We start from the raw sequence: 56,129 nt of genomic DNA, 5'->3' as shown, positions 1-56,129 counted from the left end.
TTCGTTGAAGAGGGCTTGGGCCAGGCAGGCCAGGGAGCGGGCCTGGGCCGGGCTGGTGCCCAGGGCTTGGGTGATCCATCCGGCCAGGGTGCGTTGTCCGCCGACTTCGAGGAGGTTACCGGTGGCCTGGATTTGGGCCAGGCGCAACAGGATGGCGAGTGTGGCCTGGTCCATGTCCTGCCACAGGTGGCAGATATCGTCCAGCACCCCCGCTACCGCACCAGCCGGAGGTGCCTCAGTGAGAGCGTGGGTGACCTGTTCCCTCGCGTGGCGCATCGCGGTCACAGCGGGAGAGTGTCCCGCCATTACCGTGTGGTGCGCGAAGGAGAAGGTCATGCTTCCATTGTATGCGCGAATAGAAGAAAAAGGAATGGAAGGCAAGAGGGAATGCGACCTGGAATACCAGGTTCCTTTCCACCGAAAAGGGCTTGTGGATAACCCGCGAAAGCCGCTCGGGTGTGTTATGTAATTCGTCCCAGACGGTAACCAGCCGCGACACGGGCACCGATCCGCGCAGACCTGGGGGCGCTGCTTCCTTCGCTGCCGCTTTTCGCTGGCGACATTGACCAACCGCAACACGGGCACCGATCCGCACAGACCCGGAGGCGCTCCCTCCTTCGCAGCCGCCTTTCGTTTGCGACATTGACCAGCCGCGACACGAGAAACGATCCGCGCAGAACCAGGCGAGTGCGGCCCAGTGGGCTGCCCCCGCTCAATAAAGGAATGAAGGCTCTGTCCCTCTCTGCGAAGCAGCACTGACAGCGCCTCACCCGGAGACGCGGAGCAGACCCGCTCGGGTGTGGCGGAATCCGCAGGACTCGTAGAAGCCCTCAAGGTGGGGTTCGTAGTCGACGTGCAGCCAGTCGATGCCCAACTCTCGTAGGTCACCGATGAGCGCGGCGACAACTCGACCACCAACCCCGCGACGCTGGTGACCAGAGGAAACGGCCGTGTCCAGGAGGAAGGCGTGCGCTCCCCCATCCCACACCGCGTGGACGAAGCCCACGAGCTTTCCCTCGTCGAAGGCCCCGGCCCAAGAGCGGCTGTGACGTTCCAGCCGCTCAGACCAGGGAACCAGGAGAGGCTCGTGCCCGAAGGCATCGGCGTGGAGGCGGGAGAGTTCCCCGTCGTCGACGGGGCAGCGCACCTGGATCTGCATGGGGAGACGGTACTCGGGCTCGCTCCCCCTGCGGAATGTCAACAGTCGCCCCCGGAACCGGGTCCCGACTGGGGTGACCTAGCCTGGTTGCGGCCCGGGAGTCCCTCGGGACCCTCCCCGAACAGCGACGAGCCCGAGGAACCCCGTTGAGCATCACGACCCTGATCGCCCGAACCTTCCGTGTGGTGGCCGTCTTCGAGGCCTTCACCTGGGCCGGACTCCTCGTCGGCATGTACTTCAAGCACCTCGGCAACGGCAGCGAGCTGGGCGTTCAGATCTTCGGCCCGCTGCACGGCGGCGCCTTCATGGTCTACGTGCTGGTTGCCCTGGTCGCCGCCTACCGTCTGCGCTGGGGCGTGTGGCCGACCCTGGTCGCGTTGGCCGCTTCCATCCCTCCCCTGGGCACGCTGCCCGCCGACTGGTGGCTGCACCGGACCGGACGTCTGACCGATCCGGCCGAGCGCACGGACGGGACTCGGGGCACGAGCGCCGAGGAGCCCGCGAAGGTCGCCTGACCAGATCGCGGCGTGCCGGAAGACGCCAGGAAACACCAGCAACAAAGGTCACCCCTTACCCCAGCGTTCTCTTACTGAACAGAGGGGTAAGGGGTTTACCTTTTGTCCGATATCGGACAGCAGAATCTCGTAAGGGACCCTTTGCGTGCGGTGAGCCATCCATGTTCAGTTGTGAACTGGCAAGTAACCGGCTCCCATCAGAAGGGTCTCCCCCATGCCACAGCGACACGGACCGGACCGGCGCACGGTCCTTCGAGGCGCGGCCGTCGCCCCCGGCGCGGCCTGGGCTGGAGGCGCGTTCGGCGTCTCCCCCGCGTACGCCGACCCTGCCGCGGCAGCAAAACCGCCGATGTACTTCCGCGCCGACTGGGGCGCCCGCCCCCCGTCGACCCCCATCCAGGTCCTGGCGGCCCCGCCCAGCTTCGTGGTCGTGCACCACACGGCGACCGCCAACAGCGCCGACCACTCCGAGGGGCACGCGCTGGCGCTGTCCCGCTCCATCCAGAACTTCCACATGGACAGCAACGGCTGGGCAGACGCGGGCCAGCAGTTCACGATCAGCCGTGGCGGCCACATCATGGAGGGCCGCGACCGCGCCGTCCCGGCCGTCCGCGAGGGCCAGCACTGCGTGGGCTCTCACGTGGCCAACAACAACAGCACGTGCGTGGGCATCGAGAACGAGGGCACCTACATGGACGAGGGCCCCACCCAGGCCCTCACGGACTCCCTGGTGTCCACCCTGGCCTGGCTGTGCGGCGCCTACGGCCTCAACCCGCAGGAGGCGATCCTCGGCCACCGGGACTTCAACGCGACGGCCTGCCCCGGTGACGTGCTGTACGCGATGCTGCCCGACCTGCGCAACGCGGTCACCGGCGTGATGTTGGCCCAGGGCCTGGAGATCGGCACTCGCACGGTGCCCGCCCAGGACCAGCCCACCTACCCGCCCGTGCCCAGGGACGAGCCCCTGCGCGAGTTCGTCCACGGTCCCGGCCGAGGGGCCGACGACTTCACCCGCTGACCCATCCATGAGGACGTCTCCCCGTTCGACGTCACTCAGGATCCGGTCAGACAGTCAGTGGCGGCGCCTGACGGAGGTCGGGCGCCGCCCCCTTTCCCCGGCCACCGCTGACGCTCCGTTTGTCAGACCTCCCGGATACGATCACGGCGGCTTCGTTCGAGGCCATCAGGAAGACGACGGGCGGACGGACATGACCGATCAGGCGGTTCCGGAGGAGTTCGCGTCGAGCGCGGGCGCAGTGCGCTGGGGCACCGTCGGTTCGGGAGAGCCGGTGGTGCTGCTGCACGGAACGCCGTTCTCGTCGTACGTGTGGCGGGACGTGGCCGCCGCGTTGGCACCCCGCCACCGGGTGTACTTCTGGGACATGCCCGGGTACGGAACCTCCGAGATGCGGACGGGTCAGAACGTGTCCCTGGCGACCCAGGGACAGGTCTTCACCGAACTGCTGGCGCACTGGGGCCTGGAGGCCCCGAGTGTGGTCGCCCACGACTTCGGCGGCGCGGTGGCGCTCCGGGCCCACCTGCTGCACGGGGCCGCGTACTCGCGGCTGGCCCTGGTTTCCCCGGTGGCGATGGCTCCGTGGGGTTCTCCGTTCTTCCGACTGGTGGGCGAGCACACCGAGGTCTTCGAGCAGCTTCCCCCAGCGCTGCACCGGGCGCTGGTGACCGAGTACGTGAGTTCGGCCAGCGCCCCGGGGCTGCGGCGGCCGGTTCTGGACCAATTGGTGGATCCGTGGACCGGGGTGGATGGGCAGTCGGCGTTCTACCGCCAGATCAAGCAGGCCGACCAGACCCATACGGACGAGGTGCAGGGCCTGTACCCGCGGATCGAACCGCCGGTGCTGCTGGCCTGGGGCGAGCGGGACACCTGGATTCCGCCGGAGCGTTCCCAGGCACTCGCCGCTCTGATCCCGGGCGTTGAGACCCACCCCATTGCGGGCGCAGGTCACCTCGTCCAGTTGGACGCACCCGCACAGCTGACCGCCGCGCTGGTGGACTTCCTCCGGCGCTGATCACGGGGGCGGGACTCAGGGCTGGTCGGGGACCAGGAGGACCTTGCCGACCACGGTGCCCGACTCAGCCAGGGTCATGGCCGAAGCCACCTCGGACAGCGGGACGCGGGCAGCGACAGGAGGGTCGAGGACCCCCTCGGTGTGCAGGTCGAGGACCGCACCCAGGTCCCGGGCGAGCCTGCGCTGAAAGTCCACCCTCCTGCGGTGCCCGCTCCAGAGGTTGAAGAAGTGGGCGCCGCGCCCGTTGGGAAGCGTGTTCCACCGCAGGAGCCGCGCGAACAGCAGCAGCACGGGGAGCATCGCGCTGCCGTCCACGTCCCTGGTGGCGGCGGTGCCGTAGGAGACCAGGGTGCCTCCGCGCGCGAGGAGCCCGAAGGAGTCGACCAGCCCGGGGCCGCCGATGTGGTCGAAGACCGCGTTCACCCCGTCCGGAGCCAGTGCGCGGACCCGTCCGGGGAGATCGGGTTCACGGTAGTCGAGCGGGGTGGCTCCCAGTGAGCGGACGGCCTCGGCGTTGCGGGCCGAGGCGGTGCCGATGACGGTGGCCCCCGCGTGGCGGGCCAGTTGGACCAGGAGTGAGCCCACCCCACCGTTGGCGCCGTGGACCAGCACCGTGTCACCGGACCGGACACGGGCGAGCTGGTGGAGCATGCGGTAGGCCGTCACTCCGTTGACCACCAACGCCTCTGCCGTGCCGGGATCGGTCCCTTCGGGCACGGGAACGAGATCGGTGGCGGGCAGGACGACGTGGCTGGCCCAGGCGCCCACCTTGGTGAGGGCGGCGTAGCGGCGACCCTTCATGGTGGGGTCCGCCCCGGGGCCGACCTCCGTGACGCTGCCGACGAGGTCGTAGCCGGGCACGAACGGGAAGGGCGGCTGGTCGAAGTACTTCCCCCGGCGCATCTGCTGTTCGGCGAAGGAAACGCCGGTGGCCTCCATCCGCAGTGTGACCCGGCCGGGCCCGGGCGGGTCGAGCCTGCGGTGGCGGACCACCAGCCCTTCGGGGGCCACGCGGCCGGGGAGCAGGACCTCCGTGGCGTCCACGCCGCCGCCGGTGTTCGGACGACGGGGTTCGTTCTGGGTCATCATGAGCTCCTAATTTTGTGAGCACTCACTCACACATACATCCACACTGAACCTCGAAACCCCAGAAACACCCACCTTTGAGTGGCTCAGTCTTGGGATTCCGAGAAGCGGACCATCGTATGTATGTGAGTACACACTCACACGTGCTTTTTGTCAATCCCTGACCCACACCCTGATGTTGGACACGTGTCCGGGCGTGCGGCAGGGTGACCCGGGACGGTACCCACCGGTACCGGCAGCCACGAGTTCAGGGAGTGTCTCCATGTCCCAACAGGTCCAGGGTGTGATCTCGCGTGCGAAGGGCGCACCCGTGGAACTCACCACGATCGTCGTCCCCGACCCCGGCCCCGGAGAGGCTGTGGTCCGGGTCCAGGCCTGCGGTGTCTGCCACACGGACCTGCACTACCGGGAGGGCGGGATCAACGACGAGTACCCCTTCCTGCTCGGTCACGAGGCGGCGGGCGTGGTCGAGTCCGTGGGAGCCAACGTCACCCACGTCGTACCCGGCGACTACGTGGTCCTCAACTGGCGGGCGGTGTGCGGAGAGTGCCGCGCCTGTCGGCGGGGGCGCCCGCAGTATTGTTTCGACACCCACAACGCCGACCAGAAGATGACCCTGGAGGACGGGACCGAACTCTCCCCCGCCCTGGGCATCGGTGCGTTCGCCGAGAAGACGCTGGTCGCCGCCGGTCAGTGCACCAAGGTCGACCCGTCCGCCTCACCCGCCGCAGCGGGGCTGCTCGGCTGCGGGATCATGGCCGGGATCGGCGCCGCCATCAACACCGGCGGGGTGGGCCGCGGTGATTCAGTCGCGGTGATCGGCTGCGGAGGCGTGGGCAGCGCGGCCGTGGCCGGGGCCCGACTGGCCGGAGCCGGCCGGATCATCGCCGTGGACCTGGAGGAGCGCAAGCTGGAGTGGGCGCGCGGGTTCGGCGCCACCCACACCGTGAACGCCCGGGAGACCGACCCGGTCGAGGCGATCCGCGCTCTCACCGAAGGTTTCGGCGCGGACGTGGTGATCGACGCGGTGGGTCTGCCCCAAACCTACGAGCAGGCCTTCTACGCTCGCGATCTGGCGGGCACCGTGGTGCTGGTGGGTGTGCCCACGCCGGAGATGCGTTTGGAACTGCCGCTGTTGGACGTGTTCGGCCGGGGCGGGGCCCTGAAGTCGAGTTGGTACGGGGACTGCCTGCCCTCCCGGGACTTCCCGATGCTCATCGACCTCTACACACAGGGCAGGCTGGACCTGGACGGTTTCGTCACCGAGGAGATCGGGCTCGGTGACGTCGAGGACGCTTTCGCCCGCATGGAGCGCGGCGAAGTACTGCGATCGGTGGTGCGACTGTGAGTGACGCGCGAGTGGAACACCTGACCACGTCCGGGGTCTTCACCCTGGACGGCGGTTCCTGGGAGGTGGACAACAACGTCTGGCTGGTGGGTGACGACGAGGAGGTCGTGGTCGTGGACGCCCCGCACGACGCCGGGGCGATCCTGACGGCGGTGGGCGGGCGCCGGGTGGTGGCGGTGGTGTGCACGCACGGCCACAACGACCACGTGAACGCCGCCCCGGAGGTGGCCGACGCGGCCGGGGCGCCGATCCTGCTGCACCCCGAGGACCGGGTGCTGTGGGACATGACCCACCCGGACCGTGCCCCGGACGCAGAGCTGGCCGACGGGCAGGTCATCGAGGTCGGGGGTACCGAACTCACCGTGCTGCACACCCCGGGTCACGCCCCCGGGGCGGTGTGCCTGTACGCCCCGGAACTCGACGTGCTGTTCAGTGGCGACACCCTCTTCCAGGGCGGCCCGGGGGCGACCGGACGGTCCTTCTCGGACTTCCCGACCATCGTGGACTCCATCCGCACCCGCCTGCTGTCGCTCCCCCAGGAGACGACGGTCCACACCGGGCACGGCGAGTCCACGACCATCGGCGCGGAGGCCCCACACCTCCAGGCGTGGCTGGACCGGGGGCACTGAGACCGGCCGGTCAGGAGGCGGTGGCCCGCTCCGTGCACGCCTGCTCCGACGGAGCGATCTCGTCCACGCTGAGCACGGCGATGACGACGAAGCAGTAGTCCCGGGCGGCGTCGAGTCCGCTGACCCGCGCCTGCCCGGAGCCCGGCTCGGCGTCGGCGAGGTTGCCCGGAGTCTCCCCTGCGGGGCCGCCGATCACCTGGTGCGCGGCGGCGGGGTCGGTGTTGTCCGTCCACGTCACCGTCACGGTGTGCCCGGTGTCCTCCAGGACGACGTCACTGGGGGCGGAGTCCTCGACCAGTCCGGCGGGAGGCGCCGGGTGGTCGGAGGACTCCGCGTTCCCGGTCTCCCCTCCGGACTGTGGCTGCTGCTCCTCAGGGGTCGCGGCGGCCTCCGGTCGGAGCTGCTGGATGAGATCGCCGCCTGCGCCAGGGCGCAGGACCGCCACCGCGCCGAGGGTGATGGCGACGAAGGCGATGGCCACGACGGTGGTCCGGGATTCCCGCGCCGGGGTCAGTCGAGGTCGATCACCCCCACGATCTCCCCGTCCTCCACACGGCCGGTCCTTCGGAAGCCCAGGCCGAGGTAGAAGCCCTCGGGGCTGCTCTCCCCCGGCACCCAGGTGACGCTGACCCGGGAGAAGCCACGGCTCCGGGCCTCGGCGAGCGCGCCCTCCACCGCGTGGCGGCCGTACCCCCGGCCCTGGTGCTTCTCCGCGATGTTGAGCCGCCAGATCTCGGCACGGAAGTCGGGGTCATCGTCATCGGGGGCGAACCTCGCCATGATGAAGCCGACCGCCTCGTCGCCGTCCATGAGCAGGCGGGGCCATGCGGTGTCGCGGTTCGTGTAGGCCTGCGCCAGGGAGTACAGCACCGGGGCGACGTACTGGTCCTGGTCCTCGCGGACCCGGATCCGGTGGGCGGCCTGGAAGTTGTCGTCGGTGATCTCCACCAGTCGCGGGGTGGTGGCGGGGGAAACGGGGGAGTCGGTCATGGGATGGCACCCTACGGACCGCGAAGCGGGACCGCCACGGCTTTTCGGGCCGGAGAGGCGCACGGTTCGGAAACCGGGTCCGGTAGGCGGGGGCCTTCCTGGGTAGGTGTGTCCTCCGAGAGTCCCCGCCCCCCAGGAGGCAGCAATGCGCACCAGCGCCACCCTCTCCGTTCTCGTCCTCGTCTGGCTCGCCATCGGCGTGGCGGCAGCGGCCCAACGCGGTGACTTCAGCGCTTCGGAGGCGTCCTGTTCCTCCGTGGGCAGTGTCGTGGTCACGATCTTCGTCGGTCCGCTGAACTACGTCGGCGTCAACCCGACCGTCGAGTGCCCGGACCTGCCCGAACCCTCCGAGTGATCCCTGCCCCACCCGAGGGGGTCGCGGACCGGCGGGCGGCGGTGTGCCGTCGGGACGGCGGCGGATCTTCGGCCGCGCCGTCTAGCGGGCTCGGGCCCCCTCGATCCGCTCCCCGTGGTTCGCCTCCTCCTCGGTGTCCGTGGACAACACCACCCGGACCAGGAGGTTCTTCATCAACGGCTGGTCGCTCTGGGTGCTGTAGTCGGCGGAGCCGACGAGGACGTTCATCTCGGGCATGTACCCGGCGGCGCTGCCGCGCGGTACGTCGTAGGCGAGTGCACGGTAGCGGCGCAGGCGTCGGCGCGAGCCGTCCCGGGACGTCGACTCGATGTCCACCGGGTCGCCCTCGGCGATGCCCCGGTCCCGCATGTCCCTGGCGTTCATGAACACGAGGGTGCGCAGGTTGCGCACACCCCGGTAGCGGTCGTCGTTCGAGTAGACGGTGGTGTTCCACTGGTCGTGGGAGCGCATGGTCTGGAGGACCAGCACGTCGTCCTCGGCGGGCACCACGTCGGGCAGCTCGGCCAGGGAGAACTCCGCGCGCCCGGACGGGGTGAGGAAGACCAGTTCGCGGGCGGGCTGCACCAGCCGGAAGCCCAGGGGCAGGCGCACCCGGCGGTTGAAGTCCTCGAACCCGGTCAGGGCCTGGGCCATGGTGTCGCGGATGCGGTCGTAGTCCTCCACGTAGTGTTCCCAGGGCGTTGCGCTGTCCGGCAGCGTGGCCCGGGCGATGCCCGCGATGATCGCCGGTTCGGAGAGCAGGTGCGGTGAGGCGGGGCGCTTCATACCCACGGACAGGTGCACCATGCTCATGGAGTCCTCGACCGAGGAGGACTGCAGCCCGGCACGCTGGTGGTCCTTCTCGGTGCGGCCGAGACAGGGCAGGATGAGCGCGGCCCTGCCGTGTTCCAGGTGGCTGTGGTTGAGCTTGGTGCTGACGTGCACCGTGAGGTCGCACTTGCGCAACCCGGCCGCCGTGTACGGGGTGTCGGGGGCGGCCTTGGCGAAGTTCCCTCCCATACCCACGAACACCTTCACGGCGCCCTCGTTCATGGCTCGGACGGTGCCGACGGTGTCCAGTCCGGGTTCGCGCGGCGGGTCGATCCCGCAGGCCTCGGCGACGCCGTCCAGGAACTCCGGGGTGGGCCGGTGGTCGATCCCGCAGGTGCGGTTGCCCTGCACGTTGCTGTGCCCGCGCACCGGGGAGGGTCCCGCGCCCTCCCTGCCGAGGTTGCCGCGCAGGAGCAGCACGTTGACGATCTCGCGGACGGTGTCCACGCCGTGCTCGTGCTGGGTGATGCCCAGGCACCAGCTGATGAGGGTGCGGTCGGAGAGCGAGTAGATCTGGGCCGCGTCGATGATCCGCTCGCGGTCCAGGCCGGACTGTCGCTCCAGCTGCTCCCAGGAGGTGGCGGCGCACAACGCCCGGTACTCCTCGAACCCGGTGGTGTGGCGCTCGACGAACTCGGGGTCCAGGGCCCTGGGGTCGCGTTCGGCCTTCTCCAGGAGCACCTTGGCGATGCCGCGCATCAGCGCCATGTCGCCGCCCGGGCGGATCTGGAGGTTGAGGTTGCTGGTGCGGGTGGGGCGCATCAGCCCCATCTCCACGAAGTCGTGCGGGACGATGGTCCTGGTGGCGGCGGCCTCCACCAGCGGGTTGACGTGCACGATCCGTGTGCCTCGCTGGTGCGCCTCAGCCAGTGCGGTGAGCATGCGCGGGGCGTTGGAGGCGGCGTTGACCCCCATGACGAAGATGGCCTCGGCGGCCTCCCAGTCCTTGAGATCAGCGGTCCCCTTCCCCGTGCCGATGGAGGCCTTCAGCGCACGGCCCGACGCCTCGTGGCACATGTTGGAGCAGTCGGGGAGGTTGTTGGTACCGTACTCGCGGGCCATGAGCTGGTAGAGGAAGCTGGCCTCGTTGCCGAGCCGGCCGGAGGTGTAGAAGGCCGCCTCGTGGGGGGATTCCAGTGCACGCAGGTGGGCGCCGACCAGGTCGAACGCGTCCTGCCAGCTGATCGGCTCGTACCGGTCGGTGTCGGGGTCGTAGACCATGGGTTCGGTCAGTCGTCCCTGGTCCTCCAGCTCGAACGCGCTCCAGTGGCGCAGTTCGGTGACGGTGTGTCGGGCGAAGAAGTCACGGTCCACCCGTTTACGGGTCATCTCCCAGGTGACGTGCTTGATCCCGTTCTCGCAGATGTCGAGCTTGAGACCCTTGAGGTCGTCGGGCCACGCGCAGCCGGGGCAGTCGAAGCCACCGTTCTCGTGGTTCATCCGGAAGATCGCGCGGGTGCCGTCGACCCACTCGCCCTCTCCCGCGATGAGGCCCAGCACCGACCTCGCCGCGCCCCACCCTGCCGCGGGGTGGTGGTAGTCGCGCTGTGACCACTTCTCGTCCGACACTTCGCCGTCCCCCCACCCGGTCCACACCGTTCCACGGTGATGAGACCGGATCCGGGTCAGTCAGAGGGCGGCGCCGTTCCGGACTTTGCCAAAGGCTTTCCTTGCGCCACCACCGGTTCGGGATCGGCCGTGGGAGGGACGGCGCTCCGGGTTGGTGCGCGCGTGAGCGGTTCCGCGCCGCAGGCTCGTCGTCTTCGCGTGGGCCTATTTCGAAGCCGCAATCGTGGGCGTCGGAGCCCGGAACGGCTTTACCGAGCAGGGGTGAACGCTGGCTCGGGTGTTGGCTCAGGCCCACTCGCGGCCCGGCACCGTGTTCGGGGAGGGCGCCGACAGTGGCGGGTGAGTGGGGCACTCCGGGCGACACGCCCATCCGGTGACGCGGCGCGCGCCTCCCGCCGCGTGCCGCGCTCGGACGCCAGACTCGTGGTCACCCCGTGTCACTGACCACTCGCCAGGTGTTCCGGAGTGCTGGTCGACGCGGTTCGTGGCGCGTGACGACGGTGTCCGCGCCGATCGGAGAACGGAGCACATGTGCAAGCCCAGTGGCCGGGCGTCGGGGCCCTCGTGAACAAGTGGAACGCCACCCGCAGGGCCCGTGTCGAGCGGGAGCGGGAGCGAGCACGGGAGCGGGCCGAGGCCGAGCGGTCGGGCCCTGGAACGCCGGACCCGGACGACGGCGCGCGCGCCGGTGATCTGCTGCGCGTGGCCGCCGACGCCGCCTGGCGCATCCTGGTCGTCGGCGTGGTGGCGGGGCTGCTGGTCTACGCCCTCACCCTGCTGTCGGTGGTCACGCTCCCCCTCATCATCGCGGTGTTCCTCACCGCGCTGCTGATGCCCCTGGCGAACTGGCTGCGCCGCCCCAACCTGATCAGGCGCCGGGGTTTCGGCCGGGGGTCGTCGACGACGATCACCATGCTGGTCGCGTTGGCGATCTACAGCGGGGTGGTCACTCTCATCGTGACCCCGGCGATCGCGAGCTTCGACGACCTCGTGGCCAGCGTCAACAGCGCGGTCTCCCAGCTCCAGACGATGGCCCTGCCCTTCGGCCTGGACCCGGCACTGCTCACCGAGGCGATCGACAGCGCCTGGGAGCAGGTGCAGTCCCTGATCACCGAGAACAGCAACCAGGTCCTGAGCGGCGCGTGGACGGCGACCACCGCCGTGTCCCGGGTCGTGCTCGGGATCGTGCTGATCATCGTCCTGACCATCTACTTCGTGCACTCGGGCGACAAGCTCATGGACTGGATCGCCAGTCTGCTGCCGGTCGGTTCCCGTCCGGTCCTGCGCCACTCGGCGGGGGTCTCCTACGAGGTGATGGGCAACTACGTGCGCGGGGTGGCGCTGGTGGGGGTGATCGACGCGATCGGCATCGGTATCGCGCTGATCCTGCTGATCGACACGAGTCTGGCCATCCCGCTCATCGTGCTCACCTTCGTGGGCGCGTTCCTGCCGATCATCGGTGCCTTCCTGAGCGGGTTGCTGGCCGTCCTGGTGGCCCTGGTGACCGAGAACTGGGTGGTGGCGCTGATCGTGCTCGGTGCGGTGCTGCTGGTACAGCAGTTGGAGAGCAACGTGTTCGCGCCGCGCATCTACGGCCGCGCCCTGGAGCTGCCGTCCGCCGTGGTCCTGGTCGTAGTGACGGTCGGCGGCATCCTCGGCGGGGTGGCGGGTCTGTTCCTCGCCACCCCGATCGCGGCGGTCCTCGCGGCGCTGCTGCGCAACCGGGCGTCCTCCTCCGAGCCCTCCAAGGAGCGTGCGGAATCCGGGCGGGCGGACGGCGAGCGCGCCGGGGAGGCCGGGGCCACGGCCTGAGCCACGGCGCCGTGGGGGCCGCACGGCTGCGGGCTCGGGCACGCCCCCGCCGGACTCACCCCCGGGCGCCCGTGAGGACCGGCCGTACCGCCTCGGGCCCGCTGTGGACCCGGGTGATCGCGTCGGCGACGCGGTCGACGAGGCGGGTGGGCACGCCGGCGAGGTTGATCCGCCCTGAGGGGAGACCGTGGATCGCGTGTTCGTCGCGCAGCCGTCCCATCTGGTCCTCACTGAGGGGCAGACGCAGGAACATGCCGCGCTGTTCCCGCAGCGGCTCGAACTCCGTGGAGGCGGTCCGTCGCACCAGGGCGTCGGTGAGCCCCTCGCGCAGGTGCCCCAGGCGCAGGCGCATGGAGTCGAGCTCCCCCGACCAGCGGGTGCGCAGTTCCGGGCGGGTGAGGATCTCGTGGACGATCCGCGCCCCGTGGTCGGGTGGCTGCGAGTACCCGGCGCGGGCGGTGGTCTCCAGGACGCTGTAGGCGAGGGCACGGCGGGCTGGGTCGTCGGAGACCACGATCGCGCAGCCGGTGCGTTCGTTGTACAGGCCCCAGGCCTTGGACGCGCTGACCGCGACCACCGCTTCGGGCAGGACACCGAGCATCCGGCGCATGCCCTCCAGGTCGGAGTCGAGGCCGTCGCCCAGGCCGAAGTAGGCGTGGTCGACGAAGGGCACCACCCCGCGCGCGGCCATCGCGTGGGCGAGCTCCTCCCAGCGTTGGGTGGGCATCGCGGCGCCCGTGGGGTTGTGGCAGCACCCCTGGATCAACAGCGCGTCGCCGGGTGCAGCCGTGGCGACGGCCGCGAGGGCGGCGTCCGGGTCCGGTCGGCCGTCGGGGAGCAGCATCGGGTACTCGCGCACGCGCAGACCGGCGGCGGTGAGGATGGTGCGGTGGTTGAGGTAGGCGGGGGTGCCCAGGTGCACGGTCCGGTCGGGCCCGGTGGCGGCCAGGAGTTCGGCCAGGAGCCGCAGCGCCCCGGTGCCCGCCACCGACTGCACCGCCAGCGTGCGGGCGCGGACGTCCCCGGAGGGAAACAGCATGCGGGTGAGCGCGTCGGTGAAGTCGCGGTTGCCGGCGGGGCCCAGGTACTCCTTGGAGTGTGAGCGTGCGGCGAGTCTCCGTTCGGCCTCGGCCACCGCGCCGAAGACCGGGGAGGACCCGGTGTCGTCGCGGTAGACGCCGACGAGGAGGTCGAGTCGCTCGGGGCGTGGGTCGGCGTCGCAGGCGGCGGTGAGCCGCCAGAGGGGGTCGGTGCGCGGCGGGCTCGTGGACGGCATCAGCATGAGGTCTCCAGTTCGGGACGGCGGTCCACTGCCTCGAGCGTGGAGGGTGGACTCGGGTGGGCGAGGGGCGGCGTGGAGGGAGGAGGCGTCCCGGTGGGGCGCCCCGCGCCGAGCAGGTTGAAGGCGATCACACCGGTCAGGACCAGCAGCAGGGTGACGGTGGTCGTGAGGGTGACGGGCTCGCCGAACAGCGGGACGGCCGCGAGCAGGGTGACGACCGGGCTGAGCGCACCGAGGGTGGCGGCGGCCGGGCCACCGAGGCCGCGGATGGCGGTCGCGTAACACAGGGCGGCGAGCACGCCGACGCCGATGCCCTGGACGGCGACGTAGAGCAGGACGTCACGGGATGCGGCGCCCGCGAGCAGCGCTGAGGGCGCCAGGCCCAACAGGACCGGTATCCCTGCCAGGAGGGCCGAGGGCGCGCAGAGGACGATCGCGGCGCTGACCGGATCGAGGGTGGTCTCCCGCAGCGCCAGGGTGTACACCGACCACACGAGCCCCGCGCAGAGCAGGATCGCGACCCCCGTGGCCTGGTCCGGGGTGACGGCTGCCGCCACGGGCACCGCCGCGCCCAGGACGATCAGCACGAGGGCGCCCAGTCGGGCGGGGCGGGCCCGGGTGCGCCAGAGCGCGAACGCGAGCGCGGTGACGAACAGCGGAACGGTCCCGGGGATCACGATCCCCACGAGGGCCGCGCTGGTTAGGGAGCCGCCCCAGGCTGCCAGGAGGAAGTAGGGGAGTCCGGCGCCGACGCACAGCGCCAACAGGACTCCGGGGCGTTCGTGTCGCACGCGCCGCACGGCCCGGGGGATCCACGGGGCCAGCACCACCAGCGGGGTCAGGAACCGGAGGAGGGCCGCGTCCGTGGCGGTGAGGTCGGAGGCGCCGATCCCCCGGATGCTCAGGGCGAACCCGGCCCACAGCACCACGGTCGCGGCCATCGCGGCCAGGGAGGCGGTGAGCGAGGGTGTCGCGCCGGTAGGTCTGCTCATGGCTGTGAAGGTACGGGGATCTCCGCGACCGCCGATTGCTGTTTATTGCTCCAGGCGCCGTGTGTTTGGCAGAATCTGCCACATGCAACGGTTGGACGAGATCGATCTGCGGATCCTGCACGAACTCCAGAGCGACGGACGGATCAGCAACCAGGACCTGGCCGACCGCGTGGGGCTCTCACCCTCCCCCTGTCTGCGCAGGGTGCGGCGGTTGGAGGAGTCCGGCGTGGTCGCCGGGTACACGGCGGTGGTCGACCCGGCCTCGGTGGGTCTGGACATCACCGCGTTCGTCCGACTGCGTTTGGACTCCCACGGCACCGGTGTGGTGGAGCGGGTGGAGGAGGCCATCCGGGGGATCCCGGAGGTCACCGAGTCCTACCTGCTGGCGGGCGACCACGACTACCTGCTGAAGGTGGCCGCCCGTTCCTTCCCCGCCTACGAGGAGCTGATGCGCACCAAGCTGCGCGCCATCCCGGCCGTCTCCTCGATCGAGACGACCTTCGCCATCAGCGTCACCAAGCCCAGTTCACCCCTGCCCATCGACTGAACCGCACGGGGTCAGGTGCGTTCCGGGGCCGCTTCTCTGGCGCGGGCCAGCCTCTCCCCGTTCACCCGGCCCCAGGCGAACACCAGCATGGGCAGGTGGGCCGCTCCGGCCAACAGGAACGGCAGGCGCAGCGCCCACTCCCGTCCCAGGACCGGTTCGAGGCCGACGACCACCAGGCCGCCCAGGAGCGTGCCCACGGACAGGGTGCCCCAGCCGAAGAACCGGTAGACCGAGTTCACCCTGCCCAGCAGGTGGTCGGGGATGACGCGTTGGCGCAGCGAGACGGTGATGACGTTCCACACCACGATCGCGACGCCGATCGCCGCGCCCGACAGCCACACGACGGCGGTGACGGGCACCAGACCGAAGAGAGCGAGCCCGACCCCCATCACCGTGATCGAGCCGACCAGGCAGCGCCCCTCCCCCACGGAGGCGATGATCCGTTCGGCCAGCAGCGACCCCAGGAGCGCGCCGGTGGCCGAACCGGTGAGGACCAGCCCGAACTGCCAACCCTCGAACAGTCCCAGCACGTCCTGGGTGTAGAGCACCAACAGGGAGATGATCATGGCGGAGGCCAGGTTGAGTGCCCCCAGCAGCAGTGCCAGCGCGCGCAGGACCGGGTTGCCCCACAGCCACCGCAGGCCGGTGCCGATCTCCGCGCGCCAGGCGATCCGGCCCGTCCCGGCCGGGACTCCCCGAGGGCGGTAGGTCCCGGAGAGAGTGAACAGCAGCACGGCTCCGGCCGCGAGCAGGCCGGCGTTGAACAGGAACGGGACGGCCAGGGCCAGACCCATCAGGACCCCGGCCAGCGGGGGCCCGACGAAGTTGTTGGCGGTCACCTCCACGCCCCACAGCCGACCGTTGGCCCGTTCCAGCAGCCGTTGGTCCACCAGGGAGGGCAGGAGGGTCTGGGCGGCGTTGTCCCGGACCACCTCCGCGCAGCCCACCAGGAACGACATCGCGTAGAGCCCGACGAGCAGCGCGGTCGCCGAGGCGGGGGCTCCCCCACCGGCGGCCAGTTGTTCGGGGGTGGGCAGTTTTCCCTCGGTGAGGAGGACGAACACACCGAAGGCCGCGATCACGACGAAACGGCCGGTGTCCGTCCATGCCACCAGCAGGCGCCGGTCGTACCGGTCGGTGATCACCCCGGCGGGCAGGGAGAACAGCAGCCAGGGCAGCCGGGAGGTCAGGGCGACGAGCGAGACCAGGAGGGCGTCGCGGGTCAGCGCGGAGGCGAGCCACACCACGGCGACGGTCATGAGCCCGTCCCCCAGGTTGGTCATCCCGCTCGCGGACCACAGCCTCCAGTAGTCACGCCCCAGTTGGGGCGCGGGTCCGGTGGTGCTCACTCCGGCCACTCACCTTCCGTTCTCTCCTCGGCGGGCCCAGCTGGTAACGACCCCGCCGTGGGAGGAGGCGCGAACGCCCGCCCGTGGCCGGGGTGCCCGTTCAGGTGCGGGAGGGTCGCATTCATCATCACGATCATCGTGCGCACAGGCAAGGGGACCGTCCCACTCCCTCTCACCCGTCCCCGATAACGCGGGCAGCCCGTGCGTTTCCCTGCCCTGGCTCTGCGTCGCGACTCCGACCCGAGTGCGCCTCGGTATCCGTTCTTCCGGAACGCGGGGATAAAGCGGCGGGGGCTATCGATATCACGGAGGAACCCCTGGGGTCAGCACCCCCACGGGTCCATTCGACCGTCCGGAATCGGCCACTCTCCGGAACGGAGGAACGATCTTCGGATTGATCCCAGGAACTCGGTTCCAAGAATGTTACGGCATTCATCCTTCGCCCCAAATGCCCGAATCGACCTGGGGGAAAGGAAGGAACTCCTCTCATGAGGACCCCATCGGCGCGGGGCTTCGACGACGCACACCGCCCTTCGGGCGTTCCGCGAGGCGTCCAGCAACGCATGCCCTGAACAGGGGTTACGCGACTCGTTTCAGAGGGGGGGCGCGAGGCGCGCTCCCCTCCCCGGGAGCGCACTGCCGCCGCAACCACCCTTACCCTTCCCCCGCTGAATTCATACTCCGCGCGTACCGTGAATTTCCCACCAGCACTCCCCGCGGGAGAAGTTCCAGGCCAGGATCGTGTTTCCCCGATTCTCTTGACAACGATCCGGACAAAGTGAAACTAATACTGTCGACCCTCCGGGCACCCACCACTGACGGCCACGGACAGCCACACCAATAGCCCTCGCCCCTGGCCAGGCGTGCTTCCCCCGCACCCGGGCACGACGCCTTTTCCACGACGGATTCCTCCGGGAGGGAATCCGTCGTGCCCCGGAAGACCGATCCGACACCCGAGCACGAACAAGGGGCGAAGACTTGACCCACACGTTTTCCCCGGAACTCGACGGCGCCACAGCGCGACGGAGACAGTTCACGGACTCCGGCTACCTCGTCCTCCCCGGTTTCCTGCCCGCGCACCTGGTCGACCGTCTCCTGCCCGAGGTGGACCGGTGGGTGGACGAGGGGCTGCGCGCGCGTTCCATCGCCGCCTGCGTCGACCCGGAGACCCACGGCACGCCCCCGGTCCTGGAACTGGAGCTTCCCGCACACGGCGAACTCCTCACCCACGAACCGCTGATGCGGGTGATCGCCGAACTCATGGGGCCCTCCTTCGTCTTCCACCACCTGCACAGCGACCGGCACGGCGAGTCGACCGGCGGCAAGGCCTGGCACCACGACCACGAGGCCAACGACCGCGAGGACCCGAGCCTGCTGATGGTCCACGCCCTGCACTACCTCGGCGGGCTCGACCCCAGCGTCGGGCATCTCGCGGTTCTGCCCGGCTCCCACCTGGAACACGCCTCCAAACAGTCCCGCGCTCACCTGGGCACCAAGGAGCTACCGGGAGAGGCCGTCATCGACCGTCTCCCCCCGGGCTCGACGGTCCTGATGAACTCCTCCCTGTTCCACGCGCGCAGGCCCGCCCCCGAGGGCGGGGGCGACCCGCACCCCCGTTACTTCGTGGACGCCTCCTACTGCCAGGCGGACGCGCGATGGCATCCGGTGAAGCCCTATTGGCGGCATATGCTCGCTCGGGCGCGCGAGCTCGACCTCAGCGGGGGGCGCTGGCCCGAGCTGTTTGCCGAGCGGCACTTCACCGAGTACACGACGGGACGGGACTCCACCACATGAAACTGATCGGCACGGTGCCCTTCGCGGAGGTGTTGGAGGTCTACCGGGGCGACCACCCCGTCGACCGCGCCCACGTCTCCAACACCAACCAGGACGGGGAGGACGTCCTGCACATGGCGGACGAGCTCCTCGGCACCTGGCACCGGGTCCTGCTGTCCCGGGACGAGGTCCTCGGCATCGTGCTGCCCTGGCACCTGAGCGAGGGCGGAGGACGCGAACTGGTCCCCCGGTCGGGCCGGACGGTGGGCGAAGCGGCGGAGCTGGTCCGGTCGGGCGGCGCGGAGATGGCCGCGGCCAACCCGATCTGCTCGGAGAAGCTCCAGCTGTTCGGGGAGCGGCCCCTGACCCCCGTCTACCTGAGCACCCGCCCGGTGCCGCACACCGACTACTCCGACCTGGAGGTGCGGACCGGACTCATCCACCTGGACGGGCTGCACCGGACCGTCGCCTGGGCCCTGCACGAGCGCCTGTCACCCGACGAACGCACCGAGGCGTTCGTGGCGGGCGCCCCGGACACCGCACCGGCCGGGTGAGACGGGTCCTGTTCTCCTGAACTCCCTCGCCGGTGACGGGCGGGGACGAAGGCCCAGGGGGACAGGTGCCGGGCCGTCCCAAGCAGACACCGCCTGAACTGGAGACCCACCCCCTTGACAGGTACGACGATCCCGGACCTCTCACTCTCCGACCTGCTGGCGCGCGGCGCGCGCTCCCACCCGCACCGACCGGCGCTCTCCGACGGGGTTCGCTCCCTCGACTACGGGGGGCTGCTCGCCGCCGCCGACCGGGTGGCTGCCCGTCTGGCCGATCAGGGCGTGGGGCGGGGTGACCGGGTCGCGGTGCTGGGCCCGCGCGACATCCGGGTGTGCGTGTTGCTGTACGGGGTCTTGCGCGCGGGAGCTGCCGCCGTGGTCGTCGATCCCGCATGGAGCGGCCCCGACGTCCGCAGGCGTCTGGACGCGATCGCCGTGGGGCACGTGCTCAGTTCCGATCCCGGGCACACCGCGCCCGGGGCGCGCGGGACCGAGTTCGTGGACCTGGACGCGTTGGTCGGGCGCCACGGCGGCCAGCCCCGTGGCGCGACCCCGCCACGGGTGCGCGCCTCCGACCCGGCCTATCTCTCCTTCACCTCGGGTTCGAGCGGGGAACCCAAAGCGGTCACGGTCACCCACGCCAACACCGTGCACTACGCGTTCTCCCTGCGGGACCGCCTCGGCCTCACCCATGAGGACGCGCCGTGCGTCGCGCACGTCACCACGCTCGCCGCCGACCTCGGGCACACCTCCTGGCTGCTGGCACTTGCGACCGGCGGGTCGGTCCACGTGGTGCCCGACGACCGGGCCCGCGACCCGGAGGCCTTCTGGTCCTGTCTGTCCGCGGCGGGGGTGTCCGTGCTCAAGACCACCCCCTCCCACATGACCGCCCTGTTGGAGGGGCGTCCGCGTCGGGCTCCGAGACTGCACACCCTGTTGTTGGGCGGTGAGGCGCTGCCCCGTTCCCTGGCGGCCGGGCTCCTGAAGGACGGTGTGGCCGGTCGGGTGGTCAACCACTACGGTCCGACCGAGGCCACCATCGGCGCGAGCTGCTTCGTGGCCGTCTCCCCCTCCGAACTTCCCGAGGACGAGGCGACGGTCCCCATCGGGACGGCCATCGGCCGGAACGGCCTGTACCTGGTGGACGCCGAGGGCCGTCCGGTACCGGACGGCGCCGACGGCGAGCTGCTCATCGGCGGTCCAGGTGTGACGCCGGGGTACTTCGGGCGCCCGGAGGAGACCGCGCGCCGCTTCCTCCCGCACGACGACGGACCGAGGTACCGGACCGGTGACCGATGTCGCCGCCGCCCGGACGGCGACCTCGTCTTCGCCGGTCGGACCGACCGCCAGGTGAAGATCCGGGGCTACCGGGTCGATCCGGCGGACGTGGAGCGGGTGATCGACGACTTCTCCGGGGTGGCGCGGTCCGCGGTGATCGTGCGCCGCAACCCCGCGGGGGCCCAGCTCCTGGCGGCGGTGCGGCCGGTGGTCGGCGAGGACGGCGGAGCGCAGGCGAGCCTGGTGGCCTCCCTGCGCTCGTACCTGCTGGACCGGCTCCCCGCGTACTCGGTCCCCCAGCCGCTGGTCGTGGTGCCGGAGTTCCCCACCGGCCCGAACGGCAAGCTGGACAGGGACGGCCTGTCCGTGCTGGTGGACCGGGTCCTGGAACTCGGGGGGAGGAATCCCGGGACCGCCCCCGACGTGTCGGCGCCCCCGGACACGGTCGGCGCACCGGCCGGGGACCCCCTCGTGAAGACCATCGCCGACCTGTGGGCGGGTGCGCTCGGCCTGCCCCTGGTCGCCCCACACACGGACGTGCTGGAGATCGGCGGTGACTCGATCCTGGCCATGCGCACGGTCACGGCGCTGCGCAGGTCCGGGTACCGGGTCGCGTTCGAGGACTTCTACCTGAACCCCACCGCGGCGCTACTGGCGGAGGCGGCCGCCCCGCTCTCGGGGGAGGCCGCCGACCCGACGGAGGACGCGGGCGCCGCCGGGGCCGGGAGGCTGGCGCCGGCCCAGCGCTGGTTCTTCCAGCAGCGGGTACGGGACCCCAGGCACTGGAACCAGTCGGCCGTCCTGCGGTGCGGGGTCCCGGTGGACCCGTCCGCGCTCTCCCGCGCCGTGGTGGAGGTGCTGCGCCGCCATCCCGCGCTGCGCCAACCCGTGGCGACGGGCGGTCCGGGTCTCCCCCGCCCCGCTGAGGAGACGGACGCGGTGACCTTCTCCCGGCTCCCCTTCGACCCCGCCCGGGTCTCGGAGGAGGTCGAGGCCACCTGTACCGAGCTGCACCGGGGGTTGGACCCGGAGTCGGGCCGTCTGGTCCGGATCCACCTGTTCTCCGGAGCAGGGGGCGACTTCTCCGGTCCCGGGGGCGACGACCGGCTGGCAGTCATCGTGCACCACCTGGCCATCGACGGGCTCTCCTGGCGGGTCCTGCTCGACGACCTCGCCCACGCCTACCGGGCGGCGCTCACGGGGAGCCCGCACCGTATGCCCGTGACCGCCGACTTCTACCGGTGGGCGGCGACCGCCGCGCCCCCCCCCCCCCCCCGGGCGGCTCCGCTCCGCACGCGGCCGCCCGCCGATCCCGGTTTGGAACCAGCGGCCCTGACCTGGGCCCTGGACGAGGGCGACACCGACCGGTTGGTCCGCCGTCACGGGCGCTCCCAGCGGTTGGAGGCGTTTTTGCTGTCGGCCTTCTCCGAGGCCGTCCTGCGCCGGAACGGTCGGCCGCGGCTGACCGTGGAGGTGGAGACCCACGGCCGCGACACCACGAGTCGCGGCGACGCGTACATGGACACCGTGGGCTGGTTCACGGCGGTCAAGCACGTGACCGTGGCGGCTCCCGGCACGGACCCGGGGTCCGCCACCGGCTCCGGGAGTGTCGGCGGAGCCGTGGACGTGCGGACCGTGGTCCGTTCCTCCTCGGCAGAGACCACCGCGCGGGTCGAGCACCTGGTGCGGGAGGCCCAGCAGGTGCCGATGGACGCCGACGTCGCGCTCCCCGAGGCCGGGTTCAACTTCCTGGGCACCTTCGAGCTGCCCGACGAACCGTCGCTGGCCTGGTCCGTCGCCCCCGAGAGCGGCGGGGCGGCGCGCTGTCCCAGCGGGGACCCGCACCACCGACTGCGGCTCACCACGCGGATCGTCGAGGGCAGGTTGGTGGCCGACCTCGTGTACGCCTGGCCGTGGCTGTCCCACGAGGACGCCCACGGAATAGTCTCGGCCTTTGGTGGGGCCGTGGCCAGCGAGGTCGGGAGCGCTCCCCCTGAGCCCGACAGGAGCGCCGTCTCCACCTCGGGCCAGCTGCTGCTCACCGGCGCCCCGAAGTCCGGGACCGCTCGCACGAGCGCGCGGGTCCGGGAACCGGTCCGCGTGCTGCTCACCGGGGCCACCGGTTACCTGGGCCGCCACCTGCTGGCCGCCCTCCTGGACCGCGACGCGCACGTCACCTGCCTGGTCCGGGGCGGGGACGACGCGGACGCGGCGCGGCGGCTCGACTCCGCGATCGACGGCGCGGACCGACGGGTCGGCGGGTTCGACGTGATCGCCGGTGACGTCAACCGAGAGGGCCTGGGGCTGTCACGGGACGGCCTGGAACGGGTCCGGGACGTGCGCGCGGTCGTCCACGCGGCGGCGGACGTGCGCCTGGTCGCTCCCCCCGACGAACTGGAACGCACCAACGTCGCGGGGGTCCGCCGCCTGCTCGCGTGGATCGACGCCGAGGTGCCCGGCGCCCGCCTGCACCACCTGTCCACGCTCGCCGTCGCGGGGGGCGTGGACGGAGTCCCGCGCCGGTTCAGCGAGGCCGATCTGCGGATCGGGCAGCGGTTCCGCACCCCCTATGAGAGGACGAAGTTCGCGGCGGAGGAGGAGGTCCGCTCGTGGGCGGCCTCGGGACGCCAGTGCTATGTCCACCGCAGCGGCCACGTCGCGGCGCACAGCCGGACCGGTGCCTTCCAGCGCAACGTGGAGGACAACCGGATCTACCAGCTGGTGCGCGGCTACGTGCTGGCCGGTGCCGCTCCGAGCCGTCCCTCGGAGTCGTTCGCGTTCTCCCACGTGGACACGGTGGCGGCGGGGATCGCGGCGATGGTGACCCACGCCCACGCGGCGCCGGGCGTGTACCACGTGGAGTCCCCGTACACGGTGCCGCACGACGAACTGGTGGCCTGGTTGGTCTCCTTGGGCCATCCGGTCAGGCTCACCGACGACCACGCGTTCAGCGCGGCGCTGTCCCGGGTGGAGCGGACCCATCCGACCGCCGCCCGGCTGGCCTCCGCCTGGTCCCAGCTGGGATCGCGCAACGTGGTGGTCGACAGCTCCCACACGACCTCCGCGCTCGATCGCGTCGGCGTGCGCTTCGCGCCGCCGACCCGCGAGTGGTGGTCGGCGGCCATGGCCTGGGCCACGGCCGTCGGCTTCCTCCCCGAACCGCCCCAGTGAATCCCACGACGAAGGGAACGGCCCGCCAGATGACCGAGAACACCACGACCGAGATCGGTTGGGGAAGCACGACCCTGGACACCCGTCGCGACCTGTGGTCGATGCCGCTCTCCGACGAGGAGCGCGCGCTGCTGTGGCGGGACGCCCGGGCGGATCGGTGGGAGGGTGCCTCACGGGTGCGTGAGCGGCTGCGCTCGTTCAGCTCCGAGAGCATCCGTTCGGTGGGCTTCGCGCACGTCCCGAACCTGATGGACCCGGCTGCGGACGAGGCCGACATCGTCTCGGCGCTCTCCTTCGTCCTACGGGACTTCGGCGAGATCATCCCGCAGAACGCCGAGGGAGACCTGTTCCGGGTGCTTCGGGACCAGGACGGTGACGGGAACACCGAACTCGGGTTCCACTGCGACACCTGCGATCTCCTGGTGCTGTTGTGCCTCCAGCCCGCGGTACGGGGAGGTGGGTACACCAAGCTCGCCAGCGCCCGCCACGTGCGGAGCATCATCGGCGGGGAGCGCCCGGACGTGCTCGCCACGTTGGAGGAGGACTGGACCTTCGACCGCACCGGCCGGGCGGGACAGCAGGTGATCGTCTCCCCGATCCTGTTCACGCAGGAGGACGGGACCGTGGGCTGCTACTACCAGACCCGCACGGTGCGTACCTCCCCGGAGCGGGGCGGCCCGCCCCTGACCGACCGCCAGTGGGAGGCCCTGGACGTCCTCGACGAGGTCCTCTACCGGCCGGAGATCGCCTTCCAGCTCCTGCTCGGCGCCGGTGACCTGCTGGTCATCCGCAACTCCCGGGTCCTGCACGGGCGGTCCCCCTACGTGGACGTGCCCGGCCCGGGCAGCCGCCGCGTGCTGCGGGCCTGGATGAGCGCGGGTGCGCGGTGAACGAGGGAGTCACCCCGGAGCGCGGGGTCGCGGTGGTCACCGGGGGCGGCAGCGGGCTGGGGCGCGCCGCGGCGCTCGCCCTGCTCTCGGAGGGGTGGTCCGTGGCGATCGCCGGTCGCCGCAAGGAGGCACTGGAGGAGACGGTCGCCCTGGCGGGCGGGGACGCGCACCGGATGCTGACCCTCCCGACCGACATCGGACGTCCCGAGGAGGTGACCGCGCTGTTCGCCGCCGTGCGGGAGCGGTTCGGCCGGGTGGACCTGCTGTTCAACAACGCCGGGGCGGTCGTGCCCAGGGTGCCGGTGCAGGACGTCCGGTTCGAGGACTGGAACCGGATCATGGACACCACCGTGACCGGCACGTTTCTGTGCGCCCAGGAGGCGTTCCGCGCGATGCGGGAGCAGTCGCCCCGGGGCGGGCGCATCATCAACAACGGAGCGCCCTCCGCGCACGCGCCCCGGCCGAACGCCATCGCCTACACCACGGCCAAGCACGCGGTCCTGGGCCTCACGAAGGCGCTGTCGCTGGACGGGCGCGAGCACGGCATCGCCTGCGGGCAGATCGACGTGGGCAACGTGGAGCCCTCCGACGGGCGTCCCCAACCCCCGGCCAGGCAGGCCGACGGGAGTTCGGCCGTGGAACAGACCCTCCCCCTGGACCGCTTCGTCGAGGCCCTGCTCCTCATGGCGTCGATGCCGCCGGGGAGCAACGTGCAGTACCTGACGGTACTGCCCACCTCGATGCCCTTCGTCGGGCGGGGGTGAGCGGATGTTCGTCAGCGCGCGCGACTTCGCGGAGTACCGGTCCATGTTCGGGCTCAGCGACCACGACCTGTCGTTGAGGATCCTGGACTGCCCCGGCGGCGCCGCGAGCTTCACGGCCGAGGCCCGTGCCCGCGGCTCCGACGTCACGGCGGTGGACCCCGAGTACGGGGAGAACCGGGGGAAGCTGGCCGAGCTGGCCCTGTTGGAGAACGAGCACAAGCACGCCGACCTGGTAGAGCACGAGTCGGACTTCGTGTGGACGTGGTTCGAGGGACCGGAGCAGTACACGCGGCTGCGTTCGGTGTCGGCGCGCAGGTTCGGCGCGGACGTCACCGCGCACCCGGAACGCTACGTGGAGGGTTCCCTGCCGCACCTGCCCTTCCCCGACCACTCCTTCGACCTGGTGCTCAGCTCCCACCTGCTGTTCTCCTACGGCAGGCAGCTGGACGAGGAGTTCCACCGGGAGGCGCTCTTGGAGCTGGTGCGGCTGTCCCGCTGGCAGGTGCGGCTGTATCCGCTGTTCCAGCACGCGGACTTCACGCGCTATCCGGAGCTGGACCGCATGCGGGAGTTCCTGGCCGACTGCGGGGTGTCCTCGCGGGTGGAGCCGGTGGAGTACGCCTTCGACCCGGGGGACGAGGAGATGTTGGTCCTGGAGTGCTCCGAACGCGGTGACCTACCGCGGAGCGAGGGCATCCGCGCCCACCCCGACCCGGTCCGCTGGCGGCACCTGAACACCTGAACACCTGATCCCGGGTCCGGGGGCACCTGTCGGGTGCCCCCGAGGCGGTTCACGCCGTGACCGGGGAACCGGGCTGTCAGGGCTTGCGGGCCACTCCGCCGTACTGGTCCAAACCGCGACGGGCGCTGAGCTCACCCTCCAGTGGGCGCCACCGGGGGCAGGGCACCACACCCGGCTCCAGCAGCTCCAGACCCTCGAAGCGAGCGGCGACCGCCTCCGGGCTGCGCAGGCGGTAGGGGTCGTCGCCGTGCTTGTTGCCCGCCTCGATGGCCTCGTTGTAGGCCTCGTTGGTGTTGGTGCCGTCGTAACTGGCCAGGTAGCTGCCGGAGGGCAGCGCGTCCAGCAGCTTCCCGACGATCGGCTGGAGCTCCTCGTCCGGGACGTGGCCGAGCACGCCCATCAGCATGAGGGCGATGGGCTGATCGAAGTCCAGGGTCTTCGCGGCCCGCTCCAGGATCGCCTCGGGGTCACGCAGGTCGGCGTCGATGTAGTCGGTGACGCCCTCGGGGGTTCCCACGAGCAGGGCACGCGCATGCGCGAGCACGAGGGGGTCGTTGTCCACGTAGACCACCCGGCATTCGGGCGCGATCCCCTGGGCGACCTCGTGGGTGTTGTTCGCGGTGGGCATCCCGGTGCCGATGTCGAGGAACTGGCGGATCCCCGCCTCCTCCGTCAGGTGGGTCACCACGCGGTTCAGGAACTCCCGGCTGGTGCGGGCCAGGTCCACGATCTCCGGGAAGGACTCGGCCACCTGGTCACCCGCGACGCGGTCGATCGGGTAGTGGTCCTTGCCGCCCATCCAGTAGTTCCAGATCCGGGCCGAGTGCGTCCGGGTGGTGTCGATGGGAGAGGGCCGGTCGAAACCGCCGGCGGGGGGCTGGGAGGAGCCGTCGGACATAGGAGCATCTACCTCTACACGCAGGGGGCCGCGCCACGCGGCCGGGCGGTCTCCGACCGTCTCGGGACGGCGGTACCTCCCAGCCAGAAGCCGTTCGCCCCAACCATAGGGGAAACCGACCCGAACGGACGGATGGGAGGTATGCGTGCTCTCCGACCCCGCACGCCAGGACGCCACATCCCCACCACCCCTCCGGGCAGATGCCCACCCCTTGTGGGCATTCCGGCCCCTTGGAGAACCGAGGGACACCGCAGGCAGGCTGCCCTTTCGTCTGCGAACCCCTCGATCGCTTCGGCTCGATCCATCCACCCAGACTCCGTTGACGCGTTCACCGGCACATTCCGGGACGCGTTCAACTGGCACATGCCGGATCTGCTCCGCGCCGACGACCGGTCCGCGCTGGTCGGGGATCCGTGTCCGGGGCCTGTGTGCTTTCGTCTGGTGGCGGGCGACGGTCCAGCGAGGCGCGGTGGCGGCTCATGGAGGCCGCTCCACACCGGGGAACGACGTTCCTTGGCCCGCTCCGAGCGGGACGGGCGCATGTTCCTCCGGTTCGCCACGGGCGGGACGTTCACCCGGGAGCACCACGTGGTCGAGGCTGGAAGGCCCTCCGGGGGGCGGTCACGGCGTGACCGGAGGGCCGCGCGGGGTCAGGCGGGGCGGTCGCGGAGTTCGCGCTTGAGGATCTTGCCCGAGGCGTTGCGGGGCAGCTCGCTGACCAGCCGCACCGTCTTGGGCACCTTGAACGGCGCGAGGTGGCGTCGCACGTGCGCCACCAACTGCTCCGGCAGCGCCTCGGTGTCGGCGTCCGCCGCGGGCACCACGTGGGCCGTCACCGCCTCGATCCACTTCTCGTCAGCGGTCCCGACCACAGCGGCCTCGGCCACCCCGGGATGCGCGAACAGCACGTCCTCGATCTCGCGCGAGGCCACCAGCACTCCGCCGGTGTTGATGACGTCCTTGATCCGGTCGACCACCTCGATGTAGCCCTCGGCGTCGGCGCGCACCAGGTCACCGGAGTGGAACCACCCGTCCCGGAAGGCCTCCTCGGTTTCCTCCGGCTTGTCCCAGTAGCCCAGGCACAGCTGTGGTGACCGGTAGACCACCTCCCCGAGCTCACCCGGGGCGACCTCCTCACCGTTCTCGTCCACCACGCGCAGCTCCACGAACAGGACGGAACGCCCCGCGGAGGCGGGCCTGGCCCCGTGCTCCTCGGGGCGCAGAACGGTGGCCAGCGGGCCGATCTCGCTCTGGCCGAAGCAGTTGTAGAAGCCGAGGTCGGGCAAGGCAGCGCGGAGCCGGTCCAGGACCGGTCCGGGCATGATCGAGGCGCCGTAGTAGGCCTTGCGCAGGCTGGACAGGTCGCGGTCGTCGAACGAGGGGTGGTTGGCCATCGCCACCCAGAGCGTGGGGGCGGCGAAGAAGGCCCCGTGCCCGTCGGCCTCGATCCGGTTCAGCAGGTCCCTGGGGTCGGGTGCCTCCACCAGGGTGTTGCGGGCACCCACCGCCAGCCATGGAAGGAGGAAGACGTGCAGCTGAGCGGAGTGGTACAGGGGCATCGCGTGCAGCGGGTTGTCCCCGGCGTCCAGGTCCAGCCCCACCAGGCACGAGAGGTACTCGTGAACGAGCGCCCGGTGGGACATCATGGCGCCCTTGGGTCTGGAGGTGGTGCCGGAGGTGTACAGGAGCTGGACCAGGTCGGTGTCGACCACCTCCGCGTCCAGATCGGGAACCGGGCCCCGCGTGGCCTCCTCCAGCAGCGAGCCGGGGGCGTCGCGCAGTTCCAGCACCTGCTCGACGCCGGTCTCGGTGCGCAGTTCGTCCACGGCCGAGCGCAGCGCCGGGTCGACCAGGGCCACGGTGCTGCCGGACTGCTCCAGCAGGTAGGCGAGCTCCGTACCCTTGAGGGCGAAGTTGATGGGCACGTGCACCAGCCCGGCCCGCGCACAGGCCAGGAAGCCGATCAGGTAGGCGTCGGAGTTCCTGCCGTAGGCCGCGACGCGGTCCCCCTTGACCGCGCCCGTCGCCAGCAGCCGCGCGGCCGCCCGGGTGACCGCGTCGTCGAGTCCGGCGTAGGTCCACTCTCGGTCGCCGAAGACCAGCGCGGTGTTCGCGGGGGTTCTGGTCGCGCTCCGCCGGAGGATGTCGTCCACACGGCTGGAGGTCGTCAATGCGGTCATGGCACCTGTCTCTTCCCGTAGGTACGGCCCGGTGGGAGCCGGGCCGCGCACACGGAAGCCATCCTCGTGCCCCACGAGTCAGACCGGCAAGACGGTGGCGCCGTGATTCCGGCATGGTCGGTGTTCGACGACGTCGACCACCCGGCGTGGCGCCCTCAAGGCGATTCTGACCCGCCTCCGCGCAGGATCGCCCGGATCACCCGGATCACCCGGTGGCAGGCGCCGATCAGGCTCCGCCCCGGCGCCGGGCGCGGCCTCCTCTGGCTCCGCACGGTGGTGGGTGGATCCCGACCTCCCAGGCAGCCGCTCCTGCGGCGGCCCCGCTAGGCCCCGAACCGTTCGATCGCCGTTCGTGCCGTCTCCAGTCTGATTTGCCTCACCTGGGCGAAGAGTGCGAAGTCCTCGGGGTGTTCCTCGATCAGGCGCTCCTGTGCCACCGCCTCCGCGTCGCGCCAGATCTCGACCACCGAGACGTCCTCCTTACAGGCCACGTCCACCGCCGCCACCTCGGTCTCCTCCATTGACGGATCGCCCTCCCCGTCACTCCAGCGCGCGTCGGTCGGTGCCTCCGACGGCGTGGGGTAGTCGAAGCCCCGGTCCGCCATGCACGCGCTCCAGGCAGCGAAGGCGTCGACCACCTCCGGGGCGCTTCGAGAGGTCTCGAAGCCCGTCTGGATGAAGGAGTTCAACCGGTCGTGGTCCATGTCCGGGACACCCGCCATGATGTCCCGGCCCGCCTCCTGGAGGCACCCGGCCGCGCTCTCGCTCCCGTAGGCCACCCGGTGCTCGGTGGCCAGGAGGGTGAGCCGGTCCTCCCGTACCTCCTCCACGAGGGCCTCGTCCGCTGACCCGGGCGGCGCGCCGTAGCCGTACCGCTCAGCCACCTCCGACTCGATCACTCCGTATCGACCCCGGTGCGGAGGGTCGGTCCCCTCCTCCTTGGGGGCGGGCAGCACTCGCCAGTCCATGCCGTGCTGGCGCATGCAGTCGCGCACGAGCAGGTCCTGCGCGTAGTCGAGCGTGCGCATCTCGAAGGGGGAGAGCGTGTACTCGTCGAAGGGGAGGGTCAGCGACCGTACCCCTTCCTCGGCGGGGAGGTAGCGCTCCCCGCCTCCCTCGTCGTCCTGGACGCCACAGGCGGCGAGACCGACGGCAACGCACAGTGCTCCGGTCACCCGAAGAAGTCTGTTCATGGTTCTCCACCGGAAATGGTGCCGAGAAGGCCGCGCACCGCATAGCGCCCGGCTTTCCCGGCACACCGATCACCAGACCCGGACGGAGCTGATCTTGTTGTCGAATCCGTTGTCGGTCAGGTCCTTGTCGGACGAGTTCTTCTGGGCGTAGTAGGAGGGCCCCTTGTAATTCGCGTGCTCGTAGAAGGAGGCGTTGCTGGACTTCTGGTTCTTCATGGAACTGGCGTTGTCGTTGACGCTACGGCAGCCCGAGCCGCTCCAGCAGTCGCCAGCCAGGTTGCTGTCGCTGCCGGAGGTCCGCCAGGACCCGCCCTTGAAGTTGTCGTGCTCGTAGAGGTAGATGTAGGTGGCCTGCGCCTCGACCAGGGGGACGCTCGCGGCCGAGGCCGTCGGAGCCGTGCCGAGGACACCGGCGACGGCGAGGGCGGCCACCATTGCGGCGGTGGTGAACAATCGCTTCCTGACAGACATGGGGTTCCCTTGGTTGGATACACCGACAACTGCCACGACCGGCATTTCCCGATCGCACTCCTTCGTGTTCACCATTGACGTTAGGCGAGAAGCTCGAGCATGGAAAGAAAACGCCTTGGCCACATCGGGCCGCCGCCGCGTCACATTACGCAGATCACATACTATATTGGGGCAATCTGCATGCAAAATGATGCGCAACGGCGTTACTGAATTTCATGTTGTCTGTTATTCGGCAGAGAGGTCAGGTGCGGGTGTGGCGGCCGTTCGTCCAGGAGCGGGGCCCCTCACCTGGCGACACACCCCCGACCGTTGGAGGGGATCCCCGCGTTCCTTCGACATCATGAACGGGCACCGGGCATCACGGAGGGTGTCGACGCGGTCCCCCCGATCGGACGACCGAAGGAAGAACGAACATGAACCTGACCCTGAACAACGGTGTGGCGATGCCCGCGTTGGGCTTCGGCGTCTTCCAGACCCCGCCCGAGGTCACCGCCGCGTCCGTCGCCGAGGCCCTCAGCGTCGGCTACCGGCTCATCGACACCGCCGCCGCGTACTTCAACGAGCGTGAGGTCGGCGAGGGCATCCGCCGTTCGGGCCTGGACCGGTCCGAGGTGTTCGTCGAGACGAAGGTCTGGATCAGTGACTACGGTTACGACCGGACCCTGCACGCCTTCGACAAGAGCGCGGGCAAGCTCGGCGTCGAGCAGATCGACCTGCTGCTGCTCCACCAGCCGGTCCCCACGAGGTTCGACGACACCGTCGAGGCCTACAGGGCGCTGGAGACGCTGCTGGACGACGGGCGCGTCCGGGCGATCGGCGTCAGCAACTTCATGCCCGGGGTCCTGGCCGACCTGCTCGAACGGACCGACGTCGTACCCGCGGTGAACCAGATCGAGGTCCACCCCTACTTCGTGCAGTCCGACGCCCAGGCCGCGGACACCGAGCAGGGAATCCTGACCCAGGCGTGGTCACCGATGGGCGGCATCACCAGTTACCGGGGCCACGGTGAGCGGTCCACCTTCGACGACCCGGTGATCCGGGAGATCGCGGCGGCCCACGGCAGGACGCCCGCGCAGGTCATGCTCCGCTGGCACCTGCAGGAGGGCCGGTCCGCGATCCCGAAGTCGGTCAGGAGCGAGAGGATCGCCGCGAACTTCGACGTCTTCGACTTCGAGCTCACTACGGACCAGCTCACCACGATCGACGCACTCGACACGGGTGTCCGGGGAGGCCCCGACCCCGTGTCGGTCACCCCCGAGGCCTTCGGGCGTGACATCCCCGAAGCCTGAGCTCGGGGGGGCTCCCCCGCTCACACCGTCGTGCGGAAGCGGCCCCGCTCGTCGTGGATGGTCCACAACCGGTCCGCGAGGGCCTCGGGCGCGTAGCGGGGGTCGCCCCCTCCGATCGCTCCGGGGATGATGAGCTGTCCGACGTGGATGTTCACCGGCGCGAGGGCCTCGTGGAGCATGTGTCCGTAGGCGGACTCCCCCGCGAACGCCGTCGACGTACCGGCCACGTTCCCGTTGGGCGTCGCGGCGCTGGAGCCGTTGACCAGCAGGATCGTTCCGTGGCCGAGCTCGCCCATTCCGGGCAGCACCTGGCCGACGGCGGTGGCCGGGCCGAGGACGGAGAACTCCACCGCCGCGGCCAGGTCCTCGGGGGTCGTCTCCAGCACCGGGCGGAGGAACTCGCGGCTGGGCACCGGGCTGTACTGGAGCACCTCGATCGCCCCCAGATCCGCGGCCGCGGACTCCAGCGCACGGGTCAGGGAGGGCCGGTCCCGCACGTCGGCCCCGTAGCCGCGCGCTTCGATCCCCTCCGAGGCGAGGTCACGTGCGAGCTGGTCGAGTCCTTCCTGGTTGCGGGCGACCAGTGCGACGGAGAACCCCTCGCGTCCGAACCTCAGAGCGGTGGCGGCGCCGAGTCCGGGACCCGCGCCGATGATCGCGATCGTGCTCATGACGTCTCCTTCTTCGATCGGCTGGTGCTGGTGGCGAAGGCCAGGGCCGCTGTGTACTGGTGGTCGGTGACCGGTTCCAGCCAGGTGGTGCCGTCGCCGTGGCCGTCCCCGACCACCAGGGCCAGGTGCGACATGAACGCCTCGTCGGTGGCGCCGTGCCAGTGCTCCTCTCCGGGCGGGCACCGGACGGTCTCGCCCGCCGAGGCCCGCACGACCGTGCCGTCGCGGGTGCCCACCAGCGCGACACCGTCCGTGACGTGCAGGACCTGCCCCAGAGCGTGGGAATGCCAGTTCGTTCGTGCGCCGGGGGTGAAGCGCACCAGCGCGGCGGCCAGGCGGGCCGGTTCGGCGGGGGCCTCGATCATGTTCAGGTAGACGTCGCCCGTGAAGCGTTCGGACGGTCCCCTGAGGGTCGCGGTGCCGGTGACGTGTTCCAAGACGGTCCTCCCGTGGTGCGGTCCGGCGGTGGTCGGTTCCCATGGTCGTGCCCGCGTACGCCGTTGACGCGTCGCGGGACGGCGGGGCGGCCTCCTCTTGACCGTGGTTTTGCCCTGGTGCGCGGGGCCGCCCTCACGGGTGTGACTCGTCGACGGACCGTTCGGCCCGGAACTCGCTGGCTCCCCAGGAGGCGAGCAGGCTCATCCGTTCGGCCGAGGCCGACCCGGGCTCGGCGGTGTACACGGTGAGGGTCAGCCCCGGCTCGGCGGCCAACTCCATCCCCTCGAAGGCCAGGGTCATCCCACCCACGACGGGGTGTTCGAAGGTCTTGAATCCGGTGCCGTGCTGACGGACGTCGTGCGCGCCCCAGAGGTGACGGAACTCGTCGCTGCGGGTGCAGAGTTCACCGATCAGGTCGTGCAACTCCTTGTTGTGCGGGTCCCGGCCCGCTTCCGTGCGCAGGATCGCGACGGTCACCTCCGCGAACATGTCCCAGTCCGGGAAGAAGGTCCGGGCGCGCTCGTCGAGGAAGGTGAACCGTGCGACGTTGGGCGGCTGACCCGGCATCTCGTAGACGTCCCTGTAGAACGCCCGGGCCAGCGTGTTCACCGCCAGCAGGTCCATGCGTCCGTTTCGGACGAAGGCGGGCCCGGCGGTGATCGCGTCGAGCGTCCACTGGAGGCTGGTGTGCGGGGTCCAGCTCTTCGCGCTCCGCCGTTTGGGCGGCCGCGCCACCGGGCTCGCCGCGTGCGCGAGGTCGAACAGGTGCGCCCTCTCGGCGTCGTCCAGGCGCAGTGCCTTGACGAGGCTGTTGAGCACCTCCGGGGAGGCTCCGCTGATCGCTCCGCGCTCCAGCCGGGTGTAGTACTCCACGCTCACACCGGCCAGGGTCGCGACCTCGCTGCGGCGCAGACCCTTCACGCGACGCTTCGCACCGGCTGGCAGCCCGACGTCCTCGGGGCTGATCCGGGCGCGCCGCGAGATGAGGAATTCACGCACTTCCGCTCGGTTGTCCATACCAGCCACCGTAGGCCAGGGCTCTGGCGTGAGGGAGACCCTCTCAGTACCCCCACCAGCCAGGATTCCCCCATGGGTGGGGAGGGCGGCTGAGTGCGTGGTCCTGCCGCATCACGGACTGCGTGAGGCGGTTCAGACAGTCCCCGAACCCCCCGGCGGCGCGTGGGGAGCTCCGGGCCGAGGTCACCACCGGCAGGTCGCAGGGGCGGCTCACACAGTGGCCCCGGCGCACCAGCTCCGCGACCAGGGCCTGGTCCTCGGAGAGGCGCAGGGCCTCGAAGCCACCACAGGCAAGATAGGCGGAGGCCCGCACCCCGAGGTTGGCCCCATGGACGTGGAGGTGCTCGTTGCCCCGGACGACCGGATAGGTGCGCGCGAAGTGCTCGGCCAGCTCGGCGGGGCGCCCGGACCAGTCAGTGACCTCGACGGTCCCCGCCACGGCGTCGGCGGTCCGGGCCAGAGCCAGCTGCGCCGCTATCCAGTGCTGCGGGACCACACTGTCGGCGTCGGTGAAGGACAGCCACAGGTCCTTCCCGGACCGGTGGTGCGCGAGTTCGAGCGCCAACTCCACGCCGGTACGCCGTACCGCTCCGACGTTGCGGTACGCGACCTCCACCACGTGGGCTCCCTCCTCACGGGCCAGCGTGGCTGTCGCGTCGGTGCAGTCATCGGCGACCACCACCACGCGGCGGTGCCACGGGGGCACCCCACAGTGGCGCAGGGAGTTCCGAACCGACCGCAGGCAGGCCACGATGGTCTCCGACTCGTCATGCGCGGGAATCACCACGGCGACAGCCTCCATCAGGCCAGCCCCTCGCGTTCGGCGACGGAGCGTGGCCCGCGCGTGTCGGAGCGCTCGTACACCGCGAGCATGAAGTCCCGTTCCACGTGCAGCACCGTCCGGTCCAGTCCCGGCACGGCGTCGAGTGCCCGGTGCACGTCGTCACCGGACCGGACGTGATCGTCGACCGGGTGTCGCCAGTGCACGGCGACGACCGTGCCGTCCCCGGTCAGCGATCGGGCGGTCCGGGCGAACACGGTCGCGAGGTCGGTGTCGTCGAAGTAGTAGAGGAGTTCGGAGAGCACCACGAGGTCGAAGTCTCCCCCGGGCCACTCCTCGGGGACCGCGGCGTGGACGACCTCCACGTGGTCGGCGCCGGTCAGGTCCCGTCTGGCCAGGGAAGCCGCCTCCGGCACGACCTCCCATGCCAGGACCTCGTCGCAGCGCTCCGAGAGCGCCTTCGTGAGCGCACCGATCGCGCACCCCGGTTCGAAGGCCCGCGCGTACCTCTGGCGGGGCAGCGACGCGATCGTGAGCGCGCGTTTGCGTGCCTCGTACCAGCGGCTCCGGAATCCCCACGGGTCCGTGGCCCCCGCGTACATGGAGTCGAAGTAGTGCCGTCCGACACTCACCGGAACACCACCTCCCGGTCCCGTCGGAAGTGCGCGAGCATTCCCTCATCGAGCACCGGCCGGTCCCGCGCCGACGGACCGGTCGGCTCGGTCTGCGTGGTGAAGGCGCCCAGCGCGCGTTCCTTGCGCCGCCGCGTGCCGGGGGGCAGGTCGATCCCCCGCGCCCGCTCCCAGGGAACTGACTCGTCCGCGGGACGGGCCCAGTGCCACATCCACACCGGATAGCTGACCAGCGTCGGCCGCCCCGGGCCCCGGACGGTTCTCGACGGCTGGACCCCGCCGCGGACGGCGTCTCGGGTCGCGAGGCCGGTGGCGCGGTGGTCAGGGTGCAGATCGCCCGCCCAGGACGTGACACAGAGCTGGGCGCCCGCGCACAGGTCCGTGAGGTGTGCGGTGAGGAGGGAACGGTGTCGCGTCACCTCACCGTCCGGGAGCCCCAGCCGCACGACACGCACGTCTCCGGCTCCCAGCATGGACAGCGCTCGCGCCCTCTCCTCTGCACGTGCCGCGACCAGGCCCATCGGGGCGAGGGCGCAGCCCTCGGGATGGGATCCCTCTCCGTCGGTGACCGCCACGACGGTGATCCGCGTGCCGAGCGCCGCCAACAGCGCCAGTCCCCCGCCGAATCCCAGCGTCTCGTCGTCGGGGTGGGGCGCGACCACGACCGCGTCCGCGATGCCCGTGAGAGCGAACGCGGGCAGCCGTCGCAGGAGGCCCCACTCCCGCCAGAGCCGTTCCGGGGTCCCCTCGGCGTCTATCGGGTGGACGCCGGAGCGCGTGTCAGAACTCATGGGGTACGTCCTCCTTCGTCGCGGAGAGCCCACCCAGCTCGGCCAGGTCGCGGTCGGCGTGGTGCTGCCGCAAGTACACGGCGAGGTCGGCGGCGGCGCGAGCGTACTCCGGGTCAGCGGCCGGCGGCCCCGCGCCCAACGCCTCGCCGGTCCGTCTCAGGACATCGCCGCAGACCCCGGCCACGACCGCTCGGGCGCGGGCCGTGCGGGGCGCGGCCCGTTCCAGGGCGTCCTCGGGGTCGGCGTCGATCTCGTCGGCCGCCCGTCCCAGGACCGCCGCGGCCGCGTGGAGGTCGCGGTCCACGCTCCCCCACGCCGTCCGTGTGTGGACGTCGGCCGTCTCCCGGGCGGCTCTTGCGGCCAGGGGAGCACTCACCGCCACCGCGCCGCCCAGCCAGCAGGCGGCCACCCCGGCGCCCCCGTGGTGGAAGCCGGGTCGTCGGACGTAGGCGCCCGGACTCCCGACCGCCTCGGCGGGGACGTCGTCGAACCCGAACGTCAGGGTGTCGCTGGCCGCCATGCCCGCGCTGGCCCACGTCCCCCCCACCGGTCCCGCCCCTGCCGTGGCGACAGCGAAGAGGCGGCGTTCGCCCTGGTCGACCTCGGCGCTCACCAGGGCGTGCGTGCACGTCCGGGCACCGGAGCAGAAGGGTTTCACTCCGCTCAACCGCCAGCTCCCGTCAACGGTCCGGGCCGTCACGTTGGGCCCGGGAGGGTGGGCCGCCCACACCCCCCACAGTTGTCCGTGCCGGGGCGGCGCGGCGCCGAGTTCGGCGAGGATCGCCATGGCGTCCACGTGTCCCTCCGCGAGCCTGGCCAGGGACAGATCCTCACGCGCCAGGTCCCGAAGCACCCGCCAGCGGCGCCGGGTGTCCCCGCCGCCCGGCAGGGGCAGGTCGAGGTCTCCGGAGCGCACGGCCCGGGCGAACGACGCCGCGACCCGTCGCCGGTGTTGCTCAGGAACGTCCTCCTCGCGTGTCCGCTCCCGGCCGTTCACCGGTGCGGGCGGAGTCGATTGGCTCATACGCCCTCCCTGGCCGCTCGTCGGGCCCGCACCCCCTGGCGACGGAGTGCGGACCTTCGCGCTCTCCACTGGCGAGTGACCCGGCGCCGGTCCCGCCAAACACGCGCGGAGGCGATCTTTACCCGGCACGGCCGGCTCGGCCGGTTCGGACCCGGTCACGGGTGGACGCGTTCGGGCCGCTCACGAGAGAGGATCCGCCACGCCACATGGCGGCCGGGGCGGCGCGCGGAGGTCCTCCTCGCGGGCTCCGAGCGGGTCCTTGTCAGCCCGCGGTCCCGCCCGTCCCACACCCGGGTCAAGGGAGCCCATCCGGCGTGAATCGCTCCAGAGGTGAACGAGCCCGCCTCCGAAGGGGTTGGGTGCCTCACTGCCACCACGCAGGCGGTCATGGCCGCCCAACAGGTCCACAACAACGCCTCAAGTCCTGACATGAGAGGTTCTCCCAAGTCTCCATCCAGGGCACTCTGGCCGTGACGTACCGCGCGCCGACCAGGTCGGCCGGGCCCCGCAGGCAGGCGATCCCGCCAGGAAGCAGCAGAACACCGCGCTTTGGCTCCACCGCCCACACGTGACTGGTTGTGAGGTTCACATGCGTCCGAACACGACGAGGTACGCGCCGGTGCCCTTCGACGGCTCCGGAACCGTGGAGGAACCGCCCGGGGACGCCTCGGCCGAGGAGATCCTCCTGGAGCTGCGGTCTCTGGAGGAGGGCAGCGCCGCCGCCGTCCGACTCAAGGAACGGATCGTGGCCCACTACCGACCACTGCTGAACCGGATCGCCCGACGCTACGGAGGCCGGGGCGAGGAGATCGAGGACCTGCGGCAGACGGCCCACCTGGGGCTGGTCAAGGCCATCCAGGGCTTCGACCCCGGCCGGGGCAAGCCCTTCGTCTCCTACCTGCTGCCCACGGTCACCGGGGAGATCAAGCGTCACTTCCGCGACCACACGTGGTCGGTGCACACGCCCCGCGCACCCCAGGCGCGCCGCCCGTTCCTGCGCCAGGCCAGGCAGGACCTGGAGCAACGCCTGTGCCGCCAACCGTCCAACGAGGAGATCGCCCAGGAGATGGGAGTGACGGTCGCCGACGTCGAGGAGACACTGCTGGTCTCGGAGGCCTACAACACGTTCTCGCTCAGTGCTCCGGATCCGCGCGGTGAGGAGTCGTCCAACGCCCTGGAACGGTACATGGGGGTCCGCGACCCGGGTCTGGACCTGGTCGTGGACCGGCAGGCGGCCCGCTCCGTCCTGACCCGGCTGACGCCCCGGGAGCGGCTCATCCTGCGGCGTCGCTACTTCGACGGCTGGAAACAGGCGCGCATCGCGGGCGAGGTGGGCTGCTCGCAGATGCACGTCTCCCGGCTCCTGTCAGGGGCCCTGGAATGGATGCGCGCGGAACTGTCCGAGGGGGACGCCCCGCCGAAGGGGAGCCCCCGTTCCTGACACCTGGCCCTGATCCTCGGCTGCTCCGCCGTCTTGGACAGCTCCGGTCAAGGACCCGCTGTCGCACAGGACCGGGAGAGCGTGTTCACCGAAGCAGGCGGGGGCGCGAACGCGCGACTCCATTCAGGAAACAACTGTTACCCTTACTCCATGCGTGGTCCCCGACTGCCTCCCCTGTGGCTCCTCCCCCTGGTGCTGGCCGCGTTCACGGTCCAGACGGACGATTTCGTGATCATCGGTGTGCTCCCGGCGATCGCCTCCGCAGTGGCCGTCTCGGAGACCGCCGCCGGACAGCTCGTCACCGTCTACTCCCTCGTCTACGCGCTCACCGCGCCCCTGTGGGCGGTCCTGTTCGCCCGGGTCCCCCGAAGGAGGGCGCTCCTGGGAGCGCTGGCGGTGTTCGCGGCGGCCAACGTCGCCGTCCCGCTGGTGGACGGCTACCCGGCGCTGATATCCCTGCGCGTGGTCGCGGCGCTCGCCGCGGCCGTGGTCCTGCCCACCTCCCTGGCCCTGGCGGGCACCCTCGCCCCACCGGAGCACCGGGGCCGCCATCTGGCCGCCGTCATGACCGGCCTGACCGGCGCGGTGCTGCTCGGCGTCCCCCTCGGGACGTGGATCGGCGCCCTGTGGGGTTGGGAGTCCACCTTCGTTTTCTGCGGGTTCCTGGGGCTGGCCGCTCTGGTTATGGCCGCCCTCGCCCTGCCATCGGTGGTCGTTGAGGAGGACCACCGGACGCTGACCGACCTGGTACGGCCCCTGGTCGACCGAACCGTGGCGGTCGTCCTCGCCGTCACCGTCCTGACCGTGGCCGGGAACCTCGCCTTCCAGACCTACGTCGCGGTGGTGCTGTCCGGACTCTCCGGCGTCACCCCCGTGGTGCTCGGCGTGCTGCTGGTGTGTTCCGGGGTCGGCGGGCTGCTGGGGGCGCAGGCCTCCGGGCACCTGGTGGACCGGATCGGGGCACTGCCCACCCTGCGGTGCTCCGTGGTGCTCTTCGCTCTCACGATGTCCGCGCTCGCCCTGCTCTGGCTGACCCGCCCGGCTCCGCTGTGGGTGGTGACGCCCCTGCTCGTGGTCTGGTCCGCCGCGGCCTGGGCCGTGCCACCGAGTCTCCAGACGCTCATGCTGGACCGCGCGGGCACGCGCGCCGCGTCCCAGGCGATGGCCGTACACAGCGGATCGGTCTACGTGGGGGCCGCCCTGGGAGGTGTCCTCGGCGGCGCGGCGGTCGCCGCGAGCCCCGGCCTGGTCCCGGTGGTGGCGGCGATGTCGGCGGGCGTGGGACTGCTGCTCAGCATCGCGTTCACCCGCGCCCCGGACCGGGTTGTCCACAGGCGTTAGGGGCGCCCCTTGCGGGGTTGCGTCCCATCGTCATACGTTTTGCCTGATCCATCGGGCTGGGCTGAACCAGGAGAGACATGAAGATCCTTGTCGTGGGTGCGGGAGCTGTCGGCGGCTACTTCGGCGGGCGCCTCGTCCAGGCCGGTCGCGACGTCGACTTCCTGGTCCGTCCCGCCCGCGCCGCCTTCCTGAGGGAGCACGGACTCAACATCCGCTCCGTGGAAGGCCACACCGAGAACATCCCCGTCCGTCCGGTGACCAGGGACGAGCTCACCGACGACTACGACCTCGTCCTGCTGTCGGTGAAGTCCTACGGCCTCGAGGGCGCCGTCGAGGACCTCGCCCCGGCGGTGGGCCCCCGGACGGTGGTGGTCCCCTTCCTCAACGGCATGCGCCACCTGGACGTCCTGGTGGATCGGTTCGGCCCGGACCGGGTGTTCGGCGGGGTGTGCATGGTGATGACCCGCCTGGACGAGGACGGCGGCATCGTGGAGGTGGGGAAGCTGGGTGAGCTCGTCTACGGCCCGCTCTCCGACTCCCCCGTGGTGGACCTGGACCGGGTCCACACTGCCCTGGAGGGGGCCGGGTACACCGCACGCCCCACCAAGGACATCCGTCAGGAGATGTGGGACAAGTGGGTCTTCCTGGGCAGCCTGGGCGCCGTCACCTGCCTCATGCGCGCGCCCATCGGCAGGGTCAACCGCGCCCCGGGCGGTTCCGAGTTCAGCGCGGGGACGTTCGCGGAGGCCATCACCGTGGCCACCGCCGCCGGGTACCCGCCCAGCGACCGGATCAGGGGGTTCGCCGACAAGGTCATCTCCGACACCGAACGCGACACCTCCACGTCCATGTACTGGGACCTGACCCACGACAACCCGGTGGAGGGCGACCACATCGTCGGTGACCTGGTCGTCAGAGGCCGCGAACTCGGGGTGCCCACCCCGCTGTTCTCCCTGGCCCACACGCACCTGAGCGTCTACTCGGCCGCGCGGGGTTGAGGGGGCGGCCGCCGGGGACGTCCCCGGCGGCCGATCCCGGTCAGCCCTTCAGCGCGCCCGCCATGAGGCCGCGCATGAAGTACCGCCCCAGCACCAGGTAGATGAGGAGCGTCGGCAGTGAGGCGAGCACCGCCGCCGCCATCTGCTGGTTGTAGGGCACCACCATGGACCCGGCCACGTTGTTCAGCTGCACCGTCACCGGCCAGCTGTTGGGCCCGGTCAGGAACACCGCGAAGAGGAAGTCGTTCCAAGCGGAGGTGAACTGCCAGATCAGTGTGACCGCGAACGCCGGTGCCGACACCGGCAGCACCACGTGGGCGTACGTGCGCAGCAGTCCCGCGCCGTCCACCCGTGCCGCCTCGATGAGGGACCCCGGGATGCTCGCGTAGTAGTTGCGGAAGATGAGCGTGCAGATCGGGATGCCGTACACCGTGTGCGCCAGGATGAGCGGGAACAGCCCGCCCATGAGCCCGGCGCTCACCAGCATCTGCTGGAGGGGGATCATCACCGCCTGGTAGGGGATGAACATCCCGAACAGGAACAGCGTGAACACCGTGTCCGCGCCGGGGAAGCGCCAGCGCGCCAGCACGTAGCCGTTCATCGAGCCGAGTACGGCCGAGATGACCGCGCTCGGCACCGCCATCAGCACGCTGTTCCACAGTCCCGGGGCCAGCGACGACCAGGCCGTCGACCACCCCTCCAGGCTCCAGTTGCGCGGCAGCAGCCACGCCTGGGCGGCGGTGGCCTCGTCGAAGGGCTTGAACCCGGTCACCGCCAGCACGTACATCGGCAGCAGGAACAGGGCCGCGAGCACGAACAGCACGGTGAACTTGACCGCCTGCCCGCGTCGCGTGGTCCCGGACGCGCCGCCGCCGGGGGCGACCACCCGCTCGGGTGCGCTCTGGGTCATCGGCCCTCGCTCCGTTCCTTGCGCACGGTCCACACCAGGTAGGGGATGACGAACACCGCCACCGCGAACAGCAGGTAGGACGCGATCGTGGCCCCCTTGGCCGGGTCGCGGACCTCGAAGACCATCGCCCACATGTACACGGCGGGGACGTCGGCGACGATCTGTTGGCCCGCCACCGCGATGATCAGGTCGAACACCTTCAACGACATGTGTCCCAGGATGATGACGGCGCTGAGGACGACCGGGCGCAGCTGCGGCATGACCACCCGCCAGTACACGCCCCATTCCGAGCACCCGTCCACGCGGGCCGCCTCACGCAGCTCCTCGGGCACCCCGCGGAACCCGGCCAGGAACAGCGCCATGACGTACCCGGCCAACTGCCAGACGGCGGGCAGCGCCATCGCCGCCATGCCGAAGTCGGGCGCGGTCCACCAGTCGTTGACCAGGAAGTCCATGTTGAGGTGGACGAACAGGGCGTTGAGCCCGGTGGCGCGCTCGGCGGGCGCCGGGTTCATGAGCCACCGCCACACGACACCGGTGGCGATGAAGGAGACGGCCATCGGGGCGAGGAAGAGGGTGCGAAACACCGCCTCGCCCCGGATGCCCTTGTCCAGCAGCAGGCCCAGGAGCCAGCCCAGGAACAGCGCGCCGCCGACGAACACCACGGTGAACACCACCGCGTTGCTCACGGCGGCGGGCCACCGGGCCTCCTGCCACAGCTGGACGAAGTTGGTCAGCCCCACGAAGGAGCCGTCCTGGATCGGGGCGTGCTTGTCGCTCAGGGCGAGCTGGGTGTTCCAGCCGATCATGCCGTAGACGAACACGCCGATGAGCAGAATCGACGGGGAGACCATCAGCAGGCCCGGGAACCACGTGCGGGCCCTGGTCAGTGCCCGTCGGAAGCGTGTCGGGTGCGCGCGGGTTCCCGGTACGGGACGTTTCGGGTGGCCGGGGCCGCCGTGCGCGGCGGCCCCGGGTTCTGTGGACGCGCTCATTCGGACTGGGCGGCCTCGTGCAGGGCCGCGTTGAGTTCTTCCAGGTCCCCGCTCTGGAGGTAGAGGCCCACAGCGGTGTCGATGTCGTTCTTCCACCGGTTGCCCACGGTCACCCCGTGCCAGAACGATCCCGCCAGCTGTGGTCCGGCCTGCCACTCGGCGAGGGCGGACTCCAGGTAGGGGCTGTCCGCGTAGTTGGCCGGGTCGGCGTCGGAGCGGGCCGGGATGGAGCCCTTGAGGGGGTTGAACAGGTCCTGGCCCTCCTGGCTGGCGACGAGTTCGAGCCAGGAGTAGGCGTTCTCCTCGTTGGGGGCGCCCGCAGGAAGGGTGAAGCTGTCCGAAAGCCACATGTACGTGCCGTCCGTTCCGGGGGAGGGAGCCCAGTCGTAGTCCTCTCCGGGGAGCGCTCCCAGTTCGTCGAAGTACCCGGCCGCCCAGTCGCCCATGACGTTGAAGGCGGCCTCGCCCTCGGACACCCGGCGCGATGCCTCCTGCCAGTCCTCGGCGGCCGACTCCTCCTGGGTGTGGGACATGATCGTCTCGAAGGTCTCCAGCGCCTCGGCCACCTCCGGGGTGTCCCAGGCGGCGCCCGGCTCCCACAGGGCGTTGTAGGCGTCGGTGCCCAGCGATCCCAGCAGCACCGACTCCAGCAGGTGGTCGACGGTCCACTGGGCGCCCACCGCCATGGGGATCGCGTCGGTCTCGGCGTCCACGGCCTCCAACGCCTCGACCAGCTCGTCCAGGGTCTCGGGCGGGCCCTCGACCCCGGCCTCCTCCAGCAGCGAGGGGTTGAACCACATCACGTTGGACCGGTGGATGTTCACCGGGACCGAGTAGACGCTGTCCTCGTAGGAGATCTGCTCGACCAGCTGGTCGGGGTAGGCCTCGCGCAGTCCCTGTTCGTCGAAGAAGTCGTCCAGCGGGGCGAGGTAGCCGGCCTCGATGTAGTCCTGGAGGGAGGCCCCCGCGTGCCCCTGGAAGGAGTCCGGCGGGTCCTGGCTCTGGAGCCGTCCCTCCAGCACGGCCTGGGCGTTGGTGCCCGATCCCCCGGCGACGGCGGCGTTGACGAACTCGATCCCCTCGTTCTGCTCCTCGAAGCGTTCGATGAGCGCGTTCAGACCGGCCTCCTCACCTCCGCCGGTCCACCAGGAGAAGACCTCGACCCGGTCTCCGGCCCCGCCTCCGCCCCCGCAGGCCGTGGCCAGGAGTGTGAGCCCGAGCCCCGAGGCCGCGATCGACCACCGCCGTGAACGCATACGCATCCCTCTCCGGGCGGCCGCCCCGTCCACGGTGACGCACCGCCCCAAGTGTCACAAGTCACCGAAAATCCGATTTCGCCATCCTTCGCAACCCCGGCGACCTAGGTCAAGGGCGGGGCGGATCACGAATCGGAGACGCACCCGCGGTGACGGGACACGCCGAAGCGACACTGTGAGCGGGATTCGTCGCGACCCTCGCGTGACCTGTGGTGTTCCGCCTGCCCGGCCCCGAAGCCGCCGGGCGCCCCGCACGGCACGCCACAGCGGTTGGCACAATCACGGCATGTCAGTCCTTGACCGAGCCGCCCTGCGACGCCTGGCGCTCCTCCCCCCGGCCTGTCTCCTCCTGTCCTCCTGCGTGCCCGACGGCGGTGCGGTGGGTGCCGTGGCCACCGGCCACTTCTCCGCGCGCCACCAGTTCCCGGTGGTCCTGGTGTCCTGGTGCGGGGAGAGTCCACCCGCGCGAATCGACCTCGCCTCGCAGGACCACGGCTGGCGGCTGAACGCCACCCGTGAGTTCGAGGGCGACCACCTGGAGGTGGACCTGGGGGCGCCCGGCGAGGACTGGACCATCACCGACCTGGACGGGGAACCGGCCTACCGGGTGGTGCCGGACTCCCCGGAGACCGAGTACACCCTGGGAGTGACCTCCGCCGCCGCGCTGGAGAACGACGCCGAGCACGACATCGCCACGCTGGGCTTCGACACGGAACTCCTGGCCGCCGACGACGGCGTGTACCTGGGCACGCACACCAGCGGTGAGGGGGCGCTCGTGGGCACCGACGAGTTCCCGCCCGAGTGCTGAGTCAGTGCGCGCCGGGCAGGTGGCGGCGCCAGGACACGGTGACGGCCAGGGCGCACAGGAGCGCCAGGCCCGTTCCGACCGCGAACATGGTCGGATACCCGAACCATCCGGTGAGCGCCGACAGGGCCGCGGGGACGAAGAACCCCAGGTAGGCGAGCGAGTAGTAGACGGCGGTCAACCCGGCCAGACGGTCGGGTCCCGCGATGCGCTGGACCTCCTGGAGGCCGGACACCAACAGCAGACCGTAGGCGGCGCCCAGCACCGCCGCCGCCACCAGCGCGGCCGGGATCGTGAGTGCGGCCGAGGCCCACACCGCCAGGGCCATGCCGACGGCGGCGATGCCCAGGGCGACGAGGATCGCGCGCGAGGACCGCGGGCTGTCCACACGCTTGGCCACCTGCTGGCTGAGGACCCCGCTGGCCAGCGCCACCATGCACAGCAGCCCGGAGAAGCCGACCTCGTAACCCGGCACCCGGTGGGCGAGCAGGTTGGGCAGGATCGCGTAGGCACTGGCGGACGTTCCGAAGACCCACGGTGCCATGGGCACGACCACCAGCAGGAACCGGCGGTGCAGTGCGACAGGGACTCGCAGGTCATCCAGGAGCCGGCCGGGCGCCCTCCCCCTGCCGTGGGTCTCCGGGACCCGCGGCAGGGCCGCCGCGAGCAGCAAGGTGATCACGATGTTGACCGCGTAGGGCAGGACGGCCGGCATCGGCGCGAACTGGGCAATGGCGGCCGCGACGACCGCGCCGAGCAGGAATCCGAGGGTGAGCGCGAGCGAGGCACGCACCGCCCCGGACCCGGCTGTGGCGCCGGTGTCGTGGGGCGGCTGGGACAGCTCCTTCACCCAGCTGGTGCCCACCGCCATGACCAGGCCGAGGGCCAGACCGGAGAACACGCGCCCGGCGAACAGCAGGGCGACCGACTCCGATCCCAGGGCCAGCAGCCCGCTGCCGATCACGCACAGGATCGGCGCCGGGAACAGAAGGGGGCGGCGTCCGTGGCGGTCGGAGAGCGGCCCGCCCACGAGGAGGGCGGGCACGATGCCCAGGACGTAGGCGCCGAGCAGGATGTTGACGACCTGCACGCTCATACCGCTCTCCAGGCGGTACATGACCAGGAGCGGAGTGAACTCGTTGCCGCCCCACGCGACGGCGAAGAGGGTGCCGCAGACGGCGAGCCAGCCCGGCAGGGCTCGGCGCCGCCCGGCTCCGGTCCGTGCGTGCGGGCTTGGTCTGTGGGCCTCGATCGTGGCCATGGCTGCTGCTGCTTCCTCGGAGTTCGGGTTCAGGGAACGGGGGGCGGGGGCGGAGGCGGTGTCACACGGTGGAGCCGTGGATGTCGCTCAGGTGCTCGGCGGTGGCCCGGGCGTAGCCCTCGGCGTCGCCCTCCTCGATGAGCCGGGCCAGCCCGGCGTGCTGCGCGAGGACGCGTTCGGCGCGGGTGGTGTCGTCGCTGATCGACTGCGTGGTCATGCGCCGGTGGCGGTCCTGGAGGAGCTGGTGGAAGCCCTGGAGGATCGAGTTTCCGCCCGCGGCCACCACCTCCCGGTGGAACTCGACGTCGGCCCGGGTGAAGGCGGCGAGGTCGTCCTCCTCCCAGGCGCGCCGCTGTTCCTCGGTCACCTCGCGCAGGCGTCGGACCAGCCGCTCGGAGCCGCCCGCCGAGGCGCACACGGTGCGGACCGCCGCGGACTCGATGATCTGGCGCGCCTGGAGGACCTCACGGAACTCGTGCGGCGGGACCGGGCGCACCATGGCGCCGCGTTTGGGGTACAGGCGCATCCACCCCTCTGCCTGGAGCTGGAGGAAGGCCTCTCGCACGGGGGTGCGACTCATCCCCAGTTCGGCGGCGACGCGGCCCTCGCTGAGCATGCTGCCGTCCTCGAACTCCCCGTCGAGGATGCGGTTCCGCAGGACGTTATAGGCCCGTCCCGCCGCCGACTCCGGCTCCGTGGCCGCTCCCACCACCGGTTCTCCTCCGCCGACACCGCTCGCGCTCACTGGACCTCCCGGGGGTTGGATACAACATAGATACTAGTTGTGTGCCAGCCTTCCCTGAGCCGGTGTTCCCTGTTCGAAGCGTCACAGGAGGCGCTTCCCACTGACGCCGAAGCCTCCCCTGCCCGCGGACTCACACACCACCGACACGAAGGAGGGGCGTCCGCCTGAGCGAACGCCCCCTCTCACGCCGTGACCGGCGGGATCAGCTCTGCCAGCTGCGCCAGAGTCTCGCGTAGCGGCCGCCGTCGGCGACGAGCTGGTCGTGGGTGCCCTCCTCCACGATCCGGCCCTGGTCCATGACGACGACGCGGTCGGCGGTCTGCGCCTGGGTGAGGCGGTGCGCGACCACCAGGGTGGTCCGGCCCTTGGTGGCGGCGACCGCCGCGTTCTCCAGACGGCGCGCGCCGGAGCTTCCCGCCTCGGCGGTGGCCTCGTCGAGCACCGCCAGGTCGGGGTCGGCGAGGACGAGGCGCGCGAGGGCCAGGTGCTGGGCCTGTTCGGCGGTGAGCGCGTGCCCGCCCTCGCCGACGACCGTCTCCAGCCCCTCGGGCAGGGCGCGCACCCATTCCAGGGCTCCGACTGCCTCCAGCGCGCTCTCCACCTCGGCGGGGGCGGCCTCGGCGCGGGCCAGGCGCAGGTCGTCCAGGAGGGTCCCGGCGAACACGTGGGTCTCCTGGCTCACCAGGAAGACGTGCTCGCGCACGCGCGCCTCGCCGAGTTCGTCCAGGGGGACACCGCCCAGGAACACCGTCCCGGAGGTGGGCGCCCGCAGACCGCTGACCACGGCGGCCAGAGTGGTCTTGCCCGCCCCGCTGGCGCCGACGAGCGCGACCCGTTCGCCGGGGGCGACCCCGAGGGTCACCCCGTCCAGCGCCTTGGGCGCTCCCGGCGCGTAGGCGTGGCTGACCGCCTCCACGCGCAGGGAGGTACCGGCCGGGCCCTCCTCGGGGCGCGGGTCCTCGGCCACGGGCAGGTCGATGACCCCGGCCAGCCGGGCCAGGCTCGCCCCGGCCTGCTGGACGTCGTTGAAGTTCATCACCAGGAACCCGATCGGGCCGAAGAGCCGGTGGAAGAACAGGGCGGCGGCGGTGACCATGCCGACGGTGGCGAGGTCGCCGCGCACCAGGAAGAAGCCGACGACCAGGACGGCGCCCAGCCCGACGAACTCCGAGCCGTTCATGCGCGCACCGAGCCGCGTGAAGAGGTAGAACACGTCGATGGTGAGTCGCATCGCGGTGCGTGAGCGGTCCGCGATGACCTGTTCGTGCTCCTCCTCCAGGCGGTAGGCGCGCACGGTGCCCCGGCCGCGAAGGGCGCCCATGAGCGCGTGCGAGCGCTCCCCCATGGCGATCCGTTCGCGCGCGTAGTAGGGGCCCGACCTCGGCATGTACCAGCGCACCGCCCACACGTAGAAGGGCAGGGCGGCCAGTCCGGCCAGGCCCAGACGCCAGTCCAGGGCGGCCATTCCGACGGTGGTGAGCACGACCATGGCCAGGGCGGTGACGACCTCGGGACCGTTGCGCGCGATGGCGTTGGTGACCACGGCGACGTCGTCGCCGACCCGCGAGAGCAGGTCGCCGATCCGGACCTTCTCCAGCCGGGCGGCGGGCATGTGCAGGACCCGCTCCATCACGCGTTCGCGCAGCCGGGCCAGGACGGTCTCGCCGACCCGGCTGACCTGCCAGGCGCCGAGCCCGACCAGGACGCCCCCGACCAGGGCTGCCCCGGCGATGAGCGCGGCCGACCGCAGGATCGCCTCCAGGCCCTCTCCCGCGGAGATGTCGTCGACCATCGAGCCGAGCACCCAGGGGGCCACCAGACCGGCGGCGCTTCCTCCGAGGACGGTGATCAGGGCCAGGGCGGTGGCCCAGGGAATGGACCTGAGCCCGTCGCCGAGGACGGCCCAGGTGCGCCGGGCGTCGGCGGTGGGCAGGAGTTCGGGACCGGGCGCCGCGGGCGCCTCGGGTTCGGTCTCCGGGGGTTCGGGCCTGGTGACGGGTTGCGTGCTCATCGCAGGATCGCCTCGCGGTAGTGGGGGTCGTCCTCGGCCAGTCGTGCGTGGGTGCCCTCGGCGTGCACCCGGCCCTCCCGCAGCACCACCACCCGGTCGGCGCGGGCCAGCAACGCCGGGCTGCTGGCGATGACCAGGGTGGCGCCGCCGGGTGAGCGCCGGGCGCGCAGGTCGACGGTGCCCTGGGCGATGGCGGCCTCCGTGACCGCGTCGACCGCGGTGGTGGGGTCGTGCAGAACCAGCACGGGCGGGTCAGCGAAGAGGGCGCGGGCCAGGGCGACGCGCTGCCGCTGGCCGCCGGAGAGGTTGGCGGCGCGGTCGGTGACGGGCCGGTCGAGCCCGTCGGGGTGGCCGCTCACCAGGTCCTCGGCGGCGGCAGCCGCCAGTGCGGTGAGAAGGGCGTCGTCCCCGGTGACGGGCGCGGCCGGGGTGGCGCGGTCGTCGCGGGAGGCGCGGCTGACGGCCAGGTTGGAGCGGAGCGTGCCCTCGAACAGGACACTGCCGTGCTCCTCCACCAGGACGGTGCGGCGCAGCGAGGTGAGGTCGAGGTCGTTGACCGGCTCGCCGCCCACGAGGGTGGATCCCCCCGCTCCGGCGGCACGGCCGGTCAGGAGGTCGACCAGATCCTCGGCGTCGCGCGGATCGGTGGCGAGGACCGCGACGAACTCTCCCTGGGCCACGGTCAGGTCCACGCCGTCGAGGTTGCGGTGGGTGACCCCGCGCAGTTCCACGGCGGGCGGGACCTCGGGGAGCGTGTCCGGGAGGAGCCGGTCACCGGGGGCGACGGCGTCGGGCGCGTTGAGCAGGCGCACGAGGCGCTGGGCGGAGGCGCGGGCGACGGCGAACATCTGGCCGACCATGCCCAGCGCCCGGACGGGTTCGGCGAGGAACTGCGCGAGACCGACCACGATGACGAGTTCGCCGATGGTCAGGTGCCCTTGGAGCGCCATCCATCCGGCGACTCCGGCGACGCAGGCCAGGAAGACCGCGCCGGCGGCGGTGACCAGGCCCTTGTAGAGGCCGTTGGTGGCGGCGGCGCCCACCGACGCGGTCAGGGCGACGTCGCTGGCCCGCCGGTAGCGCAGGGAGGCGTTGTGGCGCGCGCCGATGCCCATGAGGACCCGAAGACCGCCGACGAGGTCGGTGGCCATGGCGGTGGCGCGGGCGGCGGTGGCCTGTTTGGCCTCGGTGCGGCGGGTGATGCGGGCGGCGGGCAGACGCAGGAGCAGGAGCATCAGCGGGACGCCGAGCAGGACGCCGAGGCCCAGGGGCAGGTTGATGGTGAGCAGGACGACGGTGGTGACGACGATCGCGGTGACCTGGGCGATACCCACGGCCCAGGCGCGCACGAACGTGGAGGCCTGTTCCGCGTCGGACGTGGCCACGGCCAGGACCTCGCCGGAGCGCAGGCCGCTGCGTTCGCCACGGGGGTGCAGGACGCGCCGGGCGGACTCCAGGCGCAGCAGGTGGGCCTCGCGTTCGACGGCGTTGAGGGTGAAGCGGGCGCCGGAGCGGTAGGCGAGGGCCAGGCAGGTGAAGAGGAGGGCCAGTCCGCCCACGCACCAGAGCAGGGCGGTGGTGTCACCGGTGGAGACGGCGAGGTCGATGGTGAGGCCGATCGCCACCGGGACCAGTGCCTCACAGACCTGGTGGAGGGAGAGCAGGAGGACGCCGAGGGTCACCCGGGCCCGGTGGCGGCGCAGGGTACGCGCGCGCAGGGCCTTCGCGGTGGTGGGGACCGGTTCGGCGGCGACCGGGGTGGCGTTGGCGGTGGCCGCGGTCACGGGGAGACTCCGTTCGGGCTGGAGGACGTGGCGGCGAGTGGTCCCTGGGCCGTCAGGGGTGTCTCGGCCGGGGCCTGTTTTCTGGATGCTTTCGCAGGTGATGGCGGAGCCGCCACCGGTGCGAGCGGCCGCCTCCCCTACTGTGCGCCGCTACGCGGGATCCGCAGCGTGGCACAGCGGGGACCGGCGTTCTCTCGCAGGCCGTGGAGCGACGGCCAGCCCGGGTCGGCTGTCCGAGCTTCATCGGTGGAAGCGAGAGCACCCGGTGGTCGTCGGCGCGCAATGATCCAAAGAACAGGGCCCGGTCCAGCGTAGCCATCGGTGACACGACCTCCGACCACGGGATGACCTCTTTGTCGCAGATACGGGCATTGCCGAGCACCCATGGTATTGGTTAGCCTAACCTCACAACCCGCCGTCACTCCTCCGCGAAGGGTCACCCGCTTGCGTATCCAACCCCCGCGTCACCGCCAGATGATCCGTGCCCGGGTCGCACGCGCCGAGCGGACCACCGACCACTTCATCACCGTGACCGTCACCGGCCCGGAACTGGCCGGGTTCGAGTTCCTCGGCCGCGACCAGTGCGTGCGGGTCTTCCTCCGCCGCCCCGGGCAGGAACGACTGGTCCTGCCGGACGCCGAGGACGACGGCTGGTATCCGCAGTACCGCGACATGGGCGACGACACCCGCCCCTACGTCCGCAACTACACCATCCGCCGGTTCGACCCCCGGGCACTGGAACTCGACATCGAGTTCGTGGCGCACGGTGACGGCGGCCCCGCCTCGACCTGGGCGATCTCTGCCAGCGAGGGCGACGAGGTGGGCCTGTTCCCCGAGGGCATCTACTACCTGCCCCCGGCCGAGGCCGACTGGCACCTGCTCGTCGGCGACGAGAGCGCCGTGCCCGCCCTGTTGTCCATCGTCGAGCAGGCCCCGCGCGACCTGCGCGCCAAGGTCTACCTGGAGGTCCCCTCCCCGCAGGACGTGCGGCAGCTGGACGTGCCGCCGGGGGTGGAGGTGCACTGGCTGCCGCGCGAGGACGCCCACGCCACTCCGGGGCGCCTGGCTCTGGAGACGGTGAGCGCGGCGGACCTACCCGAGGGCCGCCCCTACTGCTGGGTGGCCGGGGAGAACGCCCTGCCCACCGGCCTGCGCCGCGCCCTGGTGCGCGACCGCGCCGTGTCCAAGGACGACATCACCTTCGTGGGCTACTGGCGCGCGGGCGTCGCCGGGGTCGACTGAGCACCCCGTTCCGGGGCCGCCGAGAGTGGCCCCGACCGCGTGTTTCACGCCACCCCTCCCCCACTGGTCACACCATCCCCAAGCCACGCTAATCTGGACCATCCCAGCTTAGGCAAGGCTAAGCTCATCATCGCCAGCGAGGTCCCATGAACCCCGGTCCGTCCACCCGCTTCGGCCTGGTCGCCGCCGGTGCCCTGTCCACGGTCCTGCTCGCCGCGTGCGGTGGCGGCGGCTCCGGTGCCTCCTCCGACTCCTCGGGCGAGGCCGCCGAGGGCTACCCCGTCACCGTCGAGACCCTCTTCGGCGACGTGGAGATCGAGGACCGGCCCCAGAACGTGGCCGCGCTCGGCTGGTCCGACGCCGAGATCGCCCTCGCCCTCGGCGTACAGCCGGTGGGGGTGGCCGACTGGCAGGCCTACGGCGGCACCGGCGTGGGCCCCTGGGCGGCCGACCTCTTCGACTCCGAGCCCTCGCAGCTGGGCACCATGGAGCCCAACATCGAGGCGATCGCTTCCCTGGAGCCCGACGTCATCCTGGACACGCGCTCCGACAACTCCCAGGACCGCCACGACCTCCTCTCCCCGGTCGCCCCCGTCGTGGGCCCGCCGCCGGAGGTCGAGGTCACCTACGGCACCACCTGGCAGCAGCAGACCCGCCAGGTCGCCCAGGTCCTGGGTGAGGAGGAGCGCGGTGAGGAACTGGTCACCGAGCTGGAGGGCCGCTTCGAGGAACTGCGCGGCGACAACCCCGAGTTCGCCGACCTCACCATCGCCGTGGGCGCCTACTTCGACGGCCAGTACGGGGCCTACGTGCCCGGTGACACCCGGGTGGACGTCCTCACCGAGCTGGGCTTCGAGTACAAGCCGGAGCTGGTCGAGATGGCCGACGGCGCCTTCTACACGGACCTGAGCGCCGAGCTCGTGGAGGAGCTGGACGCCGACCTCACGATCGTCTTCCCGATCGGTGACGCCGAGACCACCGAGTTCCTGAAGGAGGACCCGGTCCTCCAGGGCATCCCCTCCGCCGAGGCCGGGCGCCTGATCGTCCTGGACGACCCGGAGCTGGCCAACGCCTTCTCCAGCGGATCCACCCTGGGCATCAACCACGCGCTGGACGAGATCGTCCCCATCATCCAGGAGACCCTGGAGGACTAGTCAGCGCGGGAACCGGAGCGTTCCACCGAAGGCCTCGCGAGGGGTCGGGGTCGCCACCCCGGCCCCTCCTGCCGTTCCCAGGGGGTGGCCGTAGGATCCGGGTACACCTCCCCTCCGGGAAACGAGGAACGGATGTCCCACCCCCAGGCTCCCTTCGAACCGGCTCCACCACTACCCCTGGGCATCGCGTGCGCCAAGGTGATCATGCTGTTCCAGGCGCTGCCCGGCTTCTTGATCTGCGCCCTGTTCGTGTTCCGGTTCGTGATCTCCGTGTTCGCGGACTGGCCGCTGGTCCTGTGGCCCCTGGTATGGGCGTTCCCCCTCGCCGCTCTGGCCTCGGCCGCCTTCGGCCTGGCCATCGCGCTACAGCCCGGACTGAAACGGCAGTGGCGGGCAGCCCTGATCCTCCAGGGCGGCGTCGGCACTTTCTTCCTGGCTGCGGGAGTATCCTTTGTCGCCGCGGACAGCGCCACTGATCTCCTTACCACCCTCACGGACCCCTTCCTCTTGGCCGCGGCAGTCTGTTGGGCCACGTTCGCCCTCCTGCTCCTGCCCTCCTCACGCGCCCAGGCCTCGTCACCTCCGGAGGACGCGGCGTAGCGCGACGCGGCTCGCAGGCCCCGTTCATGATCGCCGTGGCTTTGGAGACCAAGGAGCACATTGGTGCTGGTCCCCACCCCTGCGATGACGGACCGAGCCCCCGCCCGTCCGTCACCCTCGCCGTGCTGGCCATCCATACGCGGGGCGTTCCGGATCCTGGCAGGTGTTTTCCCTGCCCCCTGGCGCACCCGGGCGTCGCGGAATCCCTCGGTTCGCCCTACCCTCGTCCGGGAAGCCGGACCGGCCCGAACCGGTACGGCTCAGAGGGAGGACCATGCACACCGAACACCACTGGACCACCACACCCCTGACCACGGAGTTCCTGTTCGGTGCCACCGAGTGGGAGCAGACGGAGCGAGGCCTGATCCCGCACCGGCTGCCCGCGCGGGCACGCGCCCAGAACACCGAACCGCTGCTGGCGTTGGCCGAGTCCCAGCCTTCGGGCGTGCGGCTGCTCCTGCGCACCCGGGCGACCGTGATCGAACTCGACGCCCTGCCCACCAAGCGGGTCCACGCGGGTCTGCCCACGCGCCCGGACGGGGTGTACGACCTGCTCGTGGACGGCCGACTCACCGCCCGGACCACCGTGTCCGGCGGCGACACCCTGACCTTCGACATGGCCACCGGCGCCGTGGACCACCGGCCCGGACCCGTGGGCACGGCCCGTTTCACCGACCTGCCCGACCGCGTCAAGGACGTGGAGATCTGGCTTCCGCACGACGAGTCCACGCGACTGGTCGCCCTGCGCACGGACGCCCCCGTCGAGCCCGTCCCGGACCGGGGCCGCCGGGTGTGGCTGCACCACGGCAGCTCCATCAGCCACGGTTCCGACGCGACGAGTCCGACCTCGATCTGGCCCGCCGTGGCGGCCGCGAGCGAACCCGTGGACCTGGTCAACCTGGGGCTGAGCGGCAGCGCCATGCTCGACCCGTTCACCGCGCGCGCCATGCGGGACGCCCCGGCCGACCTGATCAGCGTGAAGATCGGCATCAACCTGGCCAACGGGGACATCATGCGCATGCGTGCCCTCGGCCCGGCGGTGCACGGTTTCCTGGACACCGTCCGCGAGGGGCATCCCGACACACCGCTGTTGGTCGTCTCACCGATCCTGTGCCCCATCCAGGAGCACACCCCGGGCCCCGCCGCCTTCGACACCGAGGCCCTGCGCGCCGGCCGGAAGCTGTTCCGGGCCACCGGCGACCCCGGGGAGGGCGCCTCGGGCAAACTCACGCTCTCGTCGATCCGGGAGGAGCTGTCCCGGATCGTGCGCGAGCGTTCGGTGGAGGACCCGCACCTGTCCTACCTGGACGGGCGCGACCTCTACGGCGAGGCGGACCACGCGGAGCTGCCACTGCCCGACCGCATCCATCCGGACACCGCCGCGCACCACCGCATCGGCACCCGGTTCGCGGAGCTCGCCTTCGGCGCCGGCGGGCCCTTCGCCCCGGTCAACGACGCCGCCTGAGGCCGGGGCGGACACGGCGGACCGGGACGGACCGGAGCGGGTCCGGCGAGCTATGCTCGCTGGGCCCGGCGGATGCGGGGCGGGCACGAGAGCCGCCCCGTCCGTGTCCGACGACCGAGCCCGCGCGCCCCGGGTGGCGCGGCCGAAGACCCACAGGAGTCCTCCCGTGACCTCACTCCCCGACCTCGACACGATCGTCTTCGACGTCCTCGGAACCATGGTCGACGAGCCCGACGGGATCAGGCGCGGCATCCGCACGGCCCTGCCGAACACCGACGGGGAGGAGGTGGAGCGGCTCCTCAAAGTGTGGTCCGAGCACGTCGAGGGCCGCCAGCGCGAGATCCTCGCGGGCGGTGTCCCCTACGCGAACGGTACGGAGCTCGTTCTGGAGGCGGCCGCGCGCGTGGCGGCCGAGGCGGGCATAGACGACGATGAGGCGGTCCTCGATCTGGCGAACGCCGCGCTGCGCCTCGAGCCGTGGCCCGACTCCGTTCGGGCGCTGGAGCGGATCGCCTCGCGCTACTCGGTGGTCGGCCTGTCCAACGCCAGCGGTGCGGCACTCACCCGCGTCAGCGCGCACGCCGGGCTGCGCTGGCACCGGGCGCTCACCGCCGAGGACGCTCGCTCCTACAAGCCCCACGCGGACGTCTACCGGCTGGCGGTCGCCAACGCGGAGTGCGCTCCGGAGCGCCTGCTGATGGTCGCCGCCCACGCGTGGGACCTGCGCGGCGCGCGTGAGCTCGGCCTGCGGACCGCCTACGTCGAACGCCCGGGCGGAGACCCGCCCGCCGAGACCGACTCCTTCGACCTGACCGCGAGGAGCCTGGACGAGCTGGCGATCCAGCTCAACGCCGTCTGACCCTTCCCACCAGGACCGATCCGCCCGTCGGTGGTCCCGTGCCCGCGGTTCGAACGAACCCGTCGGCACGGGACCGCCGACGGGCCCTTTCGTGTGTCCGGTCGGCTCTCCTTCTCCGAAGTGGACGCGAGTGCCCAAGTCTGTGCTTAGAATGAAAACCGTTTTCATATCCACTCGTTCCCCGCCCTCACAGGAAGGGAGATCGGATGCGGCA

At 71.2% G+C, this 56,129-nt stretch carries 50 protein-coding genes and 1 pseudogene; 24 read left to right on the top strand and 27 right to left on the bottom strand.

The features are described from left to right. Positions 1-207: pseudogene (locus ADX84_RS13935) on the bottom strand (HNH endonuclease); the annotation flags it as partial. 559 nt (positions 208-766) lie between these two features. Continuing rightward, positions 767-1,159 carry a GNAT family N-acetyltransferase gene (locus ADX84_RS13930; protein ID WP_049573446.1) on the bottom strand — a complete coding sequence of 131 codons (393 nt, stop codon included), beginning with the start codon at positions 1,157-1,159 and terminating at the stop codon, positions 767-769. A 146-nt stretch (positions 1,160-1,305) separates the two neighbouring features. On the opposite strand from ADX84_RS13930, the gene ADX84_RS13925 reads away from it, so the two are divergent. The 3 genes from ADX84_RS13925 (at position 1,306) to ADX84_RS13915 (ending at position 3,704) form a co-directional block, all read left to right on the top strand. Continuing rightward, positions 1,306-1,674 carry a DUF3817 domain-containing protein gene (locus ADX84_RS13925; RefSeq protein ID WP_049573444.1) on the top strand — a complete coding sequence of 123 codons (369 nt, stop codon included), beginning with the start codon at positions 1,306-1,308 and terminating at the stop codon, positions 1,672-1,674. A 214-nt stretch (positions 1,675-1,888) separates the two neighbouring features. Continuing rightward, positions 1,889-2,692 carry a peptidoglycan recognition family protein gene (locus ADX84_RS13920; protein WP_049573441.1) on the top strand — a complete coding sequence of 268 codons (804 nt, stop codon included), beginning with the start codon at positions 1,889-1,891 and terminating at the stop codon, positions 2,690-2,692. 190 nt (positions 2,693-2,882) lie between these two features. Continuing rightward, positions 2,883-3,704, top strand: a complete 822-nt coding sequence (locus tag ADX84_RS13915) for an alpha/beta fold hydrolase (RefSeq protein ID WP_049573438.1) — start codon at positions 2,883-2,885, stop codon at positions 3,702-3,704. 15 nt (positions 3,705-3,719) lie between these two features. Here ADX84_RS13915 and ADX84_RS13910 read toward each other — a convergent pair whose 3' ends face one another. Beyond that, complete coding sequence (locus ADX84_RS13910) at positions 3,720-4,790, bottom strand: medium chain dehydrogenase/reductase family protein (RefSeq protein WP_049573465.1); 1,071 nt, start codon at positions 4,788-4,790, stop codon at positions 3,720-3,722. 262 nt (positions 4,791-5,052) lie between these two features. Here ADX84_RS13910 and ADX84_RS13905 point away from each other — a divergent pair, with 262 nt between their 5' ends. After that, on the top strand, positions 5,053-6,138 hold the full coding sequence (locus ADX84_RS13905; RefSeq protein WP_049573436.1) for an S-(hydroxymethyl)mycothiol dehydrogenase: 1,086 nt from the start codon (positions 5,053-5,055) through the stop codon (positions 6,136-6,138). After that, positions 6,135-6,767 carry an MBL fold metallo-hydrolase gene (locus ADX84_RS13900; protein ID WP_049573433.1) on the top strand — a complete coding sequence of 211 codons (633 nt, stop codon included), beginning with the start codon at positions 6,135-6,137 and terminating at the stop codon, positions 6,765-6,767. Before ADX84_RS13905 ends, ADX84_RS13900 begins: the two co-directional genes overlap by 4 nt. A gap of 10 nt (positions 6,768-6,777) precedes the next feature. Here ADX84_RS13900 and ADX84_RS13895 read toward each other — a convergent pair whose 3' ends face one another. Continuing rightward, positions 6,778-7,248, bottom strand: coding sequence for a fibronectin type III domain-containing protein (locus ADX84_RS13895; protein WP_049573430.1), 471 nt, complete (start codon positions 7,246-7,248; stop codon positions 6,778-6,780). Between the two features lie 29 nt (positions 7,249-7,277). Then, the gene (locus ADX84_RS13890) at positions 7,278-7,757 is read right to left on the bottom strand and encodes a GNAT family N-acetyltransferase (protein WP_049573426.1); all 480 of its coding nucleotides are present in this window, start codon (positions 7,755-7,757) and stop codon (positions 7,278-7,280) included. Positions 7,758-7,902: 145 nt separating this feature from the next. On the opposite strand from ADX84_RS13890, the gene ADX84_RS13885 reads away from it, so the two are divergent. Continuing rightward, complete coding sequence (locus ADX84_RS13885) at positions 7,903-8,112, top strand: hypothetical protein (RefSeq protein WP_049573424.1); 210 nt, start codon at positions 7,903-7,905, stop codon at positions 8,110-8,112. Positions 8,113-8,193: 81 nt separating this feature from the next. Here the strand turns inward: ADX84_RS13885 and ADX84_RS13880 are convergent, their stop codons facing one another. Then, positions 8,194-10,512 carry an FdhF/YdeP family oxidoreductase gene (locus ADX84_RS13880; RefSeq protein WP_234003961.1) on the bottom strand — a complete coding sequence of 773 codons (2,319 nt, stop codon included), beginning with the start codon at positions 10,510-10,512 and terminating at the stop codon, positions 8,194-8,196. A 564-nt stretch (positions 10,513-11,076) separates the two neighbouring features. Between ADX84_RS13880 and ADX84_RS13875 the strand changes: the two genes are divergently transcribed. After that, the gene (locus tag ADX84_RS13875; protein WP_369801080.1) at positions 11,077-12,324 is read left to right on the top strand and encodes an AI-2E family transporter; all 1,248 of its coding nucleotides are present in this window, start codon (positions 11,077-11,079) and stop codon (positions 12,322-12,324) included. 55 nt (positions 12,325-12,379) lie between these two features. Here ADX84_RS13875 and ADX84_RS13870 read toward each other — a convergent pair whose 3' ends face one another. Both ADX84_RS13870 and ADX84_RS13865 read right to left on the bottom strand, forming a co-directional pair. Then, entirely contained in the window at positions 12,380-13,606 is a 1,227-nt protein-coding gene (locus tag ADX84_RS13870) for an aromatic amino acid transaminase (RefSeq protein ID WP_049573418.1), read from the bottom strand. Next, the gene (locus tag ADX84_RS13865; RefSeq protein WP_049573415.1) at positions 13,600-14,598 is read right to left on the bottom strand and encodes a DMT family transporter; all 999 of its coding nucleotides are present in this window, start codon (positions 14,596-14,598) and stop codon (positions 13,600-13,602) included. Before ADX84_RS13865 ends, ADX84_RS13870 begins: the two co-directional genes overlap by 7 nt. Before the next feature lie 82 nt (positions 14,599-14,680). On the opposite strand from ADX84_RS13865, the gene ADX84_RS13860 reads away from it, so the two are divergent. Then, positions 14,681-15,145: an Lrp/AsnC family transcriptional regulator gene (locus ADX84_RS13860; protein ID WP_049573414.1), complete on the top strand. Its 465-nt coding sequence runs from the start codon at positions 14,681-14,683 to the stop codon at positions 15,143-15,145. Positions 15,146-15,156: 11 nt separating this feature from the next. Here the strand turns inward: ADX84_RS13860 and ADX84_RS13855 are convergent, their stop codons facing one another. After that, complete coding sequence (locus tag ADX84_RS13855; protein ID WP_049573462.1) at positions 15,157-16,494, bottom strand: MFS transporter; 1,338 nt, start codon at positions 16,492-16,494, stop codon at positions 15,157-15,159. A 978-nt stretch (positions 16,495-17,472) separates the two neighbouring features. Here ADX84_RS13855 and ADX84_RS13850 point away from each other — a divergent pair. The 6 genes from ADX84_RS13850 to ADX84_RS13825 all read left to right on the top strand — a co-directional run bounded on the left by ADX84_RS13850 (position 17,473) and on the right by ADX84_RS13825 (position 25,663). After that, on the top strand, positions 17,473-18,288 hold the full coding sequence (locus tag ADX84_RS13850) for a phytanoyl-CoA dioxygenase family protein (RefSeq protein WP_049573408.1): 816 nt from the start codon (positions 17,473-17,475) through the stop codon (positions 18,286-18,288). Then, positions 18,285-18,821 (top strand): DUF6309 family protein, encoded by a 537-nt coding sequence (locus ADX84_RS13845; RefSeq protein WP_049573405.1) that lies wholly within the window; start codon positions 18,285-18,287, stop codon positions 18,819-18,821. Before ADX84_RS13850 ends, ADX84_RS13845 begins: the two co-directional genes overlap by 4 nt. Before the next feature lie 114 nt (positions 18,822-18,935). Further along, complete coding sequence (locus ADX84_RS13840; protein ID WP_049573402.1) at positions 18,936-23,267, top strand: non-ribosomal peptide synthetase; 4,332 nt, start codon at positions 18,936-18,938, stop codon at positions 23,265-23,267. A 29-nt stretch (positions 23,268-23,296) separates the two neighbouring features. Then, positions 23,297-24,157 carry a TauD/TfdA family dioxygenase gene (locus tag ADX84_RS13835; RefSeq protein ID WP_049573395.1) on the top strand — a complete coding sequence of 287 codons (861 nt, stop codon included), beginning with the start codon at positions 23,297-23,299 and terminating at the stop codon, positions 24,155-24,157. After that, positions 24,154-24,921 carry an SDR family oxidoreductase gene (locus ADX84_RS13830; RefSeq protein ID WP_049573392.1) on the top strand — a complete coding sequence of 256 codons (768 nt, stop codon included), beginning with the start codon at positions 24,154-24,156 and terminating at the stop codon, positions 24,919-24,921. Before ADX84_RS13835 ends, ADX84_RS13830 begins: the two co-directional genes overlap by 4 nt. A gap of 4 nt (positions 24,922-24,925) precedes the next feature. Next, on the top strand, positions 24,926-25,663 hold the full coding sequence (locus tag ADX84_RS13825) for a methyltransferase domain-containing protein (RefSeq protein WP_049573389.1): 738 nt from the start codon (positions 24,926-24,928) through the stop codon (positions 25,661-25,663). A 76-nt stretch (positions 25,664-25,739) separates the two neighbouring features. On the opposite strand, the gene ADX84_RS13820 is transcribed toward ADX84_RS13825, so the two are convergent. The 4 genes from ADX84_RS13820 to ADX84_RS13805 form a co-directional block, all read right to left on the bottom strand. Then, a complete protein-coding gene (locus tag ADX84_RS13820; RefSeq protein WP_049573386.1) occupies positions 25,740-26,561 on the bottom strand; it encodes an SAM-dependent methyltransferase in 822 nt (273 codons plus the stop codon). Between the two features lie 650 nt (positions 26,562-27,211). Further along, on the bottom strand, positions 27,212-28,741 hold the full coding sequence (locus ADX84_RS13815; protein ID WP_049573384.1) for a fatty acyl-CoA synthetase: 1,530 nt from the start codon (positions 28,739-28,741) through the stop codon (positions 27,212-27,214). 323 nt (positions 28,742-29,064) lie between these two features. Beyond that, entirely contained in the window at positions 29,065-29,934 is an 870-nt protein-coding gene (locus tag ADX84_RS13810) for a hypothetical protein (protein WP_156208080.1), read from the bottom strand. A 69-nt stretch (positions 29,935-30,003) separates the two neighbouring features. Next, on the bottom strand, positions 30,004-30,405 hold the full coding sequence (locus ADX84_RS13805; RefSeq protein WP_199776591.1) for a peptidase inhibitor family I36 protein: 402 nt from the start codon (positions 30,403-30,405) through the stop codon (positions 30,004-30,006). A gap of 413 nt (positions 30,406-30,818) precedes the next feature. Between ADX84_RS13805 and ADX84_RS13800 the strand changes: the two genes are divergently transcribed. Further along, positions 30,819-31,694 carry an aldo/keto reductase gene (locus ADX84_RS13800; protein WP_049573375.1) on the top strand — a complete coding sequence of 292 codons (876 nt, stop codon included), beginning with the start codon at positions 30,819-30,821 and terminating at the stop codon, positions 31,692-31,694. A gap of 20 nt (positions 31,695-31,714) precedes the next feature. On the opposite strand, the gene ADX84_RS13795 is transcribed toward ADX84_RS13800, so the two are convergent. The 7 genes from ADX84_RS13795 to ADX84_RS13765 form a co-directional block, all read right to left on the bottom strand. Further along, positions 31,715-32,365: an SDR family oxidoreductase gene (locus tag ADX84_RS13795; RefSeq protein WP_049573373.1), complete on the bottom strand. Its 651-nt coding sequence runs from the start codon at positions 32,363-32,365 to the stop codon at positions 31,715-31,717. After that, positions 32,362-32,802 (bottom strand): cupin domain-containing protein, encoded by a 441-nt coding sequence (locus ADX84_RS13790; RefSeq protein ID WP_049573372.1) that lies wholly within the window; start codon positions 32,800-32,802, stop codon positions 32,362-32,364. The genes ADX84_RS13795 and ADX84_RS13790 overlap by 4 nt, the downstream gene beginning before the upstream one ends. Before the next feature lie 133 nt (positions 32,803-32,935). Further along, positions 32,936-33,820, bottom strand: coding sequence for a helix-turn-helix transcriptional regulator (locus tag ADX84_RS13785; protein WP_049573370.1), 885 nt, complete (start codon positions 33,818-33,820; stop codon positions 32,936-32,938). Positions 33,821-33,863: 43 nt separating this feature from the next. Continuing rightward, a complete protein-coding gene (locus ADX84_RS13780; protein ID WP_049573368.1) occupies positions 33,864-34,622 on the bottom strand; it encodes a glycosyltransferase family 2 protein in 759 nt (252 codons plus the stop codon). Further along, complete coding sequence (locus ADX84_RS13775; RefSeq protein WP_082206491.1) at positions 34,622-35,233, bottom strand: SAM-dependent methyltransferase; 612 nt, start codon at positions 35,231-35,233, stop codon at positions 34,622-34,624. The genes ADX84_RS13780 and ADX84_RS13775 overlap by 1 nt, the downstream gene beginning before the upstream one ends. Continuing rightward, positions 35,230-36,024, bottom strand: coding sequence for a PIG-L deacetylase family protein (locus ADX84_RS13770; RefSeq protein WP_049573365.1), 795 nt, complete (start codon positions 36,022-36,024; stop codon positions 35,230-35,232). The genes ADX84_RS13775 and ADX84_RS13770 overlap by 4 nt, the downstream gene beginning before the upstream one ends. Beyond that, positions 36,014-37,048 carry an acyl-CoA dehydrogenase gene (locus ADX84_RS13765; protein ID WP_234003960.1) on the bottom strand — a complete coding sequence of 345 codons (1,035 nt, stop codon included), beginning with the start codon at positions 37,046-37,048 and terminating at the stop codon, positions 36,014-36,016. Before ADX84_RS13765 ends, ADX84_RS13770 begins: the two co-directional genes overlap by 11 nt. A 589-nt stretch (positions 37,049-37,637) precedes the next feature. Between ADX84_RS13765 and ADX84_RS13760 the strand changes: the two genes are divergently transcribed. From ADX84_RS13760 to ADX84_RS13750, 3 genes are all read left to right on the top strand, one after another. Further along, complete coding sequence (locus ADX84_RS13760; protein WP_049573358.1) at positions 37,638-38,489, top strand: sigma-70 family RNA polymerase sigma factor; 852 nt, start codon at positions 37,638-37,640, stop codon at positions 38,487-38,489. Between the two features lie 150 nt (positions 38,490-38,639). Next, the gene (locus ADX84_RS13755) at positions 38,640-39,830 is read left to right on the top strand and encodes an MFS transporter (protein ID WP_049573354.1); all 1,191 of its coding nucleotides are present in this window, start codon (positions 38,640-38,642) and stop codon (positions 39,828-39,830) included. 77 nt (positions 39,831-39,907) lie between these two features. Beyond that, the gene (locus ADX84_RS13750; protein ID WP_199776590.1) at positions 39,908-40,828 is read left to right on the top strand and encodes a ketopantoate reductase family protein; all 921 of its coding nucleotides are present in this window, start codon (positions 39,908-39,910) and stop codon (positions 40,826-40,828) included. 40 nt (positions 40,829-40,868) lie between these two features. Here the strand turns inward: ADX84_RS13750 and ADX84_RS13745 are convergent, their stop codons facing one another. The 3 genes from ADX84_RS13745 to ADX84_RS13735 are packed head-to-tail and all read right to left on the bottom strand — an operon-like array spanning position 40,869 to position 43,989. Then, on the bottom strand, positions 40,869-41,738 hold the full coding sequence (locus tag ADX84_RS13745; RefSeq protein ID WP_017547151.1) for a carbohydrate ABC transporter permease: 870 nt from the start codon (positions 41,736-41,738) through the stop codon (positions 40,869-40,871). Beyond that, positions 41,735-42,733 (bottom strand): carbohydrate ABC transporter permease, encoded by a 999-nt coding sequence (locus ADX84_RS13740; protein WP_049573351.1) that lies wholly within the window; start codon positions 42,731-42,733, stop codon positions 41,735-41,737. Before ADX84_RS13740 ends, ADX84_RS13745 begins: the two co-directional genes overlap by 4 nt. Next, on the bottom strand, positions 42,730-43,989 hold the full coding sequence (locus tag ADX84_RS13735) for an ABC transporter substrate-binding protein (protein ID WP_049573346.1): 1,260 nt from the start codon (positions 43,987-43,989) through the stop codon (positions 42,730-42,732). Before ADX84_RS13735 ends, ADX84_RS13740 begins: the two co-directional genes overlap by 4 nt. Before the next feature lie 286 nt (positions 43,990-44,275). Here ADX84_RS13735 and ADX84_RS13730 point away from each other — a divergent pair, with 286 nt between their 5' ends. Then, a complete protein-coding gene (locus tag ADX84_RS13730; RefSeq protein WP_049573343.1) occupies positions 44,276-44,797 on the top strand; it encodes a hypothetical protein in 522 nt (173 codons plus the stop codon). A gap of 1 nt (position 44,798) precedes the next feature. Here the strand turns inward: ADX84_RS13730 and ADX84_RS13725 are convergent, their stop codons facing one another. From ADX84_RS13725 to ADX84_RS13710, 4 genes are all read right to left on the bottom strand, one after another. After that, a complete protein-coding gene (locus tag ADX84_RS13725) occupies positions 44,799-46,055 on the bottom strand; it encodes an MFS transporter (protein WP_049573340.1) in 1,257 nt (418 codons plus the stop codon). 61 nt (positions 46,056-46,116) lie between these two features. After that, positions 46,117-46,800, bottom strand: a complete 684-nt coding sequence (locus ADX84_RS13720) for a GntR family transcriptional regulator (protein ID WP_049573336.1) — start codon at positions 46,798-46,800, stop codon at positions 46,117-46,119. A 202-nt stretch (positions 46,801-47,002) separates the two neighbouring features. Next, positions 47,003-48,811: an ABC transporter ATP-binding protein gene (locus tag ADX84_RS13715; RefSeq protein WP_049573332.1), complete on the bottom strand. Its 1,809-nt coding sequence runs from the start codon at positions 48,809-48,811 to the stop codon at positions 47,003-47,005. Beyond that, complete coding sequence (locus tag ADX84_RS13710; protein WP_049573329.1) at positions 48,808-50,595, bottom strand: ABC transporter ATP-binding protein; 1,788 nt, start codon at positions 50,593-50,595, stop codon at positions 48,808-48,810. The genes ADX84_RS13715 and ADX84_RS13710 overlap by 4 nt, the downstream gene beginning before the upstream one ends. A gap of 474 nt (positions 50,596-51,069) precedes the next feature. On the opposite strand from ADX84_RS13710, the gene ADX84_RS13705 reads away from it, so the two are divergent. The 5 genes from ADX84_RS13705 to ADX84_RS13685 all read left to right on the top strand — a co-directional run bounded on the left by ADX84_RS13705 (position 51,070) and on the right by ADX84_RS13685 (position 55,915). Next, complete coding sequence (locus tag ADX84_RS13705; protein ID WP_199776592.1) at positions 51,070-51,837, top strand: siderophore-interacting protein; 768 nt, start codon at positions 51,070-51,072, stop codon at positions 51,835-51,837. A 146-nt stretch (positions 51,838-51,983) separates the two neighbouring features. Further along, a complete protein-coding gene (locus ADX84_RS13700) occupies positions 51,984-52,991 on the top strand; it encodes an ABC transporter substrate-binding protein (RefSeq protein ID WP_049573326.1) in 1,008 nt (335 codons plus the stop codon). Between the two features lie 132 nt (positions 52,992-53,123). After that, positions 53,124-53,591 carry a hypothetical protein gene (locus tag ADX84_RS13695; RefSeq protein WP_049573321.1) on the top strand — a complete coding sequence of 156 codons (468 nt, stop codon included), beginning with the start codon at positions 53,124-53,126 and terminating at the stop codon, positions 53,589-53,591. Between the two features lie 274 nt (positions 53,592-53,865). Continuing rightward, positions 53,866-55,056 carry a GDSL-type esterase/lipase family protein gene (locus tag ADX84_RS13690; protein WP_049573318.1) on the top strand — a complete coding sequence of 397 codons (1,191 nt, stop codon included), beginning with the start codon at positions 53,866-53,868 and terminating at the stop codon, positions 55,054-55,056. Positions 55,057-55,222: 166 nt separating this feature from the next. Next, a complete protein-coding gene (locus ADX84_RS13685) occupies positions 55,223-55,915 on the top strand; it encodes a haloacid dehalogenase type II (RefSeq protein ID WP_049573314.1) in 693 nt (230 codons plus the stop codon). The last annotated feature ends 214 nt before the right edge of the window (positions 55,916-56,129 follow it).

The sequence above is a fragment of the Nocardiopsis sp. SBT366 genome, from assembly GCF_001083815.1.
GTDB classification, from domain to species: domain Bacteria; phylum Actinomycetota; class Actinomycetes; order Streptosporangiales; family Streptosporangiaceae; genus Nocardiopsis; species Nocardiopsis prasina.
The sequence above is the reverse complement of the archived record's forward strand: the minus strand, read 5'-3'. Positions and strand labels throughout refer to the sequence as shown.

What these genes read in the sequence shown, in the direction of transcription:
- ADX84_RS13930 (WP_049573446.1), bottom strand. Translation starts at nt 1,159, where the DNA reads ATGCAGATCCAGGTGCGCTGCCCCGTCGACGACGGGGAACTCTCCCGC.
- ADX84_RS13920 (WP_049573441.1), top strand. Translation starts at nt 1,889, where the DNA reads ATGCCACAGCGACACGGACCGGACCGGCGCACGGTCCTTCGAGGCGCG.
- ADX84_RS13915 (WP_049573438.1), top strand. Translation starts at nt 2,883, where the DNA reads ATGACCGATCAGGCGGTTCCGGAGGAGTTCGCGTCGAGCGCGGGCGCA.
- ADX84_RS13910 (WP_049573465.1), bottom strand. Translation starts at nt 4,790, where the DNA reads ATGACCCAGAACGAACCCCGTCGTCCGAACACCGGCGGCGGCGTGGAC.
- ADX84_RS13905 (WP_049573436.1), top strand. Translation starts at nt 5,053, where the DNA reads ATGTCCCAACAGGTCCAGGGTGTGATCTCGCGTGCGAAGGGCGCACCC.
- ADX84_RS13890 (WP_049573426.1), bottom strand. Translation starts at nt 7,757, where the DNA reads ATGACCGACTCCCCCGTTTCCCCCGCCACCACCCCGCGACTGGTGGAG.
- ADX84_RS13885 (WP_049573424.1), top strand. Translation starts at nt 7,903, where the DNA reads ATGCGCACCAGCGCCACCCTCTCCGTTCTCGTCCTCGTCTGGCTCGCC.
- ADX84_RS13870 (WP_049573418.1), bottom strand. Translation starts at nt 13,606, where the DNA reads ATGCTGATGCCGTCCACGAGCCCGCCGCGCACCGACCCCCTCTGGCGG.
- ADX84_RS13865 (WP_049573415.1), bottom strand. Translation starts at nt 14,598, where the DNA reads ATGAGCAGACCTACCGGCGCGACACCCTCGCTCACCGCCTCCCTGGCC.
- ADX84_RS13860 (WP_049573414.1), top strand. Translation starts at nt 14,681, where the DNA reads ATGCAACGGTTGGACGAGATCGATCTGCGGATCCTGCACGAACTCCAG.
- ADX84_RS13845 (WP_049573405.1), top strand. Translation starts at nt 18,285, where the DNA reads ATGAAACTGATCGGCACGGTGCCCTTCGCGGAGGTGTTGGAGGTCTAC.
- ADX84_RS13835 (WP_049573395.1), top strand. Translation starts at nt 23,297, where the DNA reads ATGACCGAGAACACCACGACCGAGATCGGTTGGGGAAGCACGACCCTG.
- ADX84_RS13825 (WP_049573389.1), top strand. Translation starts at nt 24,926, where the DNA reads ATGTTCGTCAGCGCGCGCGACTTCGCGGAGTACCGGTCCATGTTCGGG.
- ADX84_RS13820 (WP_049573386.1), bottom strand. Translation starts at nt 26,561, where the DNA reads ATGTCCGACGGCTCCTCCCAGCCCCCCGCCGGCGGTTTCGACCGGCCC.
- ADX84_RS13815 (WP_049573384.1), bottom strand. Translation starts at nt 28,741, where the DNA reads ATGACCGCATTGACGACCTCCAGCCGTGTGGACGACATCCTCCGGCGG.
- ADX84_RS13810 (WP_156208080.1), bottom strand. Translation starts at nt 29,934, where the DNA reads ATGAACAGACTTCTTCGGGTGACCGGAGCACTGTGCGTTGCCGTCGGT.
- ADX84_RS13805 (WP_199776591.1), bottom strand. Translation starts at nt 30,405, where the DNA reads ATGTCTGTCAGGAAGCGATTGTTCACCACCGCCGCAATGGTGGCCGCC.
- ADX84_RS13800 (WP_049573375.1), top strand. Translation starts at nt 30,819, where the DNA reads ATGAACCTGACCCTGAACAACGGTGTGGCGATGCCCGCGTTGGGCTTC.
- ADX84_RS13795 (WP_049573373.1), bottom strand. Translation starts at nt 32,365, where the DNA reads ATGAGCACGATCGCGATCATCGGCGCGGGTCCCGGACTCGGCGCCGCC.
- ADX84_RS13785 (WP_049573370.1), bottom strand. Translation starts at nt 33,820, where the DNA reads ATGGACAACCGAGCGGAAGTGCGTGAATTCCTCATCTCGCGGCGCGCC.
- ADX84_RS13780 (WP_049573368.1), bottom strand. Translation starts at nt 34,622, where the DNA reads ATGGAGGCTGTCGCCGTGGTGATTCCCGCGCATGACGAGTCGGAGACC.
- ADX84_RS13770 (WP_049573365.1), bottom strand. Translation starts at nt 36,024, where the DNA reads ATGAGTTCTGACACGCGCTCCGGCGTCCACCCGATAGACGCCGAGGGG.
- ADX84_RS13765 (WP_234003960.1), bottom strand. Translation starts at nt 37,048, where the DNA reads ATGAGCCAATCGACTCCGCCCGCACCGGTGAACGGCCGGGAGCGGACA.
- ADX84_RS13760 (WP_049573358.1), top strand. Translation starts at nt 37,638, where the DNA reads ATGCGTCCGAACACGACGAGGTACGCGCCGGTGCCCTTCGACGGCTCC.
- ADX84_RS13755 (WP_049573354.1), top strand. Translation starts at nt 38,640, where the DNA reads ATGCGTGGTCCCCGACTGCCTCCCCTGTGGCTCCTCCCCCTGGTGCTG.
- ADX84_RS13750 (WP_199776590.1), top strand. Translation starts at nt 39,908, where the DNA reads ATGAAGATCCTTGTCGTGGGTGCGGGAGCTGTCGGCGGCTACTTCGGC.
- ADX84_RS13745 (WP_017547151.1), bottom strand. Translation starts at nt 41,738, where the DNA reads ATGACCCAGAGCGCACCCGAGCGGGTGGTCGCCCCCGGCGGCGGCGCG.
- ADX84_RS13740 (WP_049573351.1), bottom strand. Translation starts at nt 42,733, where the DNA reads ATGAGCGCGTCCACAGAACCCGGGGCCGCCGCGCACGGCGGCCCCGGC.
- ADX84_RS13735 (WP_049573346.1), bottom strand. Translation starts at nt 43,989, where the DNA reads ATGCGTTCACGGCGGTGGTCGATCGCGGCCTCGGGGCTCGGGCTCACA.
- ADX84_RS13730 (WP_049573343.1), top strand. Translation starts at nt 44,276, where the DNA reads ATGTCAGTCCTTGACCGAGCCGCCCTGCGACGCCTGGCGCTCCTCCCC.
- ADX84_RS13725 (WP_049573340.1), bottom strand. Translation starts at nt 46,055, where the DNA reads ATGGCCACGATCGAGGCCCACAGACCAAGCCCGCACGCACGGACCGGA.
- ADX84_RS13715 (WP_049573332.1), bottom strand. Translation starts at nt 48,811, where the DNA reads ATGAGCACGCAACCCGTCACCAGGCCCGAACCCCCGGAGACCGAACCC.
- ADX84_RS13705 (WP_199776592.1), top strand. Translation starts at nt 51,070, where the DNA reads ATGATCCGTGCCCGGGTCGCACGCGCCGAGCGGACCACCGACCACTTC.
- ADX84_RS13700 (WP_049573326.1), top strand. Translation starts at nt 51,984, where the DNA reads ATGAACCCCGGTCCGTCCACCCGCTTCGGCCTGGTCGCCGCCGGTGCC.
- ADX84_RS13695 (WP_049573321.1), top strand. Translation starts at nt 53,124, where the DNA reads ATGTCCCACCCCCAGGCTCCCTTCGAACCGGCTCCACCACTACCCCTG.
- ADX84_RS13690 (WP_049573318.1), top strand. Translation starts at nt 53,866, where the DNA reads ATGCACACCGAACACCACTGGACCACCACACCCCTGACCACGGAGTTC.